This window comes from Acinetobacter pittii ATCC 19004 = CIP 70.29 (assembly GCF_000369045.1).
Lineage (GTDB): Bacteria > Pseudomonadota > Gammaproteobacteria > Pseudomonadales > Moraxellaceae > Acinetobacter > Acinetobacter pittii.
Genome location: NZ_KB849796.1, coordinates 425,945 through 476,473, shown reverse-complemented (window position 1 = coordinate 476,473; position 50,529 = coordinate 425,945). Strand labels below are relative to the sequence as shown.

The window sequence follows — 50,529 nt, the reverse complement described above, 5'->3', positions numbered from 1 at the left end:
GAAAGGCTAATCAAGCCTGGTGATAGCTGGTTCTCCCCGAAAGCTATTTAGGTAGCGCCTCGGACGAATACCATAGGGGGTAGAGCACTGTTTCGGCTAGGGGGTCATCCCGACTTACCAAACCGATGCAAACTCCGAATACCTATGAGTACTATCCGGGAGACAGACTGCGGGTGCTAACGTCCGTAGTCAAGAGGAAAACAATCCAGACCGCCAGCTAAGGCCCCAAAATCATAGTTAAGTGGGAAACGATGTGGGAAGGCATAGACAGCTAGGAGGTTGGCTTAGAAGCAGCCACCCTTTAAAGAAAGCGTAATAGCTCACTAGTCGAGTCGGCCTGCGCGGAAGATGTAACGGGGCTAAAACTATGTGCCGAAGCTGCGGATTTGACATTAGTCAAGTGGTAGGGGAGCGTTCTGTAAGCCGATGAAGGTGTATTGAGAAGTATGCTGGAGGTATCAGAAGTGCGAATGCTGACGTGAGTAACGACAAAACGGGTGAAAAACCCGTTCGCCGAAAGACCAAGGGTTCCAGTCCAACGTTAATCGGGGCTGGGTGAGTCGACCCCTAAGGCGAGGCCGAAAGGCGTAGTCGATGGGAAATTGGTTAATATTCCAATACTTCTGTGTAATGCGATGAGAGGACGGAGAAGGTTAAGTCAGCCTGGCGTTGGTTGTCCAGGTGGAAGGATGTAGGTATGTATCTTAGGCAAATCCGGGGTACTCTATACTGAGATCCGATAGCAAGCTGTACTTGTACAGTGAAGTGGCTGATACCATGCTTCCAGGAAAAGTCTCTAAGCTTCAGTTACACAGGAATCGTACCCGAAACCGACACAGGTGGTCAGGTCGAGTAGACCAAGGCGCTTGAGAGAACTCTGCTGAAGGAACTAGGCAAAATGGTACCGTAACTTCGGGAGAAGGTACGCTGTTGTTGGTGATGGAACTTGCTTCCTGAGCTGACGACAGCCGCAGAAACCAGGCCGCTGCAACTGTTTATTAAAAACATAGCACTCTGCAAACACGAAAGTGGACGTATAGGGTGTGATGCCTGCCCGGTGCTGGAAGGTTAATTGATGGGGTTAGCGTAAGCGAAGCTCTTGATCGAAGCCCCAGTAAACGGCGGCCGTAACTATAACGGTCCTAAGGTAGCGAAATTCCTTGTCGGGTAAGTTCCGACCTGCACGAATGGCATAATGATGGCGGCGCTGTCTCCAGCAGAGGCTCAGTGAAATCGAAATCGCTGTGAAGATGCAGTGTACCCGCGGCTAGACGGAAAGACCCCGTGAACCTTTACTGCAGCTTGACACTGAACTTTGACCTTACTTGTGTAGGATAGGTGGGAGGCTTTGAAGTTGGAACGCTAGTTCCAATGGAGCCGTCCTTGAAATACCACCCTGGTAATGTTGAGGTTCTAACTCTGTCCCGTTATCCGGGACGAGGACCGTGTCTGGTGGGTAGTTTGACTGGGGCGGTCTCCTCCTAAAGAGTAACGGAGGAGTACGAAGGTGCGCTCAGCGTGGTCGGAAATCACGCGTAGAGTATAAAGGCAAAAGCGCGCTTAACTGCGAGACCCACAAGTCGAGCAGGTACGAAAGTAGGTCTTAGTGATCCGGTGGTTCTGTATGGAAGGGCCATCGCTCAACGGATAAAAGGTACTCTGGGGATAACAGGCTGATACCGCCCAAGAGTTCATATCGACGGCGGTGTTTGGCACCTCGATGTCGGCTCATCTCATCCTGGGGCTGAAGCAGGTCCCAAGGGTATGGCTGTTCGCCATTTAAAGAGGTACGCGAGCTGGGTTTAGAACGTCGTGAGACAGTTCGGTCCCTATCTACCGTGGGCGCTGGAAATTTGAGAGGATCTGCTCCTAGTACGAGAGGACCAGAGTGGACGAACCTCTGGTGTACCGGTTGTGACGCCAGTCGCATCGCCGGGTAGCTATGTTCGGAAGGGATAACCGCTGAAAGCATCTAAGCGGGAAGCCTACCTCAAGATAAGATTTCCCTAGGAATTTATTCCTCTAAAGAGCCGTTCGAGACTAGGACGTTGATAGGTTGGATGTGGAAGCATAGTGATATGTGAAGCTGACCAATACTAATTGCTCGTGAGGCTTGACTATACAACACCCAAGCAGTTGTATATGAAGCATCAATCGATTCATAAACATGCAAAGCAACTTGATTTAGTTATACTACTAGCTAAAATGAACAACGAAAAATCAGACCAATCAGCCCATCTGTAAAGATTTGGAAAACGCAACGTATCACACAGTGAATAAAACGAAGCAAGTATCCATAAACAGTTGTGCTGGCGACCATAGCAAGAGTGAACCACCTGATCCCTTCCCGAACTCAGAAGTGAAACCTCTTAGCGCTGATGGTAGTGTGGGGTTACCCATGTGAGAGTAAGTCATCGCCAGCTCATTATTCTAAACACCCCCGTTCTAATGAATGGGGGTGTTTTTTTATTGTGATAAAAAATATATGTGTGGGAAATAAATATAAAAATACTAAGGAAGAGTTGTGCTATAAATAATAAGAAAATTAATCTTTTAAGTATGCATAATAAGGGAAGAGCATCTATGATAATTTATGGTGATGTCGGTTCAGGTAACTGCTATAAGATAAAACTATTACTTTCCTTATTAAATATTAATCATAGATGGATCCACGTTGATATTTTAAACAAAGAAACTCAATCAGCTGATTTTTTGTCCTTAAATCCTAATGGAAAAATACCTGTATTAGTCCTAGAAGATGGTCGTGTTTTGAGCGAATCGAATGCTATATTGGGTTACTTGGCTGAAGGAACAAAATTTATTCCTACAGATCCTTTTATTAAAGCCAAAATGTATCAATGGATGTTCTTTGAGCAGTATAGTCATGAACCATTTATTGCAGTTGCTCGTTTTATTAATAAATATTTAGGGTTACCACCAGAAAGAATAGAGGAATACCATAATTTACAGCCAAAAGGCCATAAAGCACTATCTATTATGGATAAAGCTTTAGTAGATCACGACTATCTTGTTGGAGATCAATTAACTATTGCTGACATTGCCTTATATGCATACACACATGTCGCTGAAGAAGGTGGCTTTAATTTAAAGTTATATCCAAATATTCAAGTATGGTGTCAAAGAATTCGAGAATATTTAGGTTATGTAGATATGATTTAAATAAAAAAGAACTCATATCGAGTTCTTTTTTAGTTCTGAAATTCTGATTTAGAAATGTGCTTCTAGACCTACATATGGGCCTTTAAACTCAAATTTAAGATCATTGTTATCGTAGTCATCTAAGTCGATATTAAGTACGCGATAGCCTGCTGTTAGACCCAGATCAATGAGTAGGTTATCTGCAAATTTATATTTTACTTCTGCCAGTGCATCTGTAATTCGTGCATCATCAAAGTTTGTATAAGTTGCTTCACCTTTAGCACTTAAGCCTGTAAACGGAAGTTTTACTTCACCTGACAAATAAGCAATAGGATATGTTTTATCAATATCCACGCGCTTACCTGTATACGCAGTAATATCACCATTTAATACAGTGGCACCAAGACCAGCATCTACACTTACGATATTATCTAGTAACTCGTAGTAGAGGATAAAATCGCTATGATCTAAATCAACTTTATAGTTGGCTTGACCTAAAGTTTCTGATTTAGTTTCGGTATCTAAATTTACATAACGAATTTTTGCATTTGGAATAAATGGAATTGGGTGTTCTACTGCTAATGAGATTTGAGCACTACCTTTTTGATCTAAATCTTGATCTTCAGGTGATTGAGAAGACATATTAGCTTTACCGTCATAGAACCAGTAACCTACGTCGCCTTTTACTCCTACGAAGTCTGCTTGAGCAAAGCCACTTAAGCCCATCCCGAGCGTTAATAAAGATATTTTTAATATTTTCATTTTTACATCCACATAAAAGAAATCTTTGAGCGCATGATATAGACATCTTGCTACAGATGCATTGATAAAAAATAAGGATTTGAGGTATGTGATATGAGTAAATTTTTAAACCTTAAAAAAATTAATTTAATTCAAATAATTAATATTTTCTTCCTCATTTAAATGAATTTAATCTTTTAGAAAATTTAGTATAAATTTTGTCAATCGTATGGGACTTATTAAATTTTAATTGATAACTAGGGAGTTAAAAATAAATTAGTGGATAAGTTGAGTAATTAAATAAGTATTTTCAGGGATTGCAATAAAATTGCATTAAATAATAATTTTAATCTACAAGTAGTAGAACGTAAATATTAGCTGAAAAATAACCAATTGTGAAAAAAACTCAGAAAATTCGTAAAATTTCTGACGGAAATTACAGTAAAAAGAAATAAAAACAGGTATTGTTCAGCTATATAGGGGCAAAAAATGGACAAAAATCTTTAAGGAAGAATTTTCTATTTTTGCTTGTTTGTTAAGAGAATAAAAATACTCAAAAGGTGCATTTTATTTTCTACAAACACAAAAGTATTTTTTGGTTCTTTTTTTGCATGCGGAATAACAATCAACAATAGCAGTAAAAATAAGTAATCTTTTAACATTAGGTGTTCTATGACAGATTCTCGTGAAAACTGGACGTCACGATCTGGTTTTATTATTGCAGCCGTTGGTTCGGCTGTAGGCTTAGGTAATATCTGGCGCTTTCCATACGTTGCTTATGAAAATGGTGGTGGTGCGTTTCTTATTCCCTATCTATTGGCACTCATTACTGCTGGTTTACCGTTACTATTTTTAGATTATGCGGTAGGACATCGTAGTACTGGTTCACCTCCTAAAGCGTATCGTGCCCTATTTAAAGGCGGGGAAACATTAGGTTGGTGGCAAGTTTGTGTCTGTATCATCATTGGTTTGTATTATGCAAGTGTACTCACTTGGGCTGGTAGTTATGTTTACTTCTCTATTGGTCAAATGTGGGGAAGTGATCCGGAAGGTTTCTTCTTTAATACCTATTTGCAGACCACAAAAGCAACCGGTTTTGATTTACAGTTTGTAGGTCATTTATTCTGGCCGATTGTTGGGATTTGGGCACTTACTCTAATCATTCTTTATGGTGGTGTGAAAAAAGGTGTGGAATTATCGAATAAGATTTTCATGCCTTTATTATTCATTCTCTTCACTATTTTAGTGATTCAATCATTACGTTTACCAGGCGCGGTTCAAGGCTTAAATGCTTTCTTTACGCCGAACTGGTCAGCAATGATGGATTATAAAGTTTGGTTAGCGGCTTATGGCCATACCTTCTTCTCCCTCTCTGTCGGTTTCGGGATCATGGTGACTTATGCATCTTATTTGAAACCAAAAACGAATTTAACAGGTTCTGGTTTAATCGTTGGTTTTGCCAATCCATCAACAGAGATTTTGGCTGGTATTGGTATCTTCGCAGCGCTTGGTTTTATGGCTCATGCGGCAGGTACTGAAGTTAAAGATGTTGTGAGTGGCGGGATTGGGTTAGCATTTATTGCATTCCCTAAAATTATTTCAAGTTTAGGTACAGGTGCCGATTTATTTGGTTTCTTATTCTTCTCTTCACTTTTCGTCGCAGGTATTTCTTCGATGGTGAGTATTTTGGAAGTACCTATTGCAGCAATGCAAGATAAATTGAAATGGGGTCGTAAAAAAGCTGTAACCATTATTGGCGGTGGTAGTGCGCTTGTATCAATTATTTTATTCTCAAGTGTAAACGCAATTAAGCTGGTTGATATCGTTGATCACTTTATCAATAACATCGGTATTATTGGCGGTGCTTTACTTTCTATTATAGCCGTGACTTGGTTTAAACGTTCTGCACTGAAAGAACTTCGTGATCATGTCAATCGCATCTCAACTATTCAATTAGGTAAGGGATGGGATTTCACTTTAACAGTCATTACATCATTAATCTTGTTAACTACACTCAGTATGACTGTATTTAATTTGATCAAAAATGGCTATGATACTTATAGTATGAGCTTACAAGGTGTATTCGGCTGGGGCAGTGTGATTTTCTGTGCAGTCGTTGCAATTGTTTTAAGCAAAATGAAAGATCGCTAGGAGGATAGAATAATGAATACTTCAGCAATCGTAATGATGGTAATTTCGATGGTGTTTTTATGGGGTGGCTTGGCTTTGTCCATTATCCATTTATCGAAACATCCTGAAGAGTTAGATGATGTCTTAGAAGAAGTAAAGGATCAGCACACACTTTAATGCTGATCAAGTAAAAAAGCAGGCTTAAAGCCTGCTTTTTTTATGCAATTTTTTGGATTTTACAATAATAAAACCCATCACCAGACTGCGCTTGTGGCAGTAATTGGCGACCATGGGTTTGCTCGATTCCCCAATTAGCATCAATCTTGATCTCTTTTGCATTTAGATTTTCAGCAAAAAAAGTCATCATTTGCTGTTCATTTTCAGCTTTTAAAATTGAACAGGTGATGTAAAGCAATGTGCCGCCAACTTTAAGCTGTTGCCACATGTGGTCCAAGATCTGCCTTTGTAGTTCAATGGTTTGAGCTATATCGGTAGATTGGCGCAATAGGCGTATGTCAGGATGACGACGAATAACACCTGTAGCAGAGCAAGGTGCATCGAGCACAATACAATCTACTGGCTGTGCAGGTACCCATTGAGTTGCATCGGCTGCCAAAATCTCTGTATGACTTTGATCAAGTGCTAAGCGATTTAAGTTCTCAGTTACACGCACCAAACGGCTTGGGTCCTGATCAATCGCAATGAGCTGAGCAGGTTTAAATTTTTCAAGTAAATGAGCAGTTTTACCGCCTGGGGCAGCACACGCATCAATTACTATTTTATCGTTCAAATCTGGCAATAATGTTGCGCAAAGCTGAGCGTGTTCATCTTGTACGGAAAACCAACCTTGTTCAAAACCAGGTAGTTGAGTAATTTGTACAGATTGTTCAAGAACAATACCTGCCTCAGACAAAGTACATGCACGTGCCTGAATTTCTAAACTTTGTAGTTTTGCTAAATAAGCATCACGGCCAATATGACGCTGGTTAATTCGCAAGGTTAAAGGAGCGATTTGTTTTAATGATTGGCAAAGAGATTCAGCTTGTTCGCCCCAATCCTTTTTTAAGCGTTTGAAAAGCCAGCTTGGTAAGCCATGCGCCTGCTGTAAACCTTGCTGAAAGTCATCAGTTTCACGAGTAGCTCTGCGTAAAATTGCATTCACAATGCCGCTGAGAGCAGGGAATCCAAGTTGTTTTGTTGCATCTACTGTTTCTGAAATAGCAGCATGTGCTGCAATACGCGTGCATAAAACTTGATAAAGACCAACATAAAGACAGGTTTCTACTGTCTCATTATTTAGAGGCTTGCTGAGTAGAGGTAGGCTAATTGATTTAAGTGCAAACCATTGGCGCAATGTACCTAAAACAAGTTCGTGAAACAAAGCGCGATCGCGCTCAGCGACTTGATTGAGCTGTGTGTTTAAAATACTAGCGAGTGATTGGCCTTGCTGAACTTTTAATAATGTCTGGACGACTTGAGCACGCAGGTTAAAACGTGAGGAATTTGAGGTAACCTGACTCATGGCAAAATTTGTCCTACATGAAGTTTTTGAGTTTGTGCAATTTGTTGAGCGTTTAATGCTTTACCACCCGGCCACTGCACGCTAGTCAGACAAATAAATGTATTTTCACCGCAAGCAACATGCACACCTTGTTTATCGATTGCAATAATTTCACCAGCTTGGGCACTTGCTTTCGTTTGGCTAGAAACTAGAGAGTTCCAGACACGCAGAGCATTATTTTCATCAAGTTGAACAAAAGCGACTGGCCAAGGGTTAAAAGCACGGATATTTCGGTCAACTTGAATAGCATCAATTGCCCAATCAATACGAGCTTCTGATTTTACGAGTTTATGAGCATAGACCGTTAAGCTTTCGTCTTGAACTTCGCGTTCTGCCAAATATTTTTGTAGTGTTGCTTCTGACTCGAGTACCGCACAAATTGCTGTTGCACCTTGAGCTGCGAGTTTGTCATGTAATGTCGCTGAGGTATCTTCGGCAGTAATTGGGCAGTATGTTTTATACATCATATCGCCTGTATCTAAACCAGCAGCCATCTGCATGATTGTGATTCCGGTTTCTTCATCACCTGTTGCAATCGCACGCTGAATTGGTGCTGCACCGCGCCAGCGTGGTAATAGTGAGCCGTGAATATTTAAACAGCCATATTTCGGTGTATCGAGCACAGTTTGTGGAAGAATTAAACCATAGGCTGCAACCACCATCACATCTGCGCCTAAAGCTGCCAGTTCTTGTTGAGCTGCTAAACCTTCTTCGGTTGAAGCTTTGAAGTGAAGGGGTTGATAAACAGGGATATTATGCTCAAGAGCAAGTTGTTTTACAGGAGAAGGCGTTAGTTTTTGTCCACGACCCGATTTACGATCTGGCTGAGTATAAACCGCGATAATTTCATGGGAAGTTTTTAATAAAGCCGCCAATGCTGTTGCAGCAAATTCGGGGGTGCCAGCAAAAATAATTTTCACAAATGCAATCCAAAAAGAGTTTAGGCGTAGTATACGTGAAAAACGATTGAAGCCCTAAACTCATGGCGACTGAGCATTTTAGTTTTTAAATAGTGAACAAAAAATTATTGAAAAACTTTTATTGATAAAAAAAGGTTATGAAAAAATAAAAAATTATTCATGTAAGTTTTGCTAAATATTGACTGTCTATTACTGTTCTTGGCTTTCCGAATATTATTTGCTTCTATAGAATGGAGAATGATCAAATTATGATGATGAGTCAATATTCCGACTGATCTAACGCTATATCAGTATCATTCGCCAGAGCGGGAAAAATTCCGCTCAAGCACAACTTGTTGGAAACACTAATGCCTGACTATCGTTCAAAAACATCGACACACGGAAGAAATATGGCTGGCGCACGTGGCTTATGGCGTGCAACAGGAATGAAAGATGAGGATTTCGGCAAACCGATTATTGCGGTGGTCAACTCATTTACTCAATTTGTGCCGGGCCATGTACATCTTAAAGATCTAGGGCAGCTTGTCGCAGCAGAAATTCAGGCAGCAGGTGGTGTTGCTAAAGAGTTCAATACGATCGCAGTAGATGACGGGATCGCAATGGGGCATGACGGCATGCTTTATTCTTTACCATCACGTGATTTGATTGCTGACTCAGTTGAATATATGGTGAATGCACACTGTGCAGATGCCATGGTGTGTATTTCAAACTGTGACAAGATTACTCCGGGAATGCTCATGGCTGCGATGCGTCTGAATATTCCTGTTGTTTTCGTGTCTGGCGGACCAATGGAAGCTGGTAAGGTTAAGTTCCGCGGTAATGAAAAAGCGATTGACCTTGTTGATGCAATGGTTGTTGCGGCTGATGAAAGTTATACAGACGAAGAAGTTGAAGAATTTGAACGTTCGGCATGTCCAACCTGTGGTTCATGTTCAGGTATGTTCACTGCAAACTCAATGAACTGTTTAACAGAAGCTTTAGGTTTATCTTTACCGGGTAATGGTTCGATTGTTGCGACGCATGCAAACCGTAAAAAATTATTCTTAAAAGCAGGCCAACTTATTGTTGAATTGGCTAAGCGCTATTATGAACAAGAAGATGCAAGCATTTTACCTCGTTCGATTGCAACCAAGGCTGCATTTAAAAATGCGATGACTCTTGATATTGCAATGGGTGGTTCAACCAATACCGTTCTGCATTTATTGGCTGCGGCAAGTGAAGCTGAAGTTGATTTTACAATGGACGATATTGACGAATTATCACGTCGAGTTCCTGTATTGTCTAAAGTAGCGCCTGCAAAACAAGACGTTCATATGGAAGATGTTCATCGTGCTGGCGGTATCATGGCGATCTTAGGTGAACTTGATCGCGCGAATTTGCTTGATGTATCTGTACCGACTGTACACGAGAAAACTTTAAAAGATGCATTAGATAAGTGGGACATTATTCGTACTGAAGATGCAGACGTTTATGAATTCTATCGTTCATCACCAGGTGGTGTTCCAACTCAAGTTGCATTCTCGCAAAATCGCTATTATTCAACATTAGATGGCGACCGTGAAAAAGGCGTTATCCGTAATGCAGAAAATGCATTCTCTAAAGATGGTGGTTTAGCGGTTCTATACGGCAACATCGCGCTTGATGGTTGTATCGTGAAAACTGCAGGTGTTGATGAATCAATCTTGAAATTTACTGGTACAGCGCGTGTATTTGAGAGCCAAGATGCGGCTGTAGACGCAATTTTGGGTCATGATATTAAAGCTGGCGATGTGGTGGTGATTCGTTACGAAGGTCCACGTGGTGGTCCGGGTATGCAAGAAATGCTTTACCCAACCAGCTACCTTAAATCGAAAGGTTTAGGAAAAGACTGTGCATTGGTAACAGATGGTCGTTTCTCTGGTGGTTCATCAGGTCTTTCGATTGGTCATGTTTCACCAGAAGCGGCTGAAGGCGGTGCAATTGGTTTGGTTGAAGATGGCGATACTATTGAAATCGATATTCCAAACCGTACGATTCACTTAAACGTTGATGATGCGACTATGGCACATCGTCGTACAGTGCAAGAAGCGAAAGGCTGGCATCCGAAAGAAGAACGTAAACGTAAAGTATCAAAAGCGTTAAAAGTTTATGCAATGCATACAACAAGTGCAGCGAAAGGAGCTGTACGCGTTCTATAAAATATTCAATTTTAATAATTGATTATGAATCATGCACCCTTTAACACGATGAATTGCTATCATGTTAAGGGTGCATTTTTCATGTCTGGTAAAAAAAATCAGCTTGTAGAAAAAGGTGTTTTTAGATCATTCTATGGGTTTGCCATAAAATGGTGATAAAATCTTCACCTACGTAGAAACTTGCTAAAAACATGACTTATTTTCTGCGTAAACTAAGGTAGTTATATTTCAATCTCGACTACTGTTTTACCTTGCACTATGATCAAAACAATCTTTGATCTCGCTTAGGATTTATTTTTTAGAGGCACAACTCATGTCACTGCTACGCCGTTGGTTTGACCCTATTCGATCGAGCTGGTTTTACCAAAAGCCTTCTCGTCAAGCGGTGTTACCCACGGAAAATGGTTTAAGTATTTATTTACGACTTGATGATGTGTATAGCTATTTGGCTGTTCAGCAATTGTCTCAGCTAGATGAAATTTTAAGTGATGAACTTAAGCCTTTAAAAATTATTATTTCGCATACGGCTTCTGAACCTCCAAACAGTATGTCGCATGAAGAGTGGCAAAATTATTGTCTAAATGATGCCAAGATATTAGCCAAACAACATCGTTTCGGCTTTGATGAATTTCCAGAAATCCCAAGCCCAGAATCTTTAAAACAAGCGGCAGTCATATTAAAAAGAACCCCATTACAAGGTCAGAACTTCTTCCATCTATTAGAAGATATTTTCCACATGCTTTGGCAGCAACAATATGGAAAGTTGCGAACTTTACATGCCATGGCAGTTAAACATCAGCTTCCTCAACATTTTTCAGAACGCATTTTTACGGATGAGCCTGTACCTGCGGCATACTTTGAATTTGGTGGACGTAAATATCACGCAGTAGACGATTTATTACGTTTGACTCGTCGTCTGAAGCAGCAAAAGTTACTGACTGGGAATCCAATTTTTTTAATTAATCATATCGAATGGCGTGAACATTTGATTAATGATGCTGAGGCACTCACCGAGATTCAAACACTTCATCCTGAGCTTGATATTTATATTGCTTTAGAAGATCCAATGAGCTGGTTGTTACTTGCTTATATTAAAGAAGAGCTGGCTGATTATTATGATATTCAACTAAAAGTTTACCCTTTAAGTTATCAAGGTCGAGACTGGTTTGACTGGAGTTTGGCGACTCGTGTTTCTAAACGAACAGGTGTGGCCTTTACGCCATTTTGTCGCCCTACTGAGGAAAGTACATTAGAGATGGCAAAGCTTTTCTATAGTGTGCAAGAAAATCAGCAAATCGATACGATTTTCACAATATTACAGGCAGTTTGGACGAAAGGAAAAGATTTATCTTTCTTAAAACATTTTCAACAGTTACAGCAGCAACTTGGGATTGAGCAGCTAACCGACCAAGATGTGCAATCTGTTTTGGCGCAAAATGATGTCTTGTGTAAAGATAAACATCAGCCCGATTTACCGGTTTTAGAATTGCGTATTGATGGTCAGACCTACGTATTTAATAGCTTGTATCGTGTGTGGATGATTGAAAGTATTTTTAGCAATGTATTAGAAGAAAAATATAAAACAGCCTCAACTTTTAATTGAGGCCTACTACTAAAAACAAGAATAGGGCAGTACCTGTTTTTTCCGTAGCATATCCTTTAAGGAATCGGAGATAAACAGTGACTTTTTTAGCAATTATTATAGTGGTCTTTGCCTTCGCTGGCATGATTAAAGGCATGATCGGTTTAGGATTGCCCGCGGTATCGATGGGCTTACTCACCATTGCAATGAGCCCTTTTCAGGCAGCTTCTCTTCTGATAGTTCCTTCAATGGTCACCAATGTCTGGCAACTTTTTGCTGAAGGGCATGTCTGGGCGTTTATTCGCCGTTTCTGGACGTTGCTTGTCGGCATTATAGTAGGTTCTATATGGAGCTTTCTACCCACTTTAAGCCAAAGTCATGGGCATAGTAGTGAAATTTTATTAGGTTGCATGTTGGCCTTATATGGACTCTATGGTCTGTGCGTGAAGAAAATTCCACACTTAGGGAAGTATGAACGTTGGCTATCACCGATTATTGGATATATCGGCGGGGCAGTGACTGTAGCAACTGGTGTCATTATTATTCCAATCGTTCCTTATTTGCAGTCTTTACATTTAAAGCGTGATGAGTTGGTTCAGGCTTTTGGACTAACGTTTACTGTTTCTACCATTTGTCTTGCAGTCTTTTTACACCACAACCCGATGTCGGGAATGACATTAGATTATCGTTTATCTTTCGCTGCATTGTTGGCAGCGCTCGTTGGAATGTGGTTAGGTAAAAAAATCCGTTATCGGTTAAATGAGCAGTTATTTCGCCGTATCTTTTTTATAGGTTTGGTATCATTAGGGCTTTATATGATTTTGCATTAAGCTAATTTTTAAGGGCGATGTTGCAATAAAAAATCTGAAAATTGTTTATAACTATTAGGTAGCTGATTAAAATTTTGTGTGGCCAAAAGCAGTTTACGATTTGCCCACGCGCCTAGTAGTTGAATGGAATGAAAGTCATAGTCCGATTGCAAACGCTGGGCAGCACGAGCCGGCATAATCGCAATTCCGACACCTTTGGCGACTACTTCCGCAATCGCACCAAAATTAGGTAAGCGCAAACGGTACTGTATGTTAAAGCCCAATAGCTTAGCTTGAGTTTCGATGGACTGTTGCAACGAATGGTGGGGCTTAAGACCAATAAAACCATAACTTAAAGCCTCTACCAAATTCAGCTCTTGGTATTGAGCTAAATTGTGAGTAGGAGGACAAATCAGAACTAATGGATCACTAGCAAATTCCTTAGTTTGCAAATGTCTGGTATCAAAAAAACTTGAGACCAGCCCAAGATTTGCAACTCCTTGCGTTAATGCCTCTACAATTTCTGAACTTTCTGCCTCGTGTAAATCAATGTTCATTTCGGGATGAAGCACCAAATATTGCGGTAATAACGGAGGCAAATATTCGCTTTGAGCAGAAGAGTTACACCAAAGCGTTAATGACTCTGTTGTAGGCGGCCTAAAACGCTGCATTTCTTGTTCAAGCTGCTCTTTTTGTGTCATAAGCTGACGCGCATGCTCTACAAAAGCGTGTCCTGCTGTGGTGAGCTCCACTCCCGTCGTGTGGCGAATAAATAAGGGCGTTTCAAAATATTGTTCGAGTTTTTTAATGCGTTCGCTGGCAGCTTGAAGTGAAATTGCAGAGCGGTCTGCACCTTTGGTTAGGCTACCCGTAGAGACAATATGAAGAACCAGCTGTAAATCAAAAAAATCAAAACGCATGACAGGGAACGTGTTGAAGGCTAAAAAGTCATCATACTAAATCGTAATAAAAAAAGGCAGCTTGCGCTGCCTTTTTGAATTTAGGTTTTATCTTTTAAACTAAACAGCCAGTTTAAAATAATGGCTGCAAAAGTTGCGGTACCAATACCACCTAAATTGAAATTACCAAACAATAATTCAAAGTTACCAGCACCTAAAATAATCGTGACCGAAGCTACAATTAGATTTTTATTGTTAGAAAAATCAACTTTGTTTTCAATCCAGATTTTTGCACCGGCAATGGTAATTAAACCAAACACGACAATAGATGCACCTGTTAAAACTGCGCTTGGGATCGTACTAATTACCGCGCCAAATTTTGGAGATAGACCTAAGAAAATTGCAAAGACACCTGCGATGACGAAAACAATGGTTGAGTACACACGAGTGACTGCCATCACACCAATGTTTTCACCGTAAGTAGTCATCCCTGGAGCGCCGACACTACCAGATAATGTTGTCGCCAAACCATCTGCAACAAATGCTTTACCTAATTGTGGAGTCAGGTTTTCACCAGTCATCGCGCCAACAGCTTTAATATGTCCTAGATTTTCTGCTACTAAGATAAGCGCAACTGGCGCAATAATTAGCATAGCATTCGTGTCAAAAGTAGGATGCGAAAAGCTTGGAATCCCAAACCATGCGGCTTGTGAGATCTGGCTAAAATCGATTGGTTTACCTAAACCTAGCCCATTGGTGGTGATGGCATAAATCACATAAGCCAAGATCAAACCAATCAACAGAAGCAAGCGTTGCAACAGGCCACGAGTAAAGACTGCAATACTACCCATACAAAGTACGGTAATTAAGGCCATCCACATTTCAAATGGTTGGCCTGCAACACCTTTAATCGTAACAGGTGCAAGGTTCAGACCAATAATCATCACAATGGCACCAGTCACCACAGGCGGCATGAGTTTTTCAATCCAGCGTGTACCCGTGAGCATGACAATAAAACCGATGATGGCATAAAAAACACCACATGCTACGATTCCACCTAAAGCCATAGATAGATTTGGATTGGCACCTGAACCTGTAATATGCCCAGTTGCAGCTGCAACCACCCCAATAAAGGCAAAACTTGATCCTAAGTAACTTGGAACACGACCACCTGTAATTAAAAAGAACAGGATGGTACAGATACCAGACATTAAAATAGCAAGGTTAGGATTAAAACCCATGAGTAAAGGTGCTAAAACAGTTGCTCCAAACATGGCAAATGCATGTTGAATACCCAAAACAGCACTTTGAACGGGTGGGAGATATTCATTGGTAGAGACTGGCCGATGGTCAATATCACCTTGGTAAGGCTGCCATTTTGGAAACCAATTGGACATAAAATAAGCTCATTATTCTTTAATTGCTGCCATGATACTCTTTCTTGTGAGTGCATTTAATCTTTAGAGAGAAGTATATGAGTGAAAAGTAGTTATTTTTTAACGATTGGTATAATTTTAAAAAAACTAAATGTGCGTATTTAGTTATTTTTTTCTCATAAATATTAATTTTATGATTTTTAAAAAATATTCAAAAAAATAGAAAATCGGAGAAAATTTAAGAAAAATAAAGAACTTTGCAAGTAAAAAGCAGCACATCGAGATGCACTGCTTTATAAAACAATTGGTAAAATCAGCTTAACCTGTATTGCGTAAACCCGCAGCAATACCCGCAATACTCACCATAAGTGCATGGTCAACAGGGGTGTGTTCTGCCTGACGCTCAGCAAGATAATCACGACGACGCTTCATGAGTTCAGCCTGTAAAAGATGCAAAGGAAGTAAGTATGGTTTACGAACCTGCATTGATTGATCAAGAACTTCGTTGTTACTAAGAAGCTTTGATTCATCTTTCAATTTAAGTAGTGTTTCAACAGCATCTTTTAAGCGCTGACGTAATTGATTACCGAGCACTTTTAAATCTTCATCTTCAGTCAAATGAGATTCGTAATAGAGTGCAATGTTGGCATCGGCTTTAGACAATACCATTTCCAGCATATCAATAAGCGTCTGGAAATAAGGCCATTGCTGGAGCATTTCATCAAGCGTTGCTTTTTGCTGATCGGCAATCACTTCATTAATGGCAGCACCTGTACCTAGCCATGCAGGCAACATCAAACGAATTTGTGTCCAAGCAAATACCCATGGAATCGCACGTAAAGACTCGATGCCGCCACTCACTTTACGTTTTGCAGGACGCGAGCCTAATGGCAACATTTGTAATTCAAGTTCAGGAGTGACGGTACGTAAATATTTCACAAAGTGAGGGTTTTCACGAACAGTTTGACGGTAAACCTTAACAGAATGATCAGTCATACGGTTCATAATTTCACGCCACTCAGCCTTAGGCTCTGGTGGTGGTAATAATGTCGCTTCAAGCGTTGCTGCGGTATAGATTTCAAGGTTTTGCATGGCAATACCTTCTAAACCGAATTTGAAACGGATCATTTCACCTTGTTCTGTGACACGAATTGCACCAGAGATCGAACCAGGCGGCTGTGAAAATAGTGCCTGTTGTGTTGGAGCACCACCACGACTAATTGAACCACCACGGCCATGGAATAGCGTTAACTGTACGCCGTGTTTTTGAGCAATTGCAGTTAGCTCTTCTTGAGCACGATACTGCGCCCAGTTGGCAGACATAAAACCGGCATCTTTTGCTGAGTCGGAGTAACCGATCATGACTTCGTGTTTACCCTGAATGTGCTGTTTATACCAATGCATATTGAACAGCGTATTCATGGTAGTTGCTGCGCCATCTAAGTCTTTTAAAGTCTCAAATAAAGGCACTACACGTAAAGGATGCTGAATACCGGCTTCTTTTTGCAATAACAATACAGCTAAAACATCACTTGGATATTCAGCCATAGAAATAATATAAGCCCCTAAAGACTCAGGTGGTTGGTCTGCCAAAGTACGCATGGTTGCAAATATTTCTTGTACATCTGGGTGACCAATTAAACTGCCTTCAGGTTCATTAATATATTTCGGTAAAAGTGGACGTTTACTTTGTAATTCCTGAATGAGGAAATTTTGGCGCGCTTGTTCGGTCCATGACTCAAAATTACCTAAACCTAAATATTCGGTAATTGCTGAAATGGCTTGACGATGACGACCTGATTCTTGGCGAATATCGAGTTTAAGTAGTTCAATACCAAAACAGTTCACACGGTAGATAAAGTCGAGTAGTTGACCATTCGCGATTTCAGGTAGGTTACTGTCGATTAAAGAGCGATAGCACAGCAATAAAGGCTGTAAGAGTTCGTCTTTACTTTTAATGACATTGCTGTCGTCTGCTTCTAAGCCTTGTAAACGCTGAGCTAACCAGTGTCGAGTCGCTTTTAAACGCTCTCGTGTAGCACGTAAATATTCACGATAAGGTTCTGCATGTTGGCTACCAATTGCCTGAATCATTTCTTCAGAACACGTCTGGATTGAAAGTTCCCAACGTAAGTTTTCGATATCTCTTAAATAGAGATCGGCAGCTTGCCAGCGTGATAACCACAGCACTTCTTGGGTAATTTGATGGGTAACATTTGGGTTGCCATCACGGTCTCCGCCCATCCAAGATGCGAAACGTACTGGTGCAATATTCAGTGGTAAATTAAGTTGGCAGTTTTCTTGAACTAATTCATTTAACTCGCGAATGAATTTAGGTACAGCATTCCAAAGTGTTTGCTCAATTGTGGCAAATCCCCATTTTGCTTCATCGACTGGAGTTGGACGGTGCTGTCTGATTTCATCTGTTTGCCAAGCCGAACTAATTTGTTGCTTTAAATTCGCAAGTGCATTTTGGCGTTCGCGTGGGGTAAGTTTTTGCTGATCAAGCTGTGAGAGACATGCGTTAATATCATCATATTTTTGAATGAGGGTACGACGACTCACTTCAGTTGGGTGCGCCGTAAGTACTAACTCAATTTTAAGATCGCAAATTTGCTGGAATAGTTTTTCTGTTGAAATACTTTTATCTTTAAATTTTTGAAATAAGTGAACAAGCGGATTAGGAGAGTTTGCATCCGAATCAAACTCTGCCTGTCTGCGGCTACGGACCACATGATATTGCTCGGCAATATTGGCAAAATTGAGGAAGTGAGAAAAAGCGCGGGTGAGAGGAAGTAACTCTTCATCGGGCAGTTCTAAAAATAATTGTTCTAGTTGCTTTTCGGCTTCAGCTTGACCATCACGTGCACCTTTGGCAAGAGCACGGATTTGCTCGATCTGATTAAACAGTTCTTGTCCTGCATGTTGTTTTAGGGTTTCACCTAACAAATTACCAAGTAAGCGGACATCCTCACGCAGTGGCGCATCGATTTGCTGAACCATGCTATTTTCTCCTGTTCTTATTCTTATCGAATATAGCGCGATTAACAAACATTCCAAGCTTTGAGCGTAAGAAAATGTGAATTTTTGCTTAAAAAATAACATTTAATTCGCTTGTAGTGTCTTAAAAGCTGGCATGCACTCAGCGCAACTTTTGACAATCGGACTTTGGTTTAATTCCGATATTTGAGCAAGAATAAATTAATTGCGTCGCGAATAATTTGCTCTAGCTCCTGTGCATTTGGGGCAGCAGTAATGCCCAGTAAAACCTTGTGATGGCGTACACCAAGCAATAAGGTCAAAAGCAGTTCTGTTTGATAGATCGGATCATCGGCTTGAATGAAACCTAATTGAGCAGCTTTTTGAAAAAACTCAGCTAATTGATTCTCCATTCGTGTATGTGAAGCTTCAAAAAACTGTAGGGCGAGTGGGTTCTGTTCGGCTGCAAGCTCCAACAATACATGATCAAGCTTTAATGCTTCAGGTGAATAAATAATTTGTAAGGCACGTGAACATACAATAAAGAGTGTTTGATAGAAGTCTGCCGATGTATCTAAGTCAAATTGTTTAGTGCACAGTGTCTCTTCACAAGTTTCCGTAATCGCGCAGATAAACAGGTTCACTTTATCTTGAAAGTGGTTATAAACCGTGAGTTTAGTAACGCCTGCTTCCTGTGCAATCTGGTTCATGCTAGTACCGTGATAACCGGATTTTAAAAAAATAGCTTTCGCGGCTTGTAGGATACGAGCACGCTTTTCCAGATCTTTGGGGCGACCACTTTGATTAACTGTTTGCACAAAACCCTCTAATAAAAGTTTAGAAAAATAAATATTTATAAGTTTTTTTTAATTAATGTACTCGTAGGTATATTAATTAAAAAACAAACAAATTATGATGCAAGCATATTGTGCCTTAAAAAATCAGTTTGAATAAGAGCGATAAGATATGAATCTGTTAAAACCTCTCATCATGAGTATGGTGATTGTTTGTACGGTCACATTAATGGGATGCAGTAAAGAAGCACCCAAAACAGAAGAAATACCCTATGTGATGGTGGCGCAGCCATTAACCACACTCAATGAACAAAAAAGCTATGCAGGGGATGTGCAGGCTAGACAACAAACGGCTTTGGCATTTCGGGTTGGTGGACAAGTTACGGCGCGCTATGTGGATGTAGGCGACCGAGTTAAAGTTGGAAAAGTATTAGCAAAACTCGATGTGGCAGATGCTCAGTTACAATTAAATGCTGCTAAAGCCCAACTGGATAATGCACAGGCTTCAGCAAAAACAGCAGCAGATGAACTTAAACGTTTTCAACAATTACTCCCTATTAATGCAGTGAGCCGTTCGCAATTCGATACGGTAAAAAATCAATATGACGCGGCACAGGCAGCACTACAACAAGCTCGTTCTAACTATGAGGTTTCTGCTAACCAGACAGGTTATAACCAACTCGTTTCTAACAAAAACGGGGTGATTACTGCGCGAAATATAGAAATTGGACAAGTGGTTGCAGCAGGACAAGCTGCTTATCAACTTGCAATTGATGGAGAGCGTGAAGTTGTTATTGGTGTTCCTGAACAAGCAGTTACCGAGATTAAAGTTGGTCAAGGCGCTTGGATCACCTTGTGGTCTAAACCGAATGAAAGGTTTGCCGGATATGTACGTGAAGTTTCTCCGGCAGCGGATCAGTCTCGTACCTTTACAGTGAAAGTTGCACTCAAAGAAGGGCAGTCTGTTATCCAACTTGGACAAAGTGCACGCGTATTTTTTACCTCAACTCAAACCAACGTGATGAGTGTGCCACTTTCGAGTGTTTCAGCAACAGATAATCAGCCTTATGTCTGGGTTGTTAATGCGAATCAGACTTTACGTAAAGTACCTGTAACGGTTGGTGCATATGGCAGAGACAGTGTACCCGTGCTATCTGGTTTAACACCAAATGATTGGGTGGTGATTGGTGGTGTGCATTTGCTACGCGATAAGCAGAAGATTCACCCGATTGACCGTGAAAACCGTGCGGTGAAAATTCAGGGAGCAATCCAACCATGAAATTCAATCTCTCGGAATGGGCATTAAATAATAAAGGTATCGTCCTTTATTTTATGCTGTTACTTGGCATTATCGGCGCGATCTCTTATTCAAAACTCTCACAAAGTGAAGACCCACCATTTACCTTTAAAGTCATGGTCGTACAAACCTATTGGCCGGGAGCAACAGCGAAAGAAGTTTCAACGCTGGTGACTGACCGTATCGAAAAGGAACTGATGACAACAGGGCAGTATGACAAGATTATGGCTTACTCCCGCCCAGGGGAGTCGATGGTTACGTTTGTTGCCAAGGACTCGCTGACATCGGCACAGATCCCTGACGTTTGGTATAACGTCCGTAAGAAGGTGAATGATATTCGCCATGAACTGCCAAACGGTGTACAAGGCCCATTTTTTAACGATGAATTTGGGGACACTTTCGGTAATATTTATGTACTGACAGGCAAAGACTTTGACTATGCACTTTTGAAAGAATATGCAGATCGTTTGCAATTACAGCTTCAACGAGTCAAGGATGTCAGTAAGGTCGAATTGATTGGTCTACAAGACCAAAAAATATGGGTTGAGATTTCTAACACTAAAGCGGTACAGCTCGGAATTCCAGTTACAGCGATTCAAGAAGCCTTACAAAAGCAAAATAGTATGGCAAGTGCTGGCTTTTTTGAAACGGGTACAGACCGTATTCAAATTAGAGTAAGTGGTCATCTACAAAACATTGATGAAATTAAAAAAACACCTTTATTGGTCGGTGATAAAACCATCCAGCTTGGTGACGTTGCTGATGTTTATCGTGGTTTTAGTCAGCCTGCTCAACCACGTATGCGTTTCATGGGTGAAAATGGTATTGGCATTGCCGTTTCGATGCGTAAAGGCGGTGACATTATTGCCCTTGGTAAAAATCTAGAAACAGAATTTGCCCAACTGCAAAAGACCTTGCCACTCGGCATGAAATTGCAAAAAGTTTCTGACCAACCTGTAGCAGTACAACGCAGTATTCATGAGTTTGTGAAGGTACTCGCTGAAGCAGTCATTATTGTCTTGTTAGTGAGTTTTTTCTCTTTAGGCTTCCGTACGGGATTGGTGGTCGCTTTTTCTATTCCTTTAGTTTTAGCAATGACCTTTGCCGGTATGAGTTTATTCGATGTCGGACTGCATAAGATTTCACTTGGTGCTCTGATCTTGGCATTAGGTCTGTTAGTCGATGACGCCATTATCGCCGTCGAGATGATGGCCATTAAGATGGAGCAGGGCTATAGCCGGATTAAAGCCGCTGGATTTGCGTGGAAAACTACAGCATTTCCGATGCTCACGGGAACATTGATTACCGCGGCAGGTTTTTTACCGATTGCTACGGCTCAGTCTAGTACAGGCGAATACACACGCTCTATTTTTCAGGTCGTGACCATTGCTTTATTGGTGTCTTGGATCGCGGCAGTTTTATTCGTACCTTATTTAGGTGAAAAGCTATTACCCGATTTTACCAAGTTAGGACATCAGGCCCCTTGGTATGTCCGTTTGTGGGCAAGATTAACGAAAAAACCGCAACCGCAAACTGTGGCAATTTCACAGGACCATCATTACGATCCTTATCAATCTAGTTTCTATTTACGTTTTAGAAAGATGGTCGAGTTTTGTGTGACCTATCGTAAAACCGTGATTGCAACGACGGTGGGGATTTTTGTGCTCTCTGTGCTGATGTTTAAGATGGTACCTCAGCAGTTTTTCCCGCCTTCAAACCGTGCCGAGATTTTAGTCGATTTAAAACTTGAAGAAGGCGCTTCTTTAACAGCAACAGAACAAGCTGTGAAAAAGGTTGAAAAATTCCTGTCTAAACAAAAAGGTATTGATAACTATGTGGCCTATGTAGGGACAGGTTCACCACGTTTTTATTTACCTTTAGACCAGCAATTACCACAAGCCAGCTTTGCACAGTTTGTTGTACTTGCTTCATCACTGGATGATCGTGATGACATCCGTCGTTCGTTAGAAACACAAATTAAACAGTTACTTCCACAAGTCCGTACTCGTGTGTCATTACTCGAAAATGGCCCACCTGTGGGTTATCCATTGCAATATCGTGTGTCAGGTGAAGATTTAAATCTGGTACGTAAAGAAGCGCAGCAAGTCGCTAAAGTAATGAGTGAAAACCCGAATACCACCAATGTGCATTTAGATTGGGGTGAGCCAAGTAAGATCATTTCCATTCAAATTGATCAAGATCGTGCTCGACAAATGGGTGTCTCTAGTCTGGATTTAGCAAACTTTATTAATGCATCAATTACTGGTAGTGCGATTGAGCAATATCGTGAAAAACGTGAACTTATTGAAATTCGCTTACGCGGGGACCAAGCAGAGCGCGTTGAAGTGGCTTCACTGGCAAGCTTAGCTGTGCCAACGAACAATGGAACCACTGTACCTTTAGCTCAAATCGCGAAGATTGAGTATAAGTTTGAAGATGGTTTGATCTGGCATCGTAACCGCTTACCGACGATTACTGTTCGCGCAGATATTCGTACCAATTTACAGCCTGCTACCGTTGTGGGTGAGTTAGCTGAATCAATGGATAAGTTACGTGCTGAATTGCCAAGTGGCTATCTTATTGAAGTGGGTGGAACCGTAGAAGAGTCTGCACGTGGGCAAGATTCTGTGAATGCGGGTATGCCCCTCTTCTTGGCAGTGGTCATGACATTATTGATGATTCAGCTCAAAAGCTTGTCTCGCTCGACCATCGTGTTGTTAACAGCTCCACTGGGTTTAATTGGTGTTGTTTTATTCTTACTGTTATTTAACAAACCATTTGGCTTTGTGGCCATGTTAGGCACAATTGCGCTCTCTGGCATGATCATGCGTAACTCGCTTATTTTGATTGATCAAATTGAGCAGGACCGACAAGCGGGACATCCAACTTGGGAAGCAATTATTGAAGCGACAGTGCGTCGATTCCGTCCAATTATTTTGACTGCTTTAGCCGCTGTTTTGGCCATGATTCCACTTTCGCGAAGTATTTTCTTTGGTCCGATGGCAGTTGCGATCATGGGCGGATTGATTGTTGCCACCTTACTGACATTATTTTTCCTACCTGCACTCTACGCAGCGTGGTTTAAGGTGAAAAAAACCGCATAAAATACATAAATTTTTTGTGAATAAAGGTGCGAAATATTGAAAACTCCAATATAGTAGCACCTGTCTTTACACAAAAAATACAGGATTATTTCACTGCATAAAAAATAGGCAAAATGCAGTGAATTGAGGTGAAATACAGATGGGGCAAGACCATATCGAACAGCATCGCCGCTATATAGTAATTTCTTATGCGTTCATGTTTCTTGCATTGTTTACGGTTATTTTTGCGGCCTTTGCTTATTTGGTCGCTCGTAAAGTGGCAGTTGTAGATAATGCAGAAGTTTGGATTCATGCGCATGCGCTATGGATTATGCGCAATGCGATTCTATTTCTATTTATGGCAATTTTTGCTGTTGTCTGGTTTATTCCGCTCTTCTTCTTTGCATGGGACAGCAATCTTTGGGTCACAGCCTCTACAGTTGCTGGTGTAGTTTTTAGCGCTATTGCGTGGTTATTTCTATTAAATGCATGGTTAAAAGGCTTGTCTAAATATTTAAAAAATAAGGCAGTTTTTTAATATATCTATTTTTTGAACATTTCCCCCTTGTAAATTCGGCTAAAGTCCCCCATTTAGTCGGCAATAGAGTATTGATAAAATTCCGTGAGGAGCACCGCCAAAAATGGCTAAACGTGATTATTATGAGGTTTTAGGCGTTTCAAAAACCGCAAGTGATGATGAGATCAAAAAAGCCTACCGTAAATTGGCGATGAAATATCATCCTGATAGAAACCCTGACAATGCCGAAGCTGAAGAGAAATTTAAAGAAGCTGCTGAAGCTTATGAAGTTTTATCGGATAGCGAAAAGCGTAGCATGTACGATCGCATGGGACATAATGCGTTCGAAGGTGGCTTTGGCGGAGGCGGTGGTGGCTTCGGCGGATTTAGTGCAGAAGATATTTTTAGCCAGTTCGGTGATATCTTCGGTGGCGCATTCGGTGGTGGTGGACGTCAACAGCGTCAACGTCGCGGATCAGATTTACGCTATGTAATGGAACTTACCCTTGAAGAAGCTGTAAAAGGGGTGAAAAAAACCATTACCTTTACTGCTCCAGCACCATGTGATGTGTGTGATGGTAAAGGTTCTAAAAATCCAAAAGATGTTGAAACCTGTAAAACTTGTCATGGTTCAGGACAAGTTCGTATGCAGCAAGGTTTCTTCTCTGTACAACAAACATGTGGTACGTGTCGTGGTCAAGGTAAAATTATTAAAAACCCTTGTCAGGCATGTCATGGTTCAGGTGTTGCCGATCGCCAGCAAACGTTGGAAGTTACAATTCCAGCGGGTGTAGATAATGGTGACCGCGTTCGTTTGAGTGGTAAAGGCGAAGCAATTCGTGATGGCCAATCAGGTGACTTATACGTTGAAGTCGTTGTTCGTGAACACGAAATTTTCCAACGTGATGGTGCCGATCTTTATATGGACGTACCAGTAAGCATTGCTGATGCTGCACTTGGTAAAGAAATTGAAATTCCAACTTTGGAAGGTCGCGTTAGCCTGAAAATTCCTGAGGGAACTCAAACAGGTAAATTATTCCGTTTACGTGGCAAAGGCGTTCGTCCAGTACGTAGCAGCATGGTGGGTGATTTACTCTGCCGTATTGTGGTAGAAACACCAGTCAACTTAAATTCTCGCCAACGTGAATTACTTAAAGAGTTGCAAGCTTCTTTTGATGGCGAAGACAGTGCTTCCTCACCAAAGAAAAAATCATTCTTTGATCGTTTGTTCGATTAATGCTTGATTAGACAAGAAATTAAAAAGAAGGCGGATATTTATAAAATATCCGCCTTTTTATTGCGCTGATGTATCTTATTATTTTTATTCTGCTTAAAAGAAAATTACGTCTGCTTACTTTGTAGGGAGAGCAACATCAATATCATTAACACTTACAGTCGGTTCGCTAGAAGCAAGAGTAGGAGCATTTTCGATCACTGGTGCGGCTACTGCTTCTGCCTGTACAGCTACTTTTGGTGCCTCTGCTGCTGTTTCGCCAATAATTGGGTCAATATCTTCAACTTTAACCTCAGCATTGGCATCGCTTGTTTGAGCTGTAGGCGTTGCTGTTTGAGTATTTACGTTTGTTGTAATACGCGCTTTAGATAAGCTTTCTAATGTGTCTCCTGGCTGGATTGCAGGCTCTGCAAATGCCACTGAACTCATAATCCCCATCATTACTGTAAAGCCAATAATTCTCGAATGCATGCTGAACTCCTTATAGTCATCTTTTTCTCATTCGTGGCTCCGTAGTCTGCCGATCAATTCTTTAACTTTTGTGAAAACAGATTAAATTTCGTCCCAACTCAAAAAATAATTTTTACTTTTTAAGATGAGCAAAGAGTTTTGATATAGTAGGTAAATTACGTAAAACCGAAGATTGGGAAGATTATGTCAGCAGCTCCACGCATTGGTATTTTAGGTGCAGGCGGTCGTATGGGCCGTACGCTTATTCAAGCAGTTCAACAGGCAGGCTATCAATTAGCTGCTGCGGTAGAGCGTCCGGAAAGTAGTTTGGTGGGCACGGATGCAGGTGAGCTTGCTGGTATTGGTTCAGTGGGTGTGAAGGTTTCAGGAAACTTGGCAGAAGTTCTTAAAGACTGCGATGTAATCATTGATTTTACTGCACCAGTTGCAACTGCTCAGCATTTAAAGCTTTGTCGTGAAGCTGGGGTTGCCATGGTTATTGGTACAACAGGTATGTCAGATGAGCAAAAAGCTGAGTTAGACGAAGTTGCTACGCATACCCCAGTGGTTTACGCTGCGAACTATTCAGTGGGCGTAAATGTATCAATCAAGTTACTTGAGCTTGCAGCAAAAGTATTTGGCGATACAGTAGATATTGAAGTGATTGAAGCTCACCACCGTCATAAAGTAGATGCGCCGTCAGGTACAGCATTAATGATGGGCGAAGCAATTGCAGATACTTTAGGTCGTAACTTAAAAGAAGTTGCTGTGTATGGCCGTGAAGGGCATACAGGCCCACGTGACCGTCAAACGATTGGCTTTGAAACCATTCGTGGTGGTGACATCGTTGGCGAACACACTGTCATGTTTATTGGTGAAGGTGAGCGTGTTGAAGTGACTCATAAAGCGACTAACCGTATGAACTTTGCTGCTGGTGCAGTACGAGCTGCTGCATGGGTTGTGGGCCGTGAAGCGCGTAAATATGACATGAAAGATGTTTTAGGATTGAACGACGTACAGGTATAAAACCCTGTACGTATTCCATGTGTAGCGAGAAAAACAAGATAGAGCAGAACATGAATAAAAAACAAATTGCCTTGACCACTCTTCTTTGCTTAAGCAGCCTCTGGACGGGGGCTGCTTCTACAGAAAAAGCTAAACTCAGCTTAGACCGCAATAATATTAAAGTCTGGACCTATCAAAAAACTGATAATCCAGTCTTTCAATATAAGGCTGAAACGACATTTGATGTGCCACTTGAACGCGCTGTCGCTGTGATTTTAGATGTAAATCGTGCTGACCAGTGGGTGCCTTATATGGGCAAAGTTGAAATGTTGTCTCAAGATGAGAAAAAAGGTGAGTTCACACTTTACATGGTGTTGGATTTTCCGTTTCCTTTGAAAGATCGCGATGTGGTTGTAAAAGGAAAAATGAGCAAGGCTGCAAATGGCGTTGTAACAATTAAAAATACTGCAATTAGTGGAAATTATCCGATACAACCTGATGTAGTGCGCTTAACACGCTATGAAGGGGATTGGACATTCCAGAAACTTGCAAATAATAAGGTGAAAGTAACGACCAGTGGTTATGCTGATCCTGCTGGTGCAATTCCGTTGAGCTTTGTAAATATGTTTGTTCAACAGCAACCTTACCAGATGCTGCTCAAAATGAAGCGGGAAGTAACCAGTCCGATTTATGAACACCCTAAATTACCAGATATTTTAAAATAAATAGCTTAAAAAAAAAGCGCCTGAGATCAGGCGCTTTTTTATTAATCTGAACACTGCTGTAAAGCTTGTGCAGGGCTGCTTTCGCGTTTGATTTGAAATAAAACCAATAACAAACCTAACCCAGCCAACAATGCGCCAGCAAAAGATACTGCGCTATAACCCCAACCTAGATCGAGTACTAACGCGCCTGCTGCTGCACCTACTGCATTACCTAAGTTAAACGCACCAATATTCACTGAAGAGGCAAGTCCTGGTGCTTCATGAGCGACTGACATTACACGCATTTGCAAAGGTGGTACTAAAGCAAAGGTTGCTGCACCCCAGGTCACTAATGCAATGGCTGCTCCAATCTGGCTTTGCGCAAGAATTGGGAAAGTCACCATCATCACAATCAACAGAACCAAGAAACCAATCAGAGTTTTGTTGATAGACAAATCTGCAAAACGTCCACCCAAATGGTTACCAATTGAGAAACCTACACCAATCAGCACCAACATGAACGTAATGAAAGTCGGTGAAGCATGGGTAAACTCAGTCAAACTTGGCGCAATATAGGTGTAGAGTGTAAACATTGCACCTGCACCGAGTACGGTGGTGAGTAGCGCAAGGACCACAGGAGTACGCGTTAATACCTTTAATTCAGCTTTCACATTTGGTTTTTGGGCAACCATACCTTGTGGGAGCGCTTTCCATAAAGCGAGCATGGTAATTACGCCAAGCAAAGAAATCGCAAGAAAAGACATACGCCAGCCAATGTTTTGCCCAACCCATGTTGCTAACGGTACACCACCAATATTGGCAATGGTTAAACCCATAAACATGGTTGCTACAGCACTGGCCTGTTTATGTGCGGGTACAATGCTTGCCGCTACAACAGAGCCAATCCCGAAGAAGGCACCGTGGTTCAGGCTTGTAATGAGACGAGCACCTAATAAGCTCATATAGCTTGGTGAAAACGCTGCGATTAGGTTACCGACCGTAAAGATCGCCATCAGCAAAATAAGCGCATTACGTCGTGCAAAACCACCAAACCACAAGGTCATGAAAGGCGCACCTAGCATGACGCCAAGTGCATAGCCCGTAATTAACATTCCGGCCGTTGGAATTGAAATTCCTAAATCATTAGCGATATTCGGCAACAGTCCCATTGGTGAGAATTCCGTGGTGCCAATGGCAAAGGCACCAATTGCCAATGCCAATAACGAGAACGCCGTATTTGATTGAGTGTTCATGAGTTTAGTCCCAAACAGGTGCCCATGGCTCTGGGCTAACTTCACGACTGTTGCGGTCGAGCTCAGCAATCATTTGCATTTCAGCTGAAGTTAACTCGATATCCTGTGCTTTTAAGTTGCTAATCAGGTTTTCACGTTTAGTCGAAGATGGAATGACTGCAAAACCACGTTGCAATGCCCACGCTAGTGCAATTTGCGCTGTCGTTGCTTTATGTGCTGCTGCAATTTCAGCGAGAACTGGGTCTTGAAGCACTTTACCGTACGCAAGAGTCATGTATGAAGTGACATCAATGTTCTTCTCTTGTAAGAAATTTACAAGTTTATGGTTTTGAAGATAAGGGCTTAACTCAATCTGATTCGTTGCAATATGCTCTACACCAATTGTGTCAATTGCTTGTTGGGTAAGTGCAATATTGAAGTTTGAAATACCAATTTGTTTAGTTAAGCCCTGTTGTTTTGCTTCAAGTAAAAGCTGCATAACTTCAGGAATCGAAACGCCTAAATCTGGCGCTGGCCAATGGATCAATGTGAGGTCAACATGGTCAGTACGAAGCTTTTCTAAGCTTTCTTTTAAGCTTGGAATAAACTTATCTTGAGCAAAATTATCTACCCAGATTTTTGTGGTTAAAAATAAGTCCTGACGTGATACACCGCTTTCGGCAATCGCTTGACCAATTGCTGCTTCATTGTCATAAATTTGAGCAGTATCAATGACACGGTAACCTACGTCTAAAGCAGTTTTAACAGAATCAATAACTGCTTGTTCTTTAAGACGGAAAGTTCCTAGACCAAAACGTGGGATATTCATGTGTTTACCTAAATTTGAATAATCATTTAACTTGATGTGCATTTTGCTTTTTTTATTGTTGCGAAAAAATAGATGAATAAGCAAAATATCTTTGATCATTAGTCAATAATGGAATAAGACATGAAATCGACAATTGAAGAGCTGGTCGCGTTTATCGCAATCGTTGATACGGGCTCTTTTGTTGCGGCGGCAGAACATTTAAAACAAACGCCTTCAGGAGTCAGTCGATCTTTAACACGCCTAGAAGCTAAGTTAGATGTGACTTTGTTAGAACGAACGACACGTAAATTGAAACTCACTCAAGAAGGGCAGCAGTTTTTGGTAAAGGCTCGTAAAATCTTAAATGAGCTAAATGCGGCTGAAGAAGAACTTCAAAAATCTGATCAGGGGACTGCGGGACTTATTCGCATTGATTCAGCAACGCCGTTTGTTTTACACGTGATTGCGCCGTTAATGCATAAATTTCGTGAGTACTATCCAAATATTGAAATTGAACTCAATAGTAATGATCAGGTGATTGATCTATTACAGCAAAAAACCGATGTGGCATTTCGGTTTGGGGAACTTAATGATTCGAGTCTGCATGCCAAATTAGTATGTAGAAGTCGCTTATTTATCGTTGCAAGCCCTGAGTATTTAGCAATTAAGGGTACACCGACACAACCTGAACAGCTTGAACAGCATGATCTGATTGGTTTTACCAGACCTGCCTATATTAATAGCTGGCCGATTAAAGTCGGCGATGAATATTTTTTTGCACAAGCAAATATTAAAGCTTCTAGTGGTGAGACGGTACGCCAACTCACGATTAGAGGCCATGGTATTGCACGACTATCTGAATTTGAAATTTGGAAAGATATTCAAGAAGGACGTTTGATTGCATTATTCGAAGACCAAATTGAACATCAATATCAAAGCATCCATGCTGTGTATTATCAACAAGAGCATCTACCAAAACGGATTCGTTTATTTATTGAGTTTTTGGCAGAACAGTTAAAAGACGGTTTTAAAAACGCTCTCTAAAAGTAGTGTAACTGTCAGTTGGAAAATGAACTTCTAAAAGTGGGGTCGTTTGTCCTTGTGATGAATGTTGAGATAGAAAATAGCTTTTTTGATGTTCTCGGCAGCTAAAATACAAAGTCGAATAAACCGAGTTCACCATTACAACTTCATTTGAGCTATTCCGTTTATATTGATAATGAGAAATCGTACTGGTCTCGTCATCAGTGCGTTGCTCCATTTTATAGTCTTGTTGATTTGTCATTTTTAAATAGCCTTCTATGAGGCTTTGGCAAACAGTATGTCTGTACTGCTCATCTTTTGGTTGTTGTTGGCAACCAGCTAAAACAATAGTAAATAACAATATAGCTTTTAATTTCATGACTTTGCTACTTTTTGAGTTGATTTCTATAGCCTAAAGGTGTTCTATAAACCAGTACAGATACAGAAATTTTTAAAAAAGCAGCACAGAATGACTTTCCAATATCAGGTTCTTGCCAATCAATTAGCACATCGTATTTATCAAGATGAGCTTAAACCTCATCAGAAACTTATTTCTTTACGAGATTTTGCTCGTCAGCATGGTATTAGCTTAAGTACAGCAAAAAGTTGTTATGAGTTACTTGAGGCGAGGGGGCTTATTTATGTAAAGCCGAAGTCAGGTTATTTTGTGGTTGCTCGTGCACAATCGAGCCCCATTCCTGAAAGTCCAGATTTCTTGTCTTTACCTCGACAAGTTTCAAATCTGGAATTGCATAATCAAATTCAGGAAGCTGCCTTACAAAGCCATCTTGTACCATTAGGCTCTATTCAGTTAACGCCTCATTTTATTCCTGTGGAAGGTTTACGTCGTTCTATTCAACGGGCTTTAAAAAATTGTCAGCCTCAAGACTTTCTTTATTGTAATAAACAAGGGCATGAGCAATTAAGAAAAGCGTTATCTGATCATTGGCGTGAAGATGGAATTTTTATCGCGGCAGAAGATATTTTTATTACCAATGGCTGCATGCCTGCTTTGTCTTTAGTGATTCAACACTTAACAGAAGTAGGTGATAGTATTTTAATTCCGACACCTACTTTTAATGGACAACTACAGCTTATAGCAAGTTTAAAACGGCAGATTATTGAAATTCCAGCGCATCATCGTGGTATCGATCTTGAGCGCTTAGAATCATTTATGAAGCAAGGTTTAGCTAAAGTTTGCTTAATGACAGCCAACTATCAGAACCCATTGGGATATTGTTTAAGTAATGTAGAAAAACAAAAGATTGCCGAATTAGCTGCAAAGTATCAGTGCTTTATTATCGAAGATGATATTTATGGGGAGTGTGGCTACAGTGGTGAACGACCATTACCTATTCGCTATTGGGACCGTGAAGGCTATGTCATTTGGTGTGGATCGGTTTCTAAGTCATTGTCGAGCGCGTATCGGGTAGGGTGGTTCTGTTTAAGTGCGAAGCTACAACATTTAAGGCTTGAGCTGGTAGCCAGTAATATAGGGGTCAATACACCGCTACAATTAGGCCTAGCTGATTTTATTTATAGTCGTGGTTACAGGGAGCATTTAGAGCAGTTAAGACCGAATTTGATGCGGCAAGTCGAGGAGTATCGTAGTTGTATTTTAAATGCCTTTGAAGGTATTCCAATTGCACTGAGTCAACCAGACGGGGGTTATGCCTTATGGATGCAGTTACCTAAAACCGTAGATAGTTTGGCGCTCTATTACACTGCAAAATCTCACGGAATTACCGTAGTTCCCGGGCATGTTTTTGGGGAGGATGAACGCTATCGGCATTTTATTCGTTTAAATGCAGGTCATGAGTTAACAGCAGATGTCCGCCAAGCAATTAAAGACTTAGCGGACTGGTCACGGCAACAGATTAAAACAGCGAGTTAGTTTTAATCTGCAAAGTCTGCTTTAAGTACAATGCGGTAGCGTGCCTGACCTGAGTGTAGACGTTCAATTGCTTCATTGAGCTGTGACATTGGAAATAGCTCAATTTGAGGCGCAATTTTTTTGCGTGCAGCAAACTTTAAAAGCTGACGTAGCGCAGCAGGTGAGCCCGTAGGTGAACCAGTCACTGACTTAGCACCACCAATAAGAGAGCCAACAGAAACAGGAACAGGCTCAAGCGTAAGGCCTAAGAAATGTAAGGTTCCGTTTGGTGCCAGTGTTGCAATAAAAGCAGACCAATTTAGAGTCACATTCACGGTACTTAGCAATAAATCGAATTTACCTTTTTGAGCTTTTACTGCCTCCGTATCGCGGCTATTCACTACATGGTCCGCTCCCATTGCTTTGAGTTCTTCTGTTTTGTCAGGATTAGAACTAAAAGCAGTGATTTCACAGCCCCAAGCTTTAAGTAGCTTAATGGCTATATGACCTAAACCACCAATACCAATTACACCGACATGATGCGTTGCCTGTATTTTGTGTTTGAGTAGTGGATCAAAAACGGTAATTCCGCCACAAAGTAAAGGACCTGCACTTTCAGCATCTAAATCTTCGGGGAGGGGAATGGCCCATTGCCAACCTGCACGGACTTTATTAGCAAAGCCACCAGCATGCCCCACGATTGTTGCAACATTTCCACCTGTACACAGTACTTGCTGACCACCAATACATTCATCACAGGCTTGGCAACTTTCAGCTGTCCAACCAATACCGACACGCTGTCCAATTTGTAGACCTTTGGCTTCTGAGCCCAAAGCAACAATTCGTCCGATAATTTCATGACCTGCAACCACAGGGTACACGGTCGAACGCCATTCATTATTTAAAACAGAAATATCAGAATGACATAAACCACAATATTCAACTTTTACCTCAACCTGATGCGGTTGTAATTCACCTGCGTCAAATTGATAGGGAACCAGTTTTTCACCTGCCTGCATTGCAGCATAAGCTTGAATCGTATTATTGCTCATCGGAAACTCCTTAAGCGGCTTTGAACCGTTCTGGTGGGTTATGAAGCTTTAAATTGACAATCGTTTTCATGATCATCGACCATGCCTACTGCCTGCATAAAAGCATAGCAGGTGGTTGGGCCAACAAATTTGAAACCATTCTTTTTAAGAGTTTTGGAAAGTTTTACACTCAGCTCGGTTTGAGCAGGGGCCTTACGATAATCTACAACATCATTGTTTTGTGGAGCTGCATCTACAAACTGCCAAAGCCATGTAGGAACATCATCGACTTGTGCTTTGAGCGCTTGCCAAGCAATAGCATTATCACGAATGGCTTTGAGTTTACCAAAGTGACGAATTAAGTCAGCATCAGATAATTTTAGTTCTAAAAAATCATCTGTAAATGAAGCAATGTCTGCAATCGGATGATTAAAAAAATGCTGACGGTAGCTTTCTCTTTTTTTCAGTACGGTAATCCATGAAAGGCCCGCTTGCTGACCTTCAAGACAGAGCATTTCAAATAATCGTGCTTCGTCGTGTTCGGGTTTACCCCATTCTTCATCATGGTAAGCAATATAGAGTGGATCGTCGGAACACCATCCGCAACGTTGAGTTTTCATGATAATGCTCCTTATATTTATCTTAGAATTTTAAAGTTTAAATAGCACCCATTCATTCGGGCGAGTATCCCAATAATACAGTTCTGCTTGTGTTAAGTCTTCAAACTTTAGCCAAAAGTCTTTGCCAACTTTGTCTGAAAAACCGGTACTGATCAGTAGGGCATCATCGCTGATTTCCATGATCCAGCCTTGATAGCTATTGCCATTTAAAATGATCTTTTGCTGGTTGCCAGACTCGGCAAACTCTACTAAGCGATTGATCAGCGCTTCCGACATAAAATGTTCCTAGCGTAAATATGAATAAGGATTAACAGCACCACGACCTTTACCATCTAAGTAAAGACCATAATGAAGATGAGGTGAAGTATAACGTGCATTGCCCGTATTGCCGACATAGCCAATGAGGTCGCCCTTTTTGACATAGTCACCCACATTTAAGCCACGTTTGTGACCATCAAGATGAGCATAATAATGCCATGTCCCGGCTGGACCTAAAATCCAGATGACTTTGCCACCTAAGTTGTTATTGCGAAGATCTGCAACGAGTCCTTCGGTTGCACTGTACACTTTGGTTCCACGTGGAGCCAAAATATCAATTCCTTCGTGACTACGGCCCTGACTCCGAGCAGCTCCCCATGTGTCTTTTAACTCATCACGGTCAATACCTTTTACAGGTACAGGTAGTCGACTTGGAAGCTGCATACTTTTGAGTTTGATGACTTGAGCAGGTGGAAGTGGGGCAGGTTTTTTAGGTGCACTGGCACAGGCAGCCAATAGAATAATCAGAAAACCAAGTGAGAAATGAGAAACAAAACGTCGCACAAAATACTCCCTGTCACAGCCATATCAAAATTATTTTACTCACTATGTCATGAACGGCTTGTCGAGATCAATTTTTTCATAGCGGTTGGAACACCTTTGGCAATGGCTTGTTCTTGACTCAACCATTGACCTTCAAGTTCAATAGCCAGATGTTCTTTTTGATCAGGTTCCACGTGGAACACGTGAGCATTAAGTAACCATGTGAAATGAGTGAAGCTATGGCTGATCTGAAAAGTTTGTGCTTGAGGCTGTAGTTTAAATTGTTGGCTTAAGCTCAGTCGTTCATGTTCATTTTCTAAAATAGGTAAACAGAATAAACCGCCCCATAGACCATGAGCTTGACGTTGTTGCCAGAACCATTCATCTTCGCACTGAATAATAAGAACATCTGCTGTTTTAACAGGCGGTGTTTTTTTCGGCTTTTTAAAAGGTAACTCTTGTTCTAAACCTTGCTGATAAGCCTGACAATGAGCTTGCATTGGACAATATAAACATAGCGGTTTTTTAGGCGTACAAATGGTTGCGCCGAGATCCATAATCGCTTGAGTGTAGTCATGATTGCGATGTGTAGGGCAAAGCTCTTCAGCCAGTTTCCACATTTCACGCTCGTGTTGTGGTTTGCTTAAGTCATCTTCAATGGCAAAGAAGCGAGCTAAAACGCGTTTCACGTTGCCATCCATAATGACGCCGTACTGACGTAAACCTAAAGACATGAGCGCGCCTGCGGTAGAGCGACCAATGCCAGGTAGTGCAATCCATTCTTCTAGCGTTTCAGGAAATTTACCTTGCTGCGTGACAAGACCAGCCGCTTTATGCAAATTGCGGGCACGAGCGTAGTAACCGAGGCCAGCCCAATAAGGTGCTACTTCATCCCAAGTTGCATGACCTAAAGCTTCTACAGTCGGGAAGCGCTCCATAAAGCGATCAAAATATTGCAGAACTGTTTTTACCTGAGTCTGTTGTAGCATAATTTCAGAAACCCAAACTTTGTATGGATCATTGGCAACTTGCCAAGGCAAATCGTGACGACCATGTTGATCGAACCAGTTTAAGAGGGCATCAGAAAAAGAAAATTCAGGCATGAACAGCTATAGAAGAGAAGTAAGGGCTAAATTATAGCTGAAATTTAGATGAAATTTTGTTTAAAGAAAACGAAGAAAATGGACATATAAAAACAGGGACTACATCAAAAATGTAGTCCCTGTTCTATGGGTAAAAAGAATTAATCCTTTTGTACACCCCAAAGTTGATCTAGTTTCAACGGCTGGTTTTTATAGTAAGGAATGACATGAATGTGGAAATGATCTGAAGTTTTTCCAAAAACTTCACCATCATTAAAGCCAATATGAAAGCCATCTGGTTGATGACGAAGCTGGGTTTCATGACGGGCAATTTCAAGAAGTGTAAGCAAGCCTTGATGTTCTTTAGACGTAATGTCAAAAAAAGAACTAACATGGCGCAGTGGTGTTACTACACAGTGGCCTTTAGATAACGGGTTAGAATCAGGCAAAATTACGGCAAATTCATTCTTATCAATGATGTCATATTCATCAAATTCGCAATACGGACATTTCTTGTCAGTCATTGTTGTATCCTCTCATGTTATTCCATTAAACCCCGAGTGCGGGAAATAAGACTAGGCTTTGCTCTAGCTCAACGGGAGTATAGTTATTGAAGTATGGTTTAAAAAATACAGTAAAAATATTGCAAAGTCATAAACATTTAAGGGAGCAAATGCAAAAAAATCATTTGCTCCAAATTTGCTTCTTTTATTTTAGCGTACGATCTAATAAAGCGTACATTTTAGCAAGGCCTTGTTTTTCCGCTTCGCTATTGTAACCAAGGTCTACACCGTTCGCTTTGGCTCTTTCATCGGCAAGCGGGTTACTAAAGCCATGTTTAGCACCTTCTAAAACCACTACTTCGTGTTTAACCTCAGCAGCTTGCATCTCTTTTTCGAAATTAGCAACATCTTCTAAGGTGACCATACTGTCTAATTCACCATGTAGAACTAAAACTTCACCTTGAATGTCGCCTTTTTGAGCAGGAGCTTTAGGCGTTAATGTGCCATGGAAAGTTGCAGTCGCTTTTAGTGGAGCACCTGAACGCGCAAGATCTAATACGACTTTACCACCATAGCAGTAACCGACAGCAGCAATTTTCTCACTGTTTACTTCTGGTTGAGCAGCTAAAGTTTGAAGCCCAGCATTGGCACGATCAGTCACCGTGTCTAACTCTTCAAATGTCTGCATCATCCATTCATAGGCTTGAGCTGCGGTGGTTGTAACTTTTTTATCACCATACATATCAATTGCAAGCGCAGCATAGCCGTGTTCAGCAAGTTCACGTGCGCGTTGCTCAGTATATTCGTTACGTCCCCACCACTCAGGAGCAACAATTACACCCGCAACAGGTGTTTCGCTATCTGGAGCCGCAAAGTAACCAATTAAATGGCTACCGTCTGGTGCAGTATATTGAATTTCACGGGTTTTAATTGCAGTACTCATGACATTAATCCTGAAATTTAAATCGATTTAAATACGCTTGATTAAAGCATAAAAATTAAGAACTAAAATAAATAACTATGTAAAAATCTACATCAAAAGAAAAAGATACAAAGTTATAAGCAATAAAAAAGAAGGAAACCAGTTCCTTCTTTTTATGTGATCATGATTAAATTAAGTTCGGCCTCGAGAAATGAACCCAATTACAGCTAGAATTACAGCTACAACTAATAAAATCACGGCAAAGTCTTTAGATAGCCCTGCAACACCACCAAACCCTAATAGACTGGCAATGAGTGCAATTACTGCAAAAATTATCGCCCAACGGAACATAATGCTGTCCTCCTTATTTTTCATTGTCATTTAACTATATAGCGTGTTTTTTACTCGGAATGTGTCGTTTATGTGGTTGAAATGTATATTAAACAATCATTTTGTGATGTCATAAATACAGCTTCTTTTTTTAGTACAGACCACTTCAATGCTATACTGATACATCGTTTTATCTCATCAGCTGTTAAAAGATTATGTCTACCGAGACCTCACTTCGACCACTCTTTTGGAAAAACTATCCGTTAGAGCAACTGACTCAGGCTGAGTGGGAAGCTTTATGTGATGGCTGTGGTTTGTGCTGTCTGGTAAAACTAGAAGATGAAGATACGCATGAGGTGGCTTATACCAAAGTGGCCTGTAAGTTACTTGATTGTGGTACAGGGCGTTGCACGGACTATCCAAATCGTCAGCAGCAAGTACCTGACTGCCTACAATTAACGGTAGAATCTTTAAAAACAATCCACTGGTTGCCATCAAGCTGTGCCTATAAGCGCTTGAATGAAGGCAAGAATTTACCTTCTTGGCATTATTTAAATACGGGTTCGAGACAAAGCGTGGTTAAGGCGAAAAAGTCAGTTGCAGGACGTTGTATTTCTGAAGTTGATGTCCATGAAGATGATCTTGAAGATTATATTGTACGCTGGGTGCGCTAATTTAGTCTTAAAAGAGAATGTTTGATTACAGCGTATAATAAAGTAACATTTTTATCGTAATTTTTTTGCTCATCTCCGTAATATAACAATAAAAACAAAAGGAGATAAAAATGATGAGACGATTAGCAGCCCCCTTATTATGTAGTAGCTTTTTTTTGTTAATGGCCTGTGGGTCTAATAATACCAATTCAAAAAATCCAGAACAAAATACGACTGCAAAAGCAGATCAGTCTGTTGCTGTCAAACAAACTTATCAGGTTGAAGCAGTTTCACATTTTAATGAGCCTTGGGCTGTGACCAGTCTGCCTGATCAGCGTTTATTAGTGACTGAACGGCAAGGTAAATTAAAAATTTTTAACCCTAAAAATAAGCAAATGTTGGATGTGCAAGGTGTTCCAGCGGTGAACTATGGAGGACAGGGTGGTTTAGGAGATGTCATTTTACACCCTGACTTTGCCAAGAATCACTGGGTTTATCTCAGCTATGCTACAAAAGGGCAAGGTGGATCTGGGGCAGTGATTTCACGTGCGAAACTAGATTTATCTCATCCTAATCAGCCAAAACTCACCGATATAAAGCAGATTTGGCAGCAAGTACCTAAAGTCTCGGGACAAGGCCATTATGGACATCGCATGCTTTTTGGTACAGATGGTAAGCTGTGGGTCAGTTCAGGTGAGCGACAAAAGTTTGATCCAGCCCAAAACATGAAAAGTAACTTGGGTAAAATCTTGCGTTTAAATGAGGATGGCACCGCGGCTGTAGGTAACCCTTTTTATAAGCAAGGCGGGGTCACTGCTGAAATATGGTCACTGGGACACCGTAACCCGTTAGGTATGGCTTTTGACCGCCAAGGACAGTTATGGGTGGTTGAGATGGGGCCTAAAGGTGGTGATGAGCTTAATATTATTACTAAAGGTGAAAATTATGGTTATCCAATTGTTTCAAATGGAGACCATTATTCGGGCCAACCTATTCCAGACCATCACACTCGCCCAGAATTTAAAGCACCCGAAATTGACTGGACTCCCGTAATCTCTCCATCGAGTATGATCATTTATCGTGGTCAGCAATTTCCTGCATGGCACAATAAAGCCTTAATTGGCGGGTTATCTTCCGAAGCGATTATTGTGGTGGATTTAGAGCATAAACCAGTGAAAGAAGTGCAAAGATTAGATATGAAAAAACGTATTCGTGGGTTGCATGAAGCACAAGATGGTTCGATTTGGGTGATTGAAGATGGCTCAAATGCGCGTTTACTCAAGCTGAGTAAGAAACCCTCTTAATGCTAAGCAAGCGCCTGTAAATAAAGGACGTGTCTCATAGATTCAAATTGTAGATTTCTGTGAGACACAATAGACTATAGTGAAAAGACGATAAAGCCATTTGAGATGTCAGACACCCATATTCCACTTCCCGAACGCCTGCGCCCAAGAGACTTGTCTGAAATTATTGGGCAAGACCATTTATTAGGTGAACATGCGCCCTTACGTCAAATGATTGATCAGGGACATTTGCCTTCTATTATTTTTTGGGGTCCACCAGGCGTTGGTAAAACAACGATTGCTTTACTTTTGGCACAAGCGATAGACCGTCCATTTGTGAGCTTGTCTGCGCTGAATACGGGCGTAAAAGAATTACGTGAAGTGATTGCAGAAAGTGGTGATTTACTGACACCTGTAGTTTTTATTGATGAAATTCATCGTTTTAATAAATCACAGCAAGATGCTTTATTGGGTGCAGTTGAAAAAGGCAAAATTACGTTAATAGGCGCGACCACTGAAAATCCATCTTTTGAGGTGAATAGTGCGCTTTTATCACGCTGTCAGGTCTATACCTTAAATAGTTTAGACAGTGAGGCAATTCAGACATTACTCAACAATGCACTTCAAAGCGATAAATTCTTAAAAGAACGTTATATCCATATTGAAGAATATGATGCGCTCATTCAGTTCGCAGCAGGTGATGCACGTAAAGCGCTTAATTTACTAGACTTGATCGCAAGTACTTTTGAACCAGAAGTTGAAAACACGATTACTAATGCGGTTGTGGTAAAAGTCGCTCAGCAAAATATTGCGCGTTATGACAAATCTGGTGAGCAGCATTACGACCTTGTTTCTGCCTTTATTAAATCAATTCGCGGCAGTGATCCAGATGCAACGCTATATTGGATGGCTCGTATGCTTAAAGGTGGAGAAGATCCGGTTTTTATTGCAAGACGTATGCTGATCGCAGCCTCAGAAGACATCGGAAACTCCAACCCAAATGCGCTATTGCTTGCAGGTGAGTGTTTCCGCTCTGTACAAGCGGTGGGTATGCCTGAGGCTCGAATTATTCTAGGTCAAACAGCAGTTTACTTAGCAACGAGTGCAAAAAGTAATAGTACTTATTTAGCGATTAATAAGGCTCTGGAACTTGCTGAAAAAACGGCAAATTTACCTGTGCCTTTGCATTTGAGAAATGCGCCAACCAAGCTTATGAAACAGCAAGGCTATGGTATTAATTATCTCTATCCTCATGATTACCCTGAGCACTTTGTGCTGCAAGACTATTTGCCGCCTGAGTTGAAGGGAACCAAACTCTATGAGTCTGCAAGAAATAAGCGTGAGGTTGAAGGTGAGCGTTTACAGCAACGCAGATGGCAGCAGGAACAATAGTTCCTGCTTTATGCTATTCCAGCTCTTCAGTGACCTGACCATAAATCAGTAGAGTAAACACGCCTGTACCGCCAATAATATTGCCGATAGTGGTAGGGATGAGGAAAGTAAACAGATACTTGCTAATAGAAGCTTCTCCTTGCCAGACCAGATAGGACATTTCTGTAGAACCAACCACTACATGGGTAAAGTCACCCAGTCCTATCAGATACGTCATGAAAAAGATGAGCAGAAACTTATTACTGACTGAAGGCAACATCCAGACCAATGCAGCAATTAACAGCCCTGACATAATGCCTTTGAGCAGATTCTGAGTGGCAGAAAAGGAGCCCACATGATGTGCGAGTTCATCCAGTGCTTTATCAATATCTGGCGTAAACAGGTGAGTAGTTAGGAAAAATAAACTCGCCAAAGCTGTTCCAATGATGTTGCATAGAATCACAATGCCCCATAAGCGGCCCACTGCTCGTAATTTATCGAAAGTAAAGGGATTAAATAAAGGCACAACTGTGGTGATAGTATTCTCGGTAAAGAGTTGCATGTGACTCAAAATAGCGATCAAGAACCCAATGGTATAACCAACATTAGTGATTAAATCGGTCCAGACTGCATCAGCTGGGAGATAAGCAGCAATAATCGCTTTAAATACAAATGAAAAACTGATGACTAAACCCGCGGCAATCCCTGAAAAGATCAATGCAGTTGTTGGACGATCAAGCTCTTCGGCACCATCACGGCGGATAATTTCATAAACCAGACGGGGTGACAGTTTCTCATGTTCTTCGACTGCCATTTTTTCACGCCAGCTTAAAGTTTTCTCGACTTTCTTTTCCTCTATTTCATGGTCCATCAGGTTTACTCCTCACTGTATAAATATCTTATATTTATTGTTTTATTTATTGTTAAGGCAGTGTTCAGGATAAATCTAGTCTATTCATAACAGCTTTATGTGTCTTTTTATAAATTGAATGCACAATGGCTGGATCATCAATCACAAAATCAAAGAAAAGTATAAGCTCTTAAAGTACGGATGAGTGCCATATAGTCGCCTTGAGAGGCTTTAGCAATAACAGATTCAATCTCTGCCTGACTCCAGCCTTGTTTTAAGGCAGAAGTGCTAAAGTTGTTTAATAAGACCAAAGGATTTTCACCAAAATGGATTGGATGATTCATTAATCTCTTTTCAAGCTTAGATAATTCCATAGGTTCATCCGAGTTTTTAAATTTAATTATTGTGAAGTGCTTTGTGTTTTTTTAGATTTTAGTGTTTTAAATTAAGATTATGCAAGTGTTAATTTATTGAAATAGACAAATCTGTCTACATTGTTTGGGGTGCATGGCGCTGAATATAAAAAACCGGGCTTTAGCCCGGTTTTTTTATGAAGTTTTACTGATTAGATGTCAGATAAATCTACGCCTAAACGAGCAGCAACTTCTTCATAAGCTTCAACAACACCGCCTAAACCTTGACGGAAACGGTCTTTGTCGAGTTTCTTCTTAGAGTCTTTATCCCATAAACGGCAGCCGTCTGGAGAGAACTCATCACCAAGCACGATGCGGTCATGGAAAACACCGAATTCAAGCTTGAAGTCCACCAAAATCATGTTGCCTTCAGCAAATAATGCTTTTAATACATCGTTTACCTTATAAGTTAAAACTTTCATTTGTTCTAACTGTTCAGCAGTCGCCCAACCTAAAGCAATCGCTTGAGATTCGTTAACCATTGGGTCGCCTAGACCGTCATCTTTATAGAACAATTCAAATGTAGGAGGAGTTAACTCTTTACCTTCTTCTACACCTAAGCGACGGCATAGAGAACCAGCTGCGTAGTTACGAATTACACATTCAACTGGAATCATTTGAAGTTTTTTAACAAGCACTTCAGTTGGAGAAAGCAATTTTTCAAAATGCGTTTCAATACCCGCAGCAGCAAGTTTTTCCATGATGAAGGCGTTAAAACGGTTGTTCACCTTGCCTTTACGATCTAGTTGTTCGATTTTTTCGCCGTTGAACGCAGAGGCATCATCACGAAAGACTAAAATCAGATGGTCGGCATTGTCTGTTTCATATACAGATTTTGCTTTACCAGTATAGAGCAAGGTTTGTTTTAACATGAGGGAACCTTTTTAAAAAAAATGCCTAGTAAACGACTAGGCTGGCCAATTTTGGTAAATCTGGTTTAACACTTCAGCAGCCACATCTGGGCTTGCAAAAGTGTTATCTACATTAAATAGAGCAAGAGTATGACTAGAACCTACACCAGTAAGTTTAAGCACATAAGTATTGTCATTTACTTTAATCGTCGCTTGATTACTGCCTTGAGCGATGATGTTGAAATTTAAAGTACTTAACGTAGCTTTGGTGTATTGCCAGATCTCGGCTGTATTTCCATCAACTTTTAACAACGGATTTTTATTACCGTCAGTCACAAGCTGAGGACGTCCAAGCGCAGTCGTCGTTTGAGCAGAGGCATCTAGTGTCGCATTACCTTGCGTTTGTTCAGGGCGTGGCAGTGCATAGCGGTTGCCACGCTTATTTTCAAACTTCGGTGCGTTATCGATAGCGCGCTGTTCTACAGTTGGTGCAGGATACAAAGGTGTCGCTGGTCGTACAGTTGCATCGGCAGGATATTCAAGCGGGGCAAGTTGCTTGGCATTTTTATAATCTAAAGAGTGATTATTAATTGCGAAGCGACCACAACCAGCTAAACTTAAGGCTGAAACTGCAAGGACTAAACCAAGACGTAATTGCATCATAAATTGCTCTTATTAAATAATTCCCGCATCTTTTAGGGCATTGCGGAGAGGTTCGCGATATTGCTCAGCGAGAGGAGTGAGTGGTAAGCGAATACCAGTATCAATCAGTCCCATCTCATGTAGTGCCCATTTCACAGGAATTGGGTTTGATTCGCAAAATAGAATATTGTGTAAATTTGCAATCTTATTGTTAAGCGTCTTCGCTTGTTGTTCATCTTTGGCAATCGCAACAGCACATACTTCACTCATTGCTTTAGGTGCAATATTTGCAGTAACCGAGATGTTGCCGTCAGCGCCAAGAAGCATAAGTTCCCATGCTGTCTCATCATCACCTGAGTACACAGCCATCTTGCCGTTTAACGCCTCAATTAAAGCTTTACCACGAGGTACGTCACCTGTTGCATCTTTAATGCCAACAATATTCGAGATCTCTGCTAAACGTACAGCTGTGTCGTTTGAAAGGTCTACGCCAGTACGACCAGGTACGTTATAGAGAATAAGCGGTAATTCAACAGCTTCAGCAATCGCTTTATAGTGTTGGTAAAGGCCTTCTTGGGTTGGCTTGTTATAATATGGTGTTACAAGTAAAGCAGCATCTGCGCCAAGCTCTTTAGCAGCTTTAGTTAATTCGATTGCTTCACGGGTTGAGTTTGCACCAGTACCGGCAATAATTGGAATACGTTTATTGGCTACACGAATAATTTCTTTAATAACCTGTGTGTGCTCTTCCATGCTCAATGTTGAGGCTTCGCCGGTTGTACCGACGGCTACAATACTGTTTGTACCTTGTTCTATGTGCCACTCAACCAGCTTCTCAAGACCCTTCCAATCTACACCGCCGTCTTTCAACATTGGTGTGACGATTGCGACGATTGAGCCTTGAATGGTCTGTGCTTGCTGAGTCATTTTTAAAAATATCCTATTTATCCATCCGAATCTGAGGTAAGAAAAACAAAATGTGGGATGGTTGCAGTATTTTGATTGTCCAGTTCTAACAATAACAGATTGTTGAATGACAATTATGCAAATTATGACTGATCAGACGCATAAGAACAATACGCCTAACGGATAATCGCGATGTAAACTTGAGGAAAAGATAGGATGTTTTCATTATTGCGCGCTAAGAATACCCAGTAAACATAACAATACGGCTTGATTCGACTGAGCCTTACTTAATATGGGCTTTTTTTGTGGCAAGATAGAATGCAATTTCCCAGTTGGGATTGAAGATGACATGAAAATGAATAAACAACCACAAAATGCGGTTTTAATCGTAGTTGATGTACAAAATGGTTTTACACCGGGTGGAAATTTAGCAGTCGCCGATGCCGATATAATTATTCCAACTATTAACCAACTTGCTGGTTGTTTTGAAAATGTCGTCCTGACTCAGGACTGGCACCCGGATAATCATATCTCTTTTGCAGCCAATCATTTGGGTAAGCAGCCATTTGAAACCATTGAACTCGACTATGGACCACAGGTACTTTGGCCTAAGCATTGTGTAAAAGGTACTCAAGATGCCGAGTTTCATCCTGATTTAAATATTCCGACAGCTCAACTGATTATCCGAAAAGGCTTTCATGCTCATATTGATAGCTACTCGGCTTTTATGGAAGCAGATCACGCCACCATGACCGGTTTAACCAGTTACCTAAAAGAGCGTGGCATTGATACGGTTTATGTGGTCGGAATTGCCACGGACTTTTGTGTAGCATGGACTGCTTTAGATGCAGTTAAGCAAGGTTTTAAAACTTTAGTGGTTGAAGATGCTTGTAAAGGGATTGATCTGAATGGTTCGTTAGAACACGCGTGGCAAACCATGCAGCGACAAGGTGTTGTTCGTATTCAGTCGACTGATCTGTTGAGTAAGCACTAAGTATATTGCTCTGATTTTTACTTTTATATTTTAATTTTTTAGGGATAGAAAGTATGGCTGCATTCCTACGCTTTACCCAATTTATTCAAAAAACTTTTGCCCTATGGGTGATTGTTTTTGCAGTGCTAGCGCTATGGCAGCCTGAATTTTTTGTCTGGCTCAAAGCGTACATTCCATGGATTTTGGGCATTATTATGCTTGGTATGGGAATGACCATGACCGTCGATGACTTTAAAGGGGTATTACAAAGCCCTAAAGCGGTATTGATTGGGGTGGTTGCGCAGTTTGTGGTGATGCCGGGCTTAGCATATGTTCTATGTAAATTATTTAATTTACCGCCTGAAATTGCGGTTGGGGTCATTTTGGTGGGTTGTTGCCCAGGGGGAACGGCTTCAAATGTGATTACCTATATGGCCAAAGGCAATGTGGCGTTATCGGTAGCCTGCACATCGGTATCAACACTTTTAGCACCTGTATTAACCCCTGCGATTTTCTATCTGCTTGCTAGTCAATGGCTAAAGATTGATGCAGCTTCGATGTTTATTTCGATTTTGCAGGTGGTGCTACTACCTATTGTAGTTGGTCTAATTTTAAGAACATGGCTTAAACGTCAGGTCGAATCTTATATTCAAGTGATGCCTTTAGTTTCGGTCATTGCAATTGTAGCGATTGTGGCAGCTATTATTGGTGGAAGCAAAGCAGCAATTTTACAGTCGGGTTTGCTTATTTTGGCTGTGGTGATTTTACATAATGGGCTTGGATATTTATTAGGTTTTACCGCAGCGCGTTTCTTTAAATTACCTTATGCGGACAGTAAGGCGATTGCTATTGAAGTGGGGATGCAAAACTCAGGCTTAGGTGTTGCGCTCGCAGCAGTCCATTTTGCTGCGTCTCCGATTACAGCAGTACCAAGCGCGATTTTCAGTCTTTGGCACAATATTTCTGGGCCTGCACTAGCGACTTATTGGGCGAGTAAACACAAACAAGAATAACTGTATAAACAACATTCATTAGGAAAAAAGGCCAAACGAATAGTTTGGCCTTTTCATTTAAAGCACATTTTATAGGAGCTTAATTTAGAACTGGTATGTCTTTTGCTTTGGATTGATGCACTAAAAATAACGTGAATATGAGTATAAATCGTAAAGAAAAATAAGGCATTTCCTTGATGAACCAGATTTTTAAATTATTTATTCCCATGCTCTCAAGCAATTTAATTCTAGTTTTAAGTGGATTGGTTGATATTGCTTATGTAGGGCATTTTAGTAACGATCATGTAGCAGCATTATCGGTGACCTTATCTCTATATACAGTGATCTATGTCATTGGTATGGGGATTCTACAAGGTGTGATACTTAAGCTTTCAGAAGCTTATGGTTGCCATGACATACCACGTATTCGTCAAATTTTTATTCAAGGCATTTGGCTGATGTTATGTTCGGCATTGCTGAGTATTGGCTTGCTTTACTTGTTCCGTGATTTACCAAAATTATTTGGTGCATCTGAACATGTTGTGTCAATTACTAAAAACTGTATTTGGCTTTTGGTATTTATTTTACCTGCCCATTTACTGATGCGCTTATTTACAGCTTTGTCTCAGGTCACTGAAAATGCGCATAAGGTTTTACTATCAGATAGCATTTTCTTCATTCTTAAAATTATTTTGTCCTATCTTTTGATTTATGGTGTCGCTTCATTTTCAATTCCGCCACTTGGTGCAATAGGGGCTTTGTTAGCCACTCTCATTGTACGGTGGTTTATGTTGGCTGTTTACTACCTGTTTTTTCTGGAGAAAAGATACATCTTTATTGAGCATCCCGAACAGTCAGTTGAAGATAGCCGACAAAGTCTGCGTATGATTTTAAAAATAGGTATACCGACTGCGATCATGGCGTTGATGGATGTTGTTGCATTTTGTTCGGTTGCTATTCTGATTTTACCTTTCGGGAGTGTGGTGTCAGCGGCACATCAAATTGTCGCGAGTACTGGCGGCTTCATGTTTATTTTTCCTTCGTCAATTGCCTCGGCTTATAGCATTTTAGTGTCACGATCTGTGGGCAGCGGAAACATGGAAGAAGCAAACAAAATTGCCAGACAAAGTATATGGGTGATTATGGCAGTAAGCGGCAGTCTATCCCTGTGTTTATGGCTGGAGAGGGACTTAATTGTCACCTTTTATTCAGATGATTTGGCTGTTCAGATTTTGGCTGCATCACTGCTGTTGATTGTCTGTATGTCTCACTTTCTAGATGGCTTAATGACGTTATTGACCTCTTTGCTGCGTTGTTGGGATGTGTCGATTTTACCAATGCTGATTTTCTTGGTCGTGGTGTTATGTTTCGGATTAGGCGGTGGTTGGTGGATGGCCTATAAAGGACTGCATTGGCAAGATATCTCGATTTCTGCGATGGGAATTTATGGTTTCTGGTGGATGGCTGCCATAAGTTATTTAGTGGCTTGTCTAATGAGTGCCATCTGTTTCCATTTTAGAAAACAATTAAGAGGTTTTTGATTAGGTAGATCAACACACTCTTAAAGAGGATGTTCTACTAACCAATCTTCAATCTCATTTTCAGAAATTACTTCAAAGCCATGGCGTTGCAAAAGCGCTGTGGTGATTCCAACTCCTGTAATTTTCTCACCTTGGAAAGTACCGTTATAAATTTTTTGGCTACCACAAGATGGGCTATTCTCTTTTAAAACCACACAAGTTGCTTTTATTTGCTGCGCAACTTCTAGGGTGCGGTAAGCACCTTTTAAATATAACTCTGTCACATCTAAACCAGATGAATCGATAATTTTTGCTTTGCCATCAAGCACATCTTGACCTGTTCCGCCCACAATTTCTGCGGGTAAACGGGGAGTGGTAAAACCACCTAATAGCTCTGGGCATAATGCATGGGCTTTTTTATTGATTAATAGCTGCTTAAGTCGGGTATTTGGACAAGATTTACCATCATATCGAACAGGTTCACCAATTAAACATGCGCTGACTAAAAGCATAGTTTTCCAAACTCAAAGCAAGAGAGATTTTTGAAGATAAAGAATCATAAACAGAATATCGAATATGACAATTGATTTTAAAACAGGCAAATTAAAAGATTACTAAAATTATGCAATTCATAATTAAGTTATGTATTGCATAATTTAATTGTTTTTAGTAGCATCTAATTCAAGGTAAATGGCCATTGGAGATCCAACAAGGATGTTGGTCTCCATAAATCTATAAATGATTTTTAGGAAAAGACGATTTTTAAGGGTTTATTGAAAAATCTCAATCGTACTTTTAGATAACAAAGGACAGTGTGTATGGAAAACAAACACCACATGGAACGGAAATTAATCATTAAAGGCTCTACGCTCATCATATCTTCGTTTTAATGACTCGTTTTTTTCTCATAGGATGTGTTGGGTTAAGCCAATTTGACGGTTCAAGTCTTCACCCAATGACAACGTATTCTATAGAGAAAGGAGCTGAGTTCATCAGCAATAGAGATAAACGGAACAGGTAATCACCAGAGGGAAACTAGATGGATATTTTAGAGAACCCATTAGAATTATGCGGTTTTGCATTTATTGAGTTTGTTTCAAAAGAAAATGAATTAGATCCAGTTTTTGAAACAATCGGCTTTTCAAAAGTAGCCAAGCATAAATCGAAAGAAGCGTACTTATGGCGTCAAGGAAATATCAATATTATCCTGAATTATCAGCCAGAATCTTATGCTTCATTCTTCTTTAATGAACATGGTCCATCTGCTTGTGCAATGGGCTTTAAAACACGTGATGCAGCAAAAGCTTTCCAAAAAGCGGTAGAGCTTGGTGCTGAACCAATGTATTCAAAAGTTGGGCCAATGGAGCTTAACATTCCGGCAATTAAAGGTATTGGTGGCATGCCAATCTTTTTAGTTGACCGTGATATTTATGAAAATGACTTTGTTTTCTTTGATGATGCCGACAAACGTCCAGTAGGGGCAGGCTTAAACGAGATTGACCACCTAACTCATAACGTCTACAAAGGCCGTATGGAGTATTGGGCAAACTTCTATGAAAAAATCTTTAACTTCCAAGAAATTCGCTACTTTGATATTAAAGGTGAATATACAGGTTTAACGTCTAAAGCATTAACAGCACCAGACGGTAAGATCCGTATTCCGTTAAACGAAGATTCAGACAAAGGAAATGGCCAAATTGCAGAGTTCCTATCTGACTTTAATGGTGAAGGTATTCAGCATATCGCATTTATTTGTGATGACTTAATTTCGACTTGGGATAAGTTAAAAGGCCTTGGTCTGAAATTTATGACGCCGCCGCCAAATACGTATTATGAAATGCTAGAAGATCGTTTACCTGAGCATGGTGAACCGACTGATGAATTAAAACAGCGCGGTATTTTGCTTGATGGTAATACTAAAGACGGTCAGAAGAAGCTGTTATTGCAAATTTTCTCTGAAAACATGATTGGTCCAGTTTTCTTTGAATTTATTCAACGTAAAGATGATGATGGCTTTGGTGAAGGTAACTTTAAGGCATTATTTGAGTCGATTGAACGTGACCAGATTCGCCGTGGTGTTTTAGAAACTAAATAAATAAGCTGAGCTTTATTCCTGATCTTAAAAAACCAAGAGTTTGATCTCTTGGTTTTTTTATGGCTATTGATTAGCGGCTTTTAATATATTGATTAATAAGGTTCACTTCATTTTTCAAGATTTCAATCGTTTTACTGTGAGGGTCGACTGGTAAAAACATTTCACTGTCTAGTGCGACAATACAAAACTCAATACTCTGGTTTGAGTTAAATACAGGTAAACCTACCGCATTAATTCCTGTCAATAAATCGCCTTTCGCTGCCGACATTTGTTGCTGGCGAATGGTGTCTTTAAGCTCTGTAAATGCTTGCCAGTTTTGTGGTGCGATGTGCAGACCA

General features: G+C 40.7%; 47 protein-coding genes and 2 rRNA genes (1 of these 49 running past the window's edge). 23 read left to right on the top strand and 26 right to left on the bottom strand.

Annotation, left to right across the window (positions count from 1 at the left end):
* The 3 genes from F928_RS18695 to F928_RS18685 form a co-directional block, all read left to right on the top strand.
* Positions 1-2,121: ribosomal RNA gene (locus tag F928_RS18695) — 23S ribosomal RNA — on the top strand; the annotation flags it as partial.
* Between the two features lie 187 nt (positions 2,122-2,308).
* Positions 2,309-2,423, top strand: a 5S ribosomal RNA gene (gene rrf, locus F928_RS18690).
* 160 nt (positions 2,424-2,583) lie between these two features.
* On the top strand, positions 2,584-3,180 hold the full coding sequence (locus F928_RS18685; protein WP_002119262.1) for a glutathione S-transferase family protein: 597 nt from the start codon (positions 2,584-2,586) through the stop codon (positions 3,178-3,180).
* Positions 3,181-3,228: 48 nt separating this feature from the next.
* On the opposite strand, the gene F928_RS18680 is transcribed toward F928_RS18685, so the two are convergent.
* The gene (locus F928_RS18680; protein WP_079381041.1) at positions 3,229-3,933 is read right to left on the bottom strand and encodes a TIGR04219 family outer membrane beta-barrel protein; all 705 of its coding nucleotides are present in this window, start codon (positions 3,931-3,933) and stop codon (positions 3,229-3,231) included.
* A 639-nt stretch (positions 3,934-4,572) separates the two neighbouring features.
* Here F928_RS18680 and F928_RS18675 point away from each other — a divergent pair.
* Positions 4,573-6,051 (top strand): sodium-dependent transporter, encoded by a 1,479-nt coding sequence (locus F928_RS18675; protein WP_005078794.1) that lies wholly within the window; start codon positions 4,573-4,575, stop codon positions 6,049-6,051.
* A gap of 12 nt (positions 6,052-6,063) precedes the next feature.
* The gene (locus F928_RS18670; protein ID WP_002119126.1) at positions 6,064-6,207 is read left to right on the top strand and encodes a methionine/alanine import family NSS transporter small subunit; all 144 of its coding nucleotides are present in this window, start codon (positions 6,064-6,066) and stop codon (positions 6,205-6,207) included.
* Between the two features lie 40 nt (positions 6,208-6,247).
* Here F928_RS18670 and rsmB read toward each other — a convergent pair whose 3' ends face one another.
* On the bottom strand, positions 6,248-7,552 hold the full coding sequence (gene rsmB, locus F928_RS18665; RefSeq protein WP_002119099.1) for a 16S rRNA (cytosine(967)-C(5))-methyltransferase RsmB: 1,305 nt from the start codon (positions 7,550-7,552) through the stop codon (positions 6,248-6,250).
* Complete coding sequence (gene fmt, locus F928_RS18660) at positions 7,549-8,511, bottom strand: methionyl-tRNA formyltransferase (protein ID WP_002119247.1); 963 nt, start codon at positions 8,509-8,511, stop codon at positions 7,549-7,551. Before fmt ends, rsmB begins: the two co-directional genes overlap by 4 nt.
* Before the next feature lie 347 nt (positions 8,512-8,858).
* Between fmt and ilvD the strand changes: the two genes are divergently transcribed.
* The 3 genes from ilvD to F928_RS18645 all read left to right on the top strand — a co-directional run bounded on the left by ilvD (position 8,859) and on the right by F928_RS18645 (position 13,100).
* Positions 8,859-10,688 (top strand): dihydroxy-acid dehydratase, encoded by a 1,830-nt coding sequence (ilvD, locus tag F928_RS18655; RefSeq protein WP_005804318.1) that lies wholly within the window; start codon positions 8,859-8,861, stop codon positions 10,686-10,688.
* Positions 10,689-11,001: 313 nt separating this feature from the next.
* Complete coding sequence (locus F928_RS18650) at positions 11,002-12,291, top strand: hypothetical protein (RefSeq protein ID WP_002119229.1); 1,290 nt, start codon at positions 11,002-11,004, stop codon at positions 12,289-12,291.
* Positions 12,292-12,368: 77 nt separating this feature from the next.
* A complete protein-coding gene (locus tag F928_RS18645) occupies positions 12,369-13,100 on the top strand; it encodes a sulfite exporter TauE/SafE family protein (RefSeq protein WP_002119192.1) in 732 nt (243 codons plus the stop codon).
* Positions 13,101-13,108: 8 nt separating this feature from the next.
* Here the strand turns inward: F928_RS18645 and F928_RS18640 are convergent, their stop codons facing one another.
* The 4 genes from F928_RS18640 to F928_RS18625 all read right to left on the bottom strand — a co-directional run bounded on the left by F928_RS18640 (position 13,109) and on the right by F928_RS18625 (position 19,151).
* A complete protein-coding gene (locus F928_RS18640; protein ID WP_002119266.1) occupies positions 13,109-13,999 on the bottom strand; it encodes a LysR family transcriptional regulator in 891 nt (296 codons plus the stop codon).
* Between the two features lie 80 nt (positions 14,000-14,079).
* Complete coding sequence (gene ycdG, locus F928_RS18635; RefSeq protein WP_002119102.1) at positions 14,080-15,375, bottom strand: solute carrier family 23 protein; 1,296 nt, start codon at positions 15,373-15,375, stop codon at positions 14,080-14,082.
* A gap of 297 nt (positions 15,376-15,672) precedes the next feature.
* Complete coding sequence (ppc, locus tag F928_RS18630; protein ID WP_002119237.1) at positions 15,673-18,357, bottom strand: phosphoenolpyruvate carboxylase; 2,685 nt, start codon at positions 18,355-18,357, stop codon at positions 15,673-15,675.
* A gap of 170 nt (positions 18,358-18,527) precedes the next feature.
* Positions 18,528-19,151 (bottom strand): TetR/AcrR family transcriptional regulator, encoded by a 624-nt coding sequence (locus tag F928_RS18625; protein WP_002119184.1) that lies wholly within the window; start codon positions 19,149-19,151, stop codon positions 18,528-18,530.
* Positions 19,152-19,299: 148 nt separating this feature from the next.
* Here F928_RS18625 and F928_RS18620 point away from each other — a divergent pair, with 148 nt between their 5' ends.
* From F928_RS18620 to dnaJ, 4 genes are all read left to right on the top strand, one after another.
* Positions 19,300-20,406: an efflux RND transporter periplasmic adaptor subunit gene (locus tag F928_RS18620; protein ID WP_002119161.1), complete on the top strand. Its 1,107-nt coding sequence runs from the start codon at positions 19,300-19,302 to the stop codon at positions 20,404-20,406.
* Positions 20,403-23,528 (top strand): efflux RND transporter permease subunit, encoded by a 3,126-nt coding sequence (locus F928_RS18615; RefSeq protein ID WP_005078784.1) that lies wholly within the window; start codon positions 20,403-20,405, stop codon positions 23,526-23,528. Before F928_RS18620 ends, F928_RS18615 begins: the two co-directional genes overlap by 4 nt.
* 139 nt (positions 23,529-23,667) lie before the next feature.
* Entirely contained in the window at positions 23,668-24,045 is a 378-nt protein-coding gene (locus F928_RS18610; RefSeq protein WP_002119294.1) for a membrane protein, read from the top strand.
* A 103-nt stretch (positions 24,046-24,148) separates the two neighbouring features.
* Positions 24,149-25,261, top strand: a complete 1,113-nt coding sequence (gene dnaJ / locus F928_RS18605) for a molecular chaperone DnaJ (protein ID WP_002119101.1) — start codon at positions 24,149-24,151, stop codon at positions 25,259-25,261.
* A gap of 114 nt (positions 25,262-25,375) precedes the next feature.
* Here the strand turns inward: dnaJ and F928_RS18600 are convergent, their stop codons facing one another.
* The gene (locus tag F928_RS18600; protein ID WP_002119225.1) at positions 25,376-25,729 is read right to left on the bottom strand and encodes a hypothetical protein; all 354 of its coding nucleotides are present in this window, start codon (positions 25,727-25,729) and stop codon (positions 25,376-25,378) included.
* A gap of 183 nt (positions 25,730-25,912) precedes the next feature.
* Here F928_RS18600 and dapB point away from each other — a divergent pair, with 183 nt between their 5' ends.
* Complete coding sequence (gene dapB, locus F928_RS18595; protein ID WP_002119175.1) at positions 25,913-26,734, top strand: 4-hydroxy-tetrahydrodipicolinate reductase; 822 nt, start codon at positions 25,913-25,915, stop codon at positions 26,732-26,734.
* A 50-nt stretch (positions 26,735-26,784) separates the two neighbouring features.
* Positions 26,785-27,438: an START domain-containing protein gene (locus tag F928_RS18590; protein WP_002119284.1), complete on the top strand. Its 654-nt coding sequence runs from the start codon at positions 26,785-26,787 to the stop codon at positions 27,436-27,438.
* A gap of 41 nt (positions 27,439-27,479) precedes the next feature.
* On the opposite strand, the gene F928_RS18585 is transcribed toward F928_RS18590, so the two are convergent.
* Together F928_RS18585 and dkgB are read right to left on the bottom strand one after the other, a co-directional pair.
* Positions 27,480-28,670, bottom strand: coding sequence for an MFS transporter (locus tag F928_RS18585; protein WP_002119209.1), 1,191 nt, complete (start codon positions 28,668-28,670; stop codon positions 27,480-27,482).
* A gap of 4 nt (positions 28,671-28,674) precedes the next feature.
* Positions 28,675-29,478, bottom strand: a complete 804-nt coding sequence (gene dkgB / locus F928_RS18580) for a 2,5-didehydrogluconate reductase DkgB (RefSeq protein WP_002119273.1) — start codon at positions 29,476-29,478, stop codon at positions 28,675-28,677.
* A 120-nt stretch (positions 29,479-29,598) separates the two neighbouring features.
* Here dkgB and F928_RS18575 point away from each other — a divergent pair, with 120 nt between their 5' ends.
* Positions 29,599-30,501, top strand: coding sequence for a LysR family transcriptional regulator (locus tag F928_RS18575; RefSeq protein ID WP_002119144.1), 903 nt, complete (start codon positions 29,599-29,601; stop codon positions 30,499-30,501).
* On the opposite strand, the gene F928_RS18570 is transcribed toward F928_RS18575, so the two are convergent.
* Positions 30,485-30,859: a hypothetical protein gene (locus F928_RS18570; RefSeq protein WP_002119227.1), complete on the bottom strand. Its 375-nt coding sequence runs from the start codon at positions 30,857-30,859 to the stop codon at positions 30,485-30,487. The two genes, F928_RS18575 and F928_RS18570, sit on opposite strands and share 17 nt — an antisense overlap.
* A gap of 90 nt (positions 30,860-30,949) precedes the next feature.
* Between F928_RS18570 and F928_RS18565 the strand changes: the two genes are divergently transcribed.
* Positions 30,950-32,374, top strand: a complete 1,425-nt coding sequence (locus tag F928_RS18565) for an aminotransferase-like domain-containing protein (protein WP_002119260.1) — start codon at positions 30,950-30,952, stop codon at positions 32,372-32,374.
* A 2-nt stretch (positions 32,375-32,376) separates the two neighbouring features.
* On the opposite strand, the gene ahr is transcribed toward F928_RS18565, so the two are convergent.
* The 8 genes from ahr to F928_RS18525 form a co-directional block, all read right to left on the bottom strand.
* The gene (gene ahr, locus F928_RS18560; RefSeq protein WP_002119108.1) at positions 32,377-33,405 is read right to left on the bottom strand and encodes an NADPH-dependent aldehyde reductase Ahr; all 1,029 of its coding nucleotides are present in this window, start codon (positions 33,403-33,405) and stop codon (positions 32,377-32,379) included.
* Positions 33,406-33,443: 38 nt separating this feature from the next.
* Positions 33,444-34,004, bottom strand: coding sequence for a DNA-3-methyladenine glycosylase I (gene tag / locus F928_RS18555; RefSeq protein ID WP_005078777.1), 561 nt, complete (start codon positions 34,002-34,004; stop codon positions 33,444-33,446).
* A 30-nt stretch (positions 34,005-34,034) separates the two neighbouring features.
* Positions 34,035-34,280, bottom strand: a complete 246-nt coding sequence (locus F928_RS18550; protein ID WP_001287364.1) for a hypothetical protein — start codon at positions 34,278-34,280, stop codon at positions 34,035-34,037.
* Between the two features lie 9 nt (positions 34,281-34,289).
* Complete coding sequence (lytH, locus tag F928_RS18545; protein WP_002119177.1) at positions 34,290-34,826, bottom strand: M23 family metallopeptidase; 537 nt, start codon at positions 34,824-34,826, stop codon at positions 34,290-34,292.
* Positions 34,827-34,873: 47 nt separating this feature from the next.
* Entirely contained in the window at positions 34,874-35,908 is a 1,035-nt protein-coding gene (gene mutY / locus F928_RS18540) for an A/G-specific adenine glycosylase (protein WP_002119190.1), read from the bottom strand.
* 140 nt (positions 35,909-36,048) lie between these two features.
* The gene (locus F928_RS18535; RefSeq protein ID WP_002119132.1) at positions 36,049-36,411 is read right to left on the bottom strand and encodes an HIT family protein; all 363 of its coding nucleotides are present in this window, start codon (positions 36,409-36,411) and stop codon (positions 36,049-36,051) included.
* A 184-nt stretch (positions 36,412-36,595) separates the two neighbouring features.
* On the bottom strand, positions 36,596-37,333 hold the full coding sequence (locus tag F928_RS18530) for a dienelactone hydrolase family protein (RefSeq protein ID WP_002119163.1): 738 nt from the start codon (positions 37,331-37,333) through the stop codon (positions 36,596-36,598).
* Between the two features lie 171 nt (positions 37,334-37,504).
* Positions 37,505-37,663, bottom strand: a complete 159-nt coding sequence (locus F928_RS18525) for a DUF1328 domain-containing protein (protein WP_002053759.1) — start codon at positions 37,661-37,663, stop codon at positions 37,505-37,507.
* Positions 37,664-37,857: 194 nt separating this feature from the next.
* On the opposite strand from F928_RS18525, the gene F928_RS18520 reads away from it, so the two are divergent.
* The 3 genes from F928_RS18520 (at position 37,858) to rarA (ending at position 40,970) form a co-directional block, all read left to right on the top strand.
* Positions 37,858-38,316, top strand: coding sequence for a YcgN family cysteine cluster protein (locus F928_RS18520; RefSeq protein WP_002119281.1), 459 nt, complete (start codon positions 37,858-37,860; stop codon positions 38,314-38,316).
* 110 nt (positions 38,317-38,426) lie between these two features.
* The gene (gene yliI, locus F928_RS18515; protein WP_005078771.1) at positions 38,427-39,599 is read left to right on the top strand and encodes a PQQ-dependent sugar dehydrogenase; all 1,173 of its coding nucleotides are present in this window, start codon (positions 38,427-38,429) and stop codon (positions 39,597-39,599) included.
* Between the two features lie 105 nt (positions 39,600-39,704).
* Complete coding sequence (gene rarA / locus F928_RS18510) at positions 39,705-40,970, top strand: replication-associated recombination protein A (RefSeq protein ID WP_002119242.1); 1,266 nt, start codon at positions 39,705-39,707, stop codon at positions 40,968-40,970.
* A 13-nt stretch (positions 40,971-40,983) separates the two neighbouring features.
* Here rarA and yfdC read toward each other — a convergent pair whose 3' ends face one another.
* The 5 genes from yfdC to dapA form a co-directional block, all read right to left on the bottom strand.
* The gene (yfdC, locus tag F928_RS18505; protein ID WP_002119112.1) at positions 40,984-41,820 is read right to left on the bottom strand and encodes a formate/nitrite transporter family protein; all 837 of its coding nucleotides are present in this window, start codon (positions 41,818-41,820) and stop codon (positions 40,984-40,986) included.
* A 149-nt stretch (positions 41,821-41,969) separates the two neighbouring features.
* On the bottom strand, positions 41,970-42,173 hold the full coding sequence (locus tag F928_RS18500) for a hypothetical protein (RefSeq protein ID WP_002119286.1): 204 nt from the start codon (positions 42,171-42,173) through the stop codon (positions 41,970-41,972).
* Between the two features lie 191 nt (positions 42,174-42,364).
* Positions 42,365-43,084, bottom strand: coding sequence for a phosphoribosylaminoimidazolesuccinocarboxamide synthase (gene purC / locus F928_RS18495; RefSeq protein ID WP_002119240.1), 720 nt, complete (start codon positions 43,082-43,084; stop codon positions 42,365-42,367).
* Between the two features lie 36 nt (positions 43,085-43,120).
* Entirely contained in the window at positions 43,121-43,723 is a 603-nt protein-coding gene (locus tag F928_RS18490; RefSeq protein ID WP_002119179.1) for a hypothetical protein, read from the bottom strand.
* Positions 43,724-43,738: 15 nt separating this feature from the next.
* Positions 43,739-44,632, bottom strand: coding sequence for a 4-hydroxy-tetrahydrodipicolinate synthase (dapA, locus tag F928_RS18485; protein ID WP_002119253.1), 894 nt, complete (start codon positions 44,630-44,632; stop codon positions 43,739-43,741).
* A 328-nt stretch (positions 44,633-44,960) separates the two neighbouring features.
* Between dapA and pncA the strand changes: the two genes are divergently transcribed.
* The 3 genes from pncA (at position 44,961) to norM (ending at position 48,117) form a co-directional block, all read left to right on the top strand.
* The gene (gene pncA, locus F928_RS18480) at positions 44,961-45,605 is read left to right on the top strand and encodes a bifunctional nicotinamidase/pyrazinamidase (RefSeq protein ID WP_016802693.1); all 645 of its coding nucleotides are present in this window, start codon (positions 44,961-44,963) and stop codon (positions 45,603-45,605) included.
* A gap of 53 nt (positions 45,606-45,658) precedes the next feature.
* Entirely contained in the window at positions 45,659-46,597 is a 939-nt protein-coding gene (locus tag F928_RS18475; RefSeq protein ID WP_002119155.1) for a bile acid:sodium symporter family protein, read from the top strand.
* A 176-nt stretch (positions 46,598-46,773) separates the two neighbouring features.
* The gene (gene norM / locus F928_RS18470; RefSeq protein WP_002119094.1) at positions 46,774-48,117 is read left to right on the top strand and encodes an MATE family efflux transporter; all 1,344 of its coding nucleotides are present in this window, start codon (positions 46,774-46,776) and stop codon (positions 48,115-48,117) included.
* A 20-nt stretch (positions 48,118-48,137) separates the two neighbouring features.
* Here the strand turns inward: norM and ybbK are convergent, their stop codons facing one another.
* Entirely contained in the window at positions 48,138-48,608 is a 471-nt protein-coding gene (gene ybbK, locus F928_RS18465; protein ID WP_005066614.1) for a 2-thiouracil desulfurase family protein, read from the bottom strand.
* Between the two features lie 527 nt (positions 48,609-49,135).
* Here ybbK and hppD point away from each other — a divergent pair.
* On the top strand, positions 49,136-50,191 hold the full coding sequence (hppD, locus tag F928_RS18460) for a 4-hydroxyphenylpyruvate dioxygenase (RefSeq protein WP_005078766.1): 1,056 nt from the start codon (positions 49,136-49,138) through the stop codon (positions 50,189-50,191).
* A 70-nt stretch (positions 50,192-50,261) separates the two neighbouring features.
* Here the strand turns inward: hppD and araD are convergent, their stop codons facing one another.
* A protein-coding gene (gene araD, locus F928_RS18455) for an IclR family transcriptional regulator (protein WP_002119135.1) crosses the window boundary here: on the bottom strand, positions 50,262-50,529 show its 3' end. The gene runs 512 nt beyond the window's last position; only the last 268 of its 780 coding nucleotides appear in the window; its start codon lies off the right edge, out of view — the gene reads right to left on this strand; it ends in the stop codon at positions 50,262-50,264.

Coding starts and splice junctions, on each gene's coding strand:
- purC (WP_002119240.1), bottom strand. CDS start 43,084: ATGTTAAAACAAACCTTGCTCTATACTGGTAAAGCAAAATCTGTATAT.
- F928_RS18520 (WP_002119281.1), top strand. CDS start 37,858: ATGTCTACCGAGACCTCACTTCGACCACTCTTTTGGAAAAACTATCCG.
- F928_RS18590 (WP_002119284.1), top strand. CDS start 26,785: ATGAATAAAAAACAAATTGCCTTGACCACTCTTCTTTGCTTAAGCAGC.
- mutY (WP_002119190.1), bottom strand. CDS start 35,908: ATGCCTGAATTTTCTTTTTCTGATGCCCTCTTAAACTGGTTCGATCAA.
- F928_RS18620 (WP_002119161.1), top strand. CDS start 19,300: ATGAATCTGTTAAAACCTCTCATCATGAGTATGGTGATTGTTTGTACG.
- F928_RS18500 (WP_002119286.1), bottom strand. CDS start 42,173: ATGGAATTATCTAAGCTTGAAAAGAGATTAATGAATCATCCAATCCAT.
- ahr (WP_002119108.1), bottom strand. CDS start 33,405: ATGAGCAATAATACGATTCAAGCTTATGCTGCAATGCAGGCAGGTGAA.
- dapB (WP_002119175.1), top strand. CDS start 25,913: ATGTCAGCAGCTCCACGCATTGGTATTTTAGGTGCAGGCGGTCGTATG.
- ycdG (WP_002119102.1), bottom strand. CDS start 15,375: ATGTCCAATTGGTTTCCAAAATGGCAGCCTTACCAAGGTGATATTGAC.
- F928_RS18475 (WP_002119155.1), top strand. CDS start 45,659: ATGGCTGCATTCCTACGCTTTACCCAATTTATTCAAAAAACTTTTGCC.
- F928_RS18685 (WP_002119262.1), top strand. CDS start 2,584: ATGATAATTTATGGTGATGTCGGTTCAGGTAACTGCTATAAGATAAAA.
- rarA (WP_002119242.1), top strand. CDS start 39,705: ATGTCAGACACCCATATTCCACTTCCCGAACGCCTGCGCCCAAGAGAC.
- yliI (WP_005078771.1), top strand. CDS start 38,427: ATGATGAGACGATTAGCAGCCCCCTTATTATGTAGTAGCTTTTTTTTG.
- F928_RS18600 (WP_002119225.1), bottom strand. CDS start 25,729: ATGCATTCGAGAATTATTGGCTTTACAGTAATGATGGGGATTATGAGT.
- F928_RS18615 (WP_005078784.1), top strand. CDS start 20,403: ATGAAATTCAATCTCTCGGAATGGGCATTAAATAATAAAGGTATCGTC.
- hppD (WP_005078766.1), top strand. CDS start 49,136: ATGGATATTTTAGAGAACCCATTAGAATTATGCGGTTTTGCATTTATT.
- ilvD (WP_005804318.1), top strand. CDS start 8,859: ATGCCTGACTATCGTTCAAAAACATCGACACACGGAAGAAATATGGCT.
- yfdC (WP_002119112.1), bottom strand. CDS start 41,820: ATGGACCATGAAATAGAGGAAAAGAAAGTCGAGAAAACTTTAAGCTGG.
- tag (WP_005078777.1), bottom strand. CDS start 34,004: ATGAAAACTCAACGTTGCGGATGGTGTTCCGACGATCCACTCTATATT.
- ybbK (WP_005066614.1), bottom strand. CDS start 48,608: ATGCTTTTAGTCAGCGCATGTTTAATTGGTGAACCTGTTCGATATGAT.
- rsmB (WP_002119099.1), bottom strand. CDS start 7,552: ATGAGTCAGGTTACCTCAAATTCCTCACGTTTTAACCTGCGTGCTCAA.
- F928_RS18640 (WP_002119266.1), bottom strand. CDS start 13,999: ATGCGTTTTGATTTTTTTGATTTACAGCTGGTTCTTCATATTGTCTCT.
- F928_RS18525 (WP_002053759.1), bottom strand. CDS start 37,663: ATGTTCCGTTGGGCGATAATTTTTGCAGTAATTGCACTCATTGCCAGT.
- F928_RS18670 (WP_002119126.1), top strand. CDS start 6,064: ATGAATACTTCAGCAATCGTAATGATGGTAATTTCGATGGTGTTTTTA.
- dapA (WP_002119253.1), bottom strand. CDS start 44,632: ATGACTCAGCAAGCACAGACCATTCAAGGCTCAATCGTCGCAATCGTC.
- F928_RS18530 (WP_002119163.1), bottom strand. CDS start 37,333: ATGAGTACTGCAATTAAAACCCGTGAAATTCAATATACTGCACCAGAC.
- F928_RS18565 (WP_002119260.1), top strand. CDS start 30,950: ATGACTTTCCAATATCAGGTTCTTGCCAATCAATTAGCACATCGTATT.
- pncA (WP_016802693.1), top strand. CDS start 44,961: ATGAAAATGAATAAACAACCACAAAATGCGGTTTTAATCGTAGTTGAT.
- F928_RS18650 (WP_002119229.1), top strand. CDS start 11,002: ATGTCACTGCTACGCCGTTGGTTTGACCCTATTCGATCGAGCTGGTTT.
- F928_RS18675 (WP_005078794.1), top strand. CDS start 4,573: ATGACAGATTCTCGTGAAAACTGGACGTCACGATCTGGTTTTATTATT.
- dkgB (WP_002119273.1), bottom strand. CDS start 29,478: ATGAATATCCCACGTTTTGGTCTAGGAACTTTCCGTCTTAAAGAACAA.
- F928_RS18610 (WP_002119294.1), top strand. CDS start 23,668: ATGGGGCAAGACCATATCGAACAGCATCGCCGCTATATAGTAATTTCT.
- ppc (WP_002119237.1), bottom strand. CDS start 18,357: ATGGTTCAGCAAATCGATGCGCCACTGCGTGAGGATGTCCGCTTACTT.
- F928_RS18585 (WP_002119209.1), bottom strand. CDS start 28,670: ATGAACACTCAATCAAATACGGCGTTCTCGTTATTGGCATTGGCAATT.
- dnaJ (WP_002119101.1), top strand. CDS start 24,149: ATGGCTAAACGTGATTATTATGAGGTTTTAGGCGTTTCAAAAACCGCA.
- F928_RS18535 (WP_002119132.1), bottom strand. CDS start 36,411: ATGACTGACAAGAAATGTCCGTATTGCGAATTTGATGAATATGACATC.
- F928_RS18550 (WP_001287364.1), bottom strand. CDS start 34,280: ATGTCGGAAGCGCTGATCAATCGCTTAGTAGAGTTTGCCGAGTCTGGC.
- norM (WP_002119094.1), top strand. CDS start 46,774: ATGAACCAGATTTTTAAATTATTTATTCCCATGCTCTCAAGCAATTTA.
- F928_RS18570 (WP_002119227.1), bottom strand. CDS start 30,859: ATGAAATTAAAAGCTATATTGTTATTTACTATTGTTTTAGCTGGTTGC.
- F928_RS18575 (WP_002119144.1), top strand. CDS start 29,599: ATGAAATCGACAATTGAAGAGCTGGTCGCGTTTATCGCAATCGTTGAT.
- F928_RS18490 (WP_002119179.1), bottom strand. CDS start 43,723: ATGCAATTACGTCTTGGTTTAGTCCTTGCAGTTTCAGCCTTAAGTTTA.